Below are 57,671 nucleotides of genomic sequence, written 5' to 3'. Positions count from 1 at the left end.
GGCGCGCTGTTTGGTTCCCATGGCGTCAGTCTGTCAGAGCCGGCGGGTGAGCGCGTCGGCCGCGGCCAGTAGATCGGCGGCCCAGCGCGCGCCGGGACGGCGTCCCATCCGGTCGACTGGACCGGAGACCGAGATGGCGGCCACCACGACGCCACGGCTATCACGCACCGGCGCCGAGACGCTGGCGACGCCCGGCTCGCGTTCGGCCACGCTTTGCGCCCAGCCGCGGCGGCGGACTTCGGCCAGCACCCGGTCGGTGAATTTCGCGTGGGGGAGCACCGCCGTCTGCGTCGCAGCATCACTGTGCGCGAGCAGCACTTTGGCGCCCGAACCCGCAGTCATCGGCAATCGCGCGCCGACCGGGACGGTATCGCGAAGGCCCGCAGCGGGTTCCAGCGCCGCAATACAAATTCGCGACGTGCCCTCCCGTCGGTACAACTGCACGCTTTCGCCCGTGGTCTCGCGCAATTGGGGCAGCACGGCCGCGCTGGCGGCCAGGAGCGGGTCGTTGACATGCGCCGCGAGTTCGCTGATCGCCGGGCCCAGCCGCCAGCGCCCCTCCTCGTCCCGCCCCAGCAGCCGATGCACCTCCAGCGCGGCCGCCAGTCGGTAGGTGGTCGCCCTGGGCAGACCGGTGCGCTCACACAATTCGGCCAGCCCACAGGGAGATTGCGCGACCGCATGGAGCACCCCCGCGGCCTTGTCGAGGACGCCGATACCGCTCTGTTGTCTCACACGCAGATATTAGCGTCTCGCAGTATGAGATCTGCCAAATGCCTTCGTAAAAAGTCGTGAGTCGCTCGTGGCGTACACCGCTGGCCGAAATGCGCCTCATTTCGGCGGTATTCGACCCAGCCGTCAAAGTGCGCATGTGGCCGAACTAATGGTCAGCGACGCACGGTCAACGTACGGGTCGTTAGGAAGGCCGCCGGGATCATTATCGAAGCCAGCATGACGGTCGCCAACACGAATACCGTTGCGTAGGCGTGCGCAAGGTCGTGCGAAACATTGCTGACAAGAGCGCGGGCGAGAACACCATGCGGCGTTACCGACGGATCCACCGGCGCCGCGCGGATCGTGGCGTCTTGTTGCAGCGGCGCGAGTTCTGTTGCAGTAGCGATGTTTTCACTTCGGCTGAATTGGCTGGTCAAGATCATTGACATCAACGCGACGCCGATCGATCCGCCCACCTGCTGGTTTACGCTGATCAGCGTCGAACCCGGCGCAATCTGATGTGGAGATAGAGTTTGGACCGCCGCAGCGGATAGCGGCATCATGGTGCAGCCTGCGCCAAAGCCGATGATTGCCAACCCCGCAAACAGTGTGGGCAGGTAACCGGTCTGTTTGGCCGCGGCATGGGCGAAAATGCCCATACCTAAGCCAGTCAGCGTGATACCGACCAGCACGGCTTTGGCTGGGCCGTACCTGTTCAAGGTTGTTCCGGCTAGTGGCATAGCCAGCATGGCACCGAGCCCTTGTGGAACCAGATGGAACCCGGATTGCAGCGGCGTCTGATGCAGCAATTGTTGCAAGTAGCTCGGGAACAGCAGCTCGGCGCCGAAAAACCCAATGGCGAACAAGGACATCGCCACGTTGGCAAGTGTGACAGAACGGTTGGCCAGCAGCCGCAAATCGATTAACGGGTGAGCCGTGCGGCCGAGGACATGGACAACAAATCCGCTCATCAGCGCCAGGCCGATGCCCGCCGGTATCAACACGTGGCGATCAGCCACCGTGCCGCGAGACGGTATGGATGACATTCCATACAAGAAAGTCGCCAGGCCAGGCGAAAGCAGGAGCATACCGACAAAGTCGAACATTGCTGACGGACCTGGCCGATCCTTCGGCAACACCATGCCGGCGACGACCAGTGCGATCAGACCGATCGGCAGGTTTATGCCGAAGATCCAACGCCAGCCGTGGGTTTCGATGAGCCAACCTCCGAGGATGGGGCCGCCAATTGGGCCGAGCATCATCGGGATTCCCAGGACCGCCATGAGTTGGCCAAGCCGCTGCGGGCCCGCCTCGCGGACCACGATGGTGAAATTCAGAGGTAGCAATATCCCCCCGCCCAATCCCTGCAACATTCGAAAGACGATCAGCGACAGAAGATTCGGTGCCATCACACACAGCGCCGAACCCACCGTGAACACCAGCACTGATCCGATGAATAACCGTTTGGTGCCGCACCGATCGGCTGCCCAGCCCGACATTGGTGTCGCCGCGGCCAACGCGAGCGTGTAGCCGGTCACGCTCCAGCCAACGACGGCCTGGTTTGAGTGGAAATCGGCGATCAAAGCCCGCTGAGCGACGCCGATAGCGGTGATGTCAACGTTCGTCATCACAGCAACGAGCACGCACACGCCGGCGATCCGGAATAGCCGGGCGTCCAGCTTGTCCGGATACCGGCGACCGGTGTCCGCCACTGACAACAGGGCCGCCGTGTCGGTTGAGGCCGGTGCAAGGCTTCTCGCCCGCCGCCAACTTGGCGCTCTCACGCGCGACCTCCTACTGTAATTCCACATAAGTATTGCCTGTGGCAATATTTGTCGGCAACTATTGTCTGCATGGTTCTGTATCGCGGCCAGGCCGCTTGGCTGACGCTGAGCCCAGTGGCGAACATCGATGATTGGGGAGATCGGTGAGCATCAATCCCTGCGGCGAGAACACAACGACGGGCGGTGCTCAGATAGGACCTGGCGGGCAAACGCTTCCTGCAACTCGGGCGCAGTTAGACGTCTGGCTTCTGCAGGAATTGCACCGCTCGCCGATCGAATGGCAGCTCGGCATGATGTTCATCATCAGCGGCAAGATAGAACCCAATTTGCTTGAGCAAGCCATTCGCCGTGTGGTGTCTGAAGCCGAACCAATAAGGGTCGGATTTCGGGTGCTCGATGGCAAGCTTTACCAAGAGGTCATCGATTGCGGGGATCTTGCGGTACCCGTCCATGACCTGACCGGTTCGACGGATCCGGTGCAGCAGGCCTACCGGCTAGCCACCTTGATACAACGCACGCCGATGCCGTTGGCCGGTCCGTTGCTCAAATTCGCTTTGTTCCAAACGCGACAGGATGAATTCTATCTGTTCTTGTGCGTACATCATATGGTCCTCGATGGCTTCGGCATAATGATTGTCGTCAATCGAATCGCAGCTGTTTACTCTGCGATGGTTTCACGGATGCCGCTTCCGCCCCCATTCTTCGGATCGTTACAGGCCCTCGTTCGCTGCGAGCTAGAATACGAAAAATCCACACATTATCGCGAAGACCGCGATTATTGGGATGCGATCCTACGTGCCGTGAGAGTGCCGGATTATCAGTTACAGCAGGCCGAGAAAGGGAGTGACTTCTGCACGCCTTCCGCTCCGGTTCAGTTCGAACACGATGTTGTCCGCCAAACCCAACAACTGGCCAAACGTCTGGGCATGCGGCAATCGACAGTCTTCACCGCAGCATGTGCACTGCTAGTGCGTAGTTGGGATGCAGGCAGTTCGGAGGTGGTGCTGGATTTCCCGGTCAATAGGCGAACGACTCCTGAGTTGAAGACTCTTCCGGGAATGGTTAGCGGCGTTGTGCCGCTGGTGTTACAGGTGGCGCCGGATACTGCATTCACAGATTTTTGCGGACATGTTGAGGTGCGAATACAAGAGGCTCTGCGACACCAGCGGTTTCCGGTACGCAGTTCAGCGGATGAAGGCGAGTTACGCGCCCCGGGAGCGACCGCTCGTAGGGTGAGCGTAAATTTCTTACCACGGGCGACTGTGACTCCCTTCGGTGATGCTCCGGTATCCGCGGTGGGCACGAATTATGGACGCGTAAATTACTTCGGCCTGTTTTCGACAATGGACGGTGATCAGCTCCTTTTGAGCACTGTAGGGGCTGGCGAACCGTTTTCTAATTTTGGCGCCGCTGACTTTGCGAAGCGACTATCGCAAATCCTGGTGGCGATGGCCGATGATCCGGGTCGGCGGTTGTCGTCGGTAGATCTGCTTCACGGGGCCGAGCGCGCTCGCTTGCGGACGTGGGGTAACCAGGCAGCGCCGAGCGCTACGTCGCGATCGGCGCCGGCGTCGGTTCCGGCACTGTTTGCAGCTCAGGTAGCGGCCACGCCAGAAGCAGTGGCGCTGGTGTGCGAAGGGCAATCGGTGACCTACCGGGAACTGGACCAGGCCGCTAATCAGCTCGCTCACCTACTCGCCAATTACGGGATAGGCCCCGGGGAGGTGGTGGGGCTGCTAATCGAACGCTCCGCGCGGGCCATTATTGCGATCTTGGCAATACTTAAGGCCGGTGCGGCTTATTTGCCGATCGATCCTGCGCACCCCGACACTCGCATCGAGTTCGTGATCAGTGACGCTAACCCGGCAGCGGTAATCACTACCGCCAGGCTGAAGAGCCGAGTCGACGGATACAACCTGCGGGTTATCGACGTCGATGACCCGGCGACCAACAACCAACCCAGCCACGGGTTGCCGGAGCCAGCCGCGGACAACATCGCCCACATCATCTACACCTCCGGCACTACCGGGGTGCCGAAGGGGGTGGCGGTTACCCAGCGCAACGTCACCCAGCTGTTCGACTCGCTGAAGATCGGCGGCGAGCTAACGCCGAAACAAGTTTGGACGCAGTTTCATTCGTATGCATTCGACTTCTCGGTATGGGAGATCTGGGGTGCGCTGCTCCACGGCGGGCGGCTGGTGGTGGTGCCCGATCGGGTGATCGGTTCGGCGAAAGAGTTCCATGCCTTACTGATCAACGAACGGGTCACGGTACTTACCCAGACGCCTTCCGCCCTGCGAGTGTTATGCCCAGAGGGATTAGAGTCGGCGACGCTCGTGATCGGTGCCGAGCCGTGCCCACGGGAACTCGTTGATCGATGGGCGCCTGGGCGGCGGATGGTTAACGTCTACGGCCCAACCGAGACGACGATGTGGTTGGCCAAGAGCGCGCCCTTGCAGGCGGGGTCCGGGGCGCCGCCGATCGGGTCGCCGGTGTCGAGTGCGGCGCTTTTTGTGCTTGACGAATGGCTGCGCCCGGTGCCTGTCGGCGTTGTCGGTGAGTTGTACATCGCGGGTGCCGGCGTCGGCTGCGGGTACTGGGGCCGATCGGGACTGACCGCGTCGCGGTTTGTGGCCTGCCCGGATGCGGCTGGGGTGCGGATGTATCGCAGTGGGGACCTCGTGTGCTGGCGTGCCGATGGCCAGCTGACATGGGTGGGACGCGCTGACGAACAGGTCAAGATCCGTGGATATCGCATCGAACTCGGCGAAGTGCAAGCGGCGCTAGCCGGACTGGATGGGGTGGATCAGGCGGTTGTCATCGTGCGTGAGGACCGCCCCGGCGACAAACGGTTGGTGGGCTATGTCACCGGGGGGGCCGAGGAGGCCGTCCTGCGCGCACAGCTAACCGAGCAGCTGCCGCGGTACCTGGTCCCGACCGCAATCGTTAGGCTGGCGGAGCTGCCGTTGACCGTCAACGGCAAACTCGATACCAGCTCCCTACCGGTGCCGGAGTACTGCGTTGCTGAGTATCAGGCCCCGGCTAGCCCTGTCGAGCAGGTCCTGGCTGACATCTACGCAGAAGTTTTAGGGCTCGAGCGGGTCAGTGTCGGCGATTCGTTTTTCGACCTGGGCGGAGACAGCATCTTGGCAATGCATGTCGTCGCCGCGATCAACACGAGGCTGGATAGTGAGCTTACGGTGCGTGCCCTATTCGACACGCCAACCATTGCAAGTCTGTCCTGCCGAATTGGTACCCGGGAGAATGCAGTCGAAATCGTTCCCGTCGAGTTACTAAAGAAGGGCGCAGGGGTCCCCCTATTTTGTCTTCCGCCGGGGGGAGGGCTTAGTTGGCCATATCGAGCCCTGGGCCCGTATGTTGACCGTCCAATCATCGGCATCCAACAAGTGCAGCCAGACGGAAGGTCTGCGCCTCGATCAATCCGCGACGTGGCGCAGATCTATGCGGACACAATTCAGGGGCTTCACCCGGACGGCCCATATGATCTTCTAGGGTGGTCAATCGGCGGGGTCATCGCCCATCAGCTTGCAGTTGAGCTGCGGCGGCGTGGTCGTCTGGTGCGGCGCCTGCTGGTTCTCGACCCGTTGCTGCCCAACTCGACCCGCAAGGACGATCGTGCCTCGAACAGTACAAGTGTGTTCTCCGAAAGTGATGTCCTCGAGTATTTTTTGACATCCGCTGGCATCGACGTACCGCAACGCGTTCTGCCCCTTACCTATCAAACGGCCGCGGAGTTGGTTAGCCAGCGCACTGCGGTGGACTCCATACTTCCGCCCAGGTCGATTCTCGGAACCGTAGTCAAGAACATCAATACCAATGGGTCGTTATTATCACGGCACGTGCCGGAAGTATTTGATGGCGACATGGTTATCTTCTCGGCGACGGGTGACGATGGGAGTGCGCCATTGGCCCGAATCTGGCAGCCATACGTCGGGGGCGATATCAGCGAATATCCTGTCGGCTGTACGCATAACACTATGCTGACCAGGGAATCGCTCGACTTATTCAGTGACCAACTAGCGTCCTACTTAATATCACGCGCAGAAGCCGCGTCCACCGCCAAGGCCGTACCTCATCGTCGTGACTGATTGAGCAGTAGCTGTAGGACAGACATCCGCACCGAGACGCCGAGGTCGCTCTGGTCATACACTCTCACCCGCCGATCGCGGAGCATCTCGCTCGATATGTCGTCGATTATCGGCATCGGTGACAGGACTACCGCATGTGGCGGTAGCGACTCGGCAGACTGCTTCGTTAGCGTGTAATCAGACCTGTCACCGTCGGTCAACGGTGTGATGCCAGTGATGATCAACGCATCGAGATCTGAAAAATCCGGCACTTCGGTGAGCGTTAGGCAACGATTTAATTCCGCGCGAAAAGCGATGCCGTGGTTTGACCGCGAATATGGCGCGATCAGTCGCAATGAGCGTGGCGGGCGCCGGTTGAGTAGATGAAGCAGCGACCGCGAGGCTCGCATCGTCAAGTCGCCGCAGATCCCCACCCGGATTTCCTGAATGGGTCCGACGAACTTCTGCATCGCAACGAAATCTATGAGAGCTTGGGTGGGGTGTTCACCGCCGGGATCCCCCCCGTTTATTACCGGCACCGGACTCGTCGCATGAATATTGTCGCGGTCGAGGGGCTCGCCCGGCCGGATCACTACCAAGTCGGCCATACCCCCGATGGCTCGAAGCGTGTCAGCCACGGATTCGGCAATCGGCATCCCCGGACCGTGTCGCAATTCGGTTACGGAAAGCGGAGAGACGCCCAAACGAGTTGCCGCCGCCGCGAAGCCGAAATGAGTGCGCAACGAGCTTTCCAGGAAAATTAAGCCGATAATCGAGCCCGCAACATCCCCGCGGCAAGAATGCGGGCCAGAAATGACCCAGTCGATGTCATCCTCGGTGAGGTCGTTAATGTCGAGCAAGTGGCGAACGCCGTTGCTACCCATCTAGCCTACGGCCTTTCAGTTCGGACTGCATTGGAATCGCGTCAGCGCCAGATGGTCAGATCCTCGAGCCGCGCGCCCATTGACGGCCGGCCCGCACCGTCGTGCGGTCCCAGACTAAGAACGCCTACCAGGTCGCCCCCGATGCCCAATTTTCGTTTGATAGCGTCTTCCGCCACCAGCACATCGGCCATAAAAACAGCTCCGAGACCCAGGGCATTTGCCGCAAGCCACATATTTTCCACAGCAGCACCGATGCCCAGCATTTCACTGCCATACCCTGTGATCGCTTTAACGCTGGTACCTGTCGAAGCCAACTGCCTTTTCCGGCCGCTGAACACACCGCGATTTTCGACGAATATGCCAACCGGTGCTATACGAAGAATCTCGACCGATTCTATAACTGTGCTGGGGAAGTACTTGCGAGGTAATCCGGTCGATATATGAGGTTGAGGGCCGTATACGCTCGCCCCCTTAGCTTCCTGGACGTAGTCGGCGATCGAGTCGAGCAGAACTCGGTCCTGCACAATGTGGAAGCGCCAAGGTTGAGCATTCTTTGAGGAGGGCGCGGCAAGTCCACACTCTACGATGCGGACCAGGTCTGGTGCCGGTACCGGTTCGCTCGTGAATGTTTCCCTTATGCTGCGCCGCCTCAGTATTAAGTCGATGAACTCTTTCGCAGTCGTATCGGTCAACGGCACGAAAATGGCTCCCTTCTTGCGAAAGATTTCCCATTAAAACTATCTGGAATGTCGAGTTAAATTAGGCGGGGATGCCCATGGTGAATTTCAGCGTCACCGTTTCGATGGGTCGACGGTAGCGTGAGAGTGTTGTGGGTACATGGAACGCAGCTGGGTCCCAGCGCGACACCATAGTGCTGCGTGATCTCGCGAGCCGCCAAATACGCATCGAGCATGAATTCGGCGGAGGGCACCGTCCAGTCTCTCATCGGGGTGGCTGGGTCAGGCCGGAACGGACTGAGCACCGGTGTACAGCCGCGGCTGGCGATCTCAGTGATGCCTTCCAGTGTTGACTCCAGTGGTTCGATACCCAGCATGAACATCGACCGGACCCGGTGTCCGCCGAGCACCGACGCCGCGTTGGCCAGATATTCCAGGTAGTGGGTCCTACCCTGTTTGTGCTTGCGCGGCATGAGCCGGCGGGCCAGGTCGTCGCTCCAGACCTCGAGGTTGACACTGATTTCGTTGATCCCGATCTCGTCGAGCCACAACGGATCCATGACGTCGCCGACCGGCACCATCATGATGTCTATTGGGACATCAGGGAATTGAGCAGCGGCAAGCTCATACAGGGCGCGCATGTAGCCGTAATGCTCCGGACGCGGTGTTCCGCCGGATATCAGAACATGGCTAGCCGGCTGCAGTGGATCAGCAAGGGCGACCTGAACCAGCTCAATTAGTCGGTTGACGTCGTTGGCTCGATACCGGAACTCATACGGAATATCGCAGAATTTGCATGTGAACGCACAACCGCTAATCGGGGAGATTCTCACGCGGTCGGTATGTGTGAAGCCTAGGCTGCTGTAGGCAATCCCCTCGCTGTTGGTCTGTCCATGGAATTGGGGCGGCATCCAAAATTTTGCGCGCGACGAGAATCCGTCGCCATCAACCCACAAGCCCTCACTGTCAACACATAGCTGGAAAATGCTGTTGCTGACGAAATTCGGATTGTATTCCTCGATCGGCGCGTTGACCCACACATCACCTTCCAGGACCAAAACGATACCCGATGTCGACGGATAATCCGCCGGTGTCAGCGGGCGGTCACCGTTGTGCGATCGAATGTATTCCGCAGCCTCGGCCGTGATCTGGATGCCAGATTGTAAAAGGTGAAATTTGAGACGTTCGGCTTCGGTTAGTGAAATCACCCTAGAATTTATCATCGCCTTCTTTTCATGATCTCGTACGCCGAAACTGCATACGCGAGACAGGCGCCGGCCTTATGGTGGCGGATCTTCTTACACAGCGCTGTCTGCGGTAGAAGCAAGGCGTGGGTTCCGTTCCGTGAACAACGGCCCGGCTCAATTCGTCGTGTGGCACGATGCGCAGCCTAGCGGTTACTGTACCTTCGTGCTCACCGCGGAGGGTCTATTGCGTCTGAAAGTCCACTGGCAATTCACCGGCATTTCGCTGGATAGATCAGCAGCTCAACACATGTCAGCCTATGGTATGTCACCATTCATCGTTCACAAGTCTGAAACAAATACCCACGCCATGTTTCGGTGTCGTAAGGCGGAGGTGAACACCTGGTTCGAGGAATGGTTCAACTGCCGGTCGATAATAACGCGAGACGTATATATACGTCAGTCGTCATGCATTGTGTGTTGCGTCATCATGGGTGGGACGATGTGGCACCGCGATCGCATTCACACGTCACCCGACAGCGGTTACGTCTTGGACGATCGCATCAGCGTTTTTCCATCCTGCCCCTGCGAGGAGAGGTATCCCTTGTCCGGCCAATCTGGTTATCGGTGGTGTCGAAATGACTGATCGCGCTCGCTTAATTGACAAGATCGTTGCCAAGCTCGCCGATCGCCGGCTGGTATGGTTCGGGACTCGCGGCGACGATGTTCAATCCGTGGCCGAGCTCCCGCAGCTCTCGGCGGTTTTCTCCGTCATCAATGCTTACAGCCCAAGCGACCACATGACCGCTATGTCCCTGGAGGAGCTGTCGAGAAGGCGCGTCGATCTTGACACGTTCAGCGTCGACGATCACCCGCAGGACATGATGGTCGATGTGCTGAGAAATGCCATCTATACGGCCCTCTCCGGGCCTTCGGCCATTCTCACTTATCGACCCAGCGAGTTTCTTTCGGCGATTACTTTTGCAAAGCAAGGACATACCGCCTACCTGGGCCTGTTCGCGGGGATTCAGCAAGCGTTCGAACACAAGCCGTGGGTGGAAAGTGCGATTGCCGAATTGGGTGTGCCCCGGGTTCCGTGGCATTACATCGCCGACTCTGAATTCACCCGCGCCCATCGCCTGCTCTACGACGGGCCCGTGATGCTGCGCCGCAGCAGAACAACCGGGGGAGTGGGCTTTAATTTAGTGGAATCCAAAGAGCAACTCGAGCGTCGGTGGCCGTCCGCTAGCGAAGCATTTGTGAGCGTTGCGCCATATCTCGAAGGTGCCATACCGGTAAATGTGTCGGGTGTCGTATGGCAAGAAGGGGTCTCGGTGCATCCGGCATCAATTCAGTTGATTGGAATCAAAGGTTGCACTACGCGCAAATTTGCGTACTGTGGAAATGATTTTGCCGCGGTCACCGATTTAGGTCGGGAGACTATCGAAGACATCGAGTCGGCGGTGCGTGCTGTTGGCGGCTGGTTGCGGTCCCAAGGATATTTGGGCGCGTTCGGAGTGGACTTTCTGGTACACAACGGGGTGCCGCTGTTTTCTGAGGTGAATCCGCGGTTCCAGGGGTCAACTCGGTTGTCCTGCGACATAGCCGTGGAAATGGGACTGGGATGCTTGCTTCTGGAACACATCGCTTCATTCCTCGGTATCCAAAAACCCGCCCAGCCATCGTTGTGGGAAATTTCGGCGGGCGCACCTCCACGCGCGCAAATCGTGGTCCATCACACAGGGGACACGGCTTCGGCGGTAGATCCAACCTACACGGTCGATGCGTTCGAAGCGTCTGGAAATCTGCTTCGTGCAGACGTATTGACGCACCCGGCTTTGGACACCGATCCATGCGCTACAGTCGCTCGGCTTACGGTCGATCGCGCTGTTACCCGCTGCGGATATGAATTGGTTCCTGATTTCAACCGCATTCTCACAGATTTGAAATCTCATGCCGGAGTCAGCGCTGCGATGGCTCGGGCGTAACGAGGCCGGGCCGGTGCCCGCATCGTTGCAGCCCGTGGTCGTCAAATTTAGAAAGGTGTGCGAGCCCCTGATGAATGTCGAGCGTATGAGTGTCCAGCCTGCGGTGTGGCAACGATCGAGGTCTAAGTGGCGGTCGTGAGACCCTCGGCCGCGGACATCGATGCTGCGGCAGAGTATTTCGGCTTTGATCTCGAGGCCGGGGCCCGGACGGAATTTCTTGCCGGCGTGAAGTACACGCTGCAGTCATACGACCTGGTCGATGAACTCTATGACGATTACGGCCCACCGCGGGCGGCTCGGCGTAGCTACCGATTTCCACCGCCTGGCGACGACCCGCTCAACGCTTGGTGCGTCACCTCCGAAATCCGTTCCGCGACTGAGGGCTTGCTGTCAGGTAGACGGGTGGCTATCAAGGACAACATCGCGGTAGCGGGAATTCCGATGACCAACGGGTCGAAGGCCTTGGCTGGTTTCATCCCGAACCGGGATGCAACCGTTGTCGAACGCATGCTCGCCGCCGGTGCGACCATTGCCGGAAAAAGCGTGTGTGAGAATTTTTGCGGTTCGACCTCGAGTAGCAGCTCGGCTACGGGTCCGGTTCGTAACCCATGGGACCACACACGTGAAACGGGCGGATCCTCTAGTGGGAGCGCTGCCTTGGTCGCATCTGGTGCGGTCGATTTCGCCCTGGGCGGTGACCAAGGTGGATCGATCCGGCTGCCGGCGTCGCTCTGCGGCATCGTTGGGCTGAAGCCCACCCACGGGTTGGTCCCTTACACGGGCGCGGTCACTATCGAGTCGACTATCGATCACCTCGGTCCGATGACCCGCACCGTCGCCGACGCAGCGTTGGTGCTGACGGTTCTCGCCGGAGCCGATGGAAAGGATCTGCGCCAGCCGAATAATGTTGCTGTAATTGATTATCGGTCGATGCTCGACAGCGGCGTGGCGGGTATGCGGGTAGGTATCCTCGCTGAAGGTTTTGGACAACCAGATTCTCGACCAGAGGTCGACCGGCTGGTCCGCGCCGCCGCACTGCGGCTGAGCGAGATCGGTTGCACCGTAGGCGAAATCAGCGTGCCCTGGCATCGCAAAGCGCTGCACGTATTCGCCGTTATCTTCACCGATTGCTTCTACCAGATGCTTAACGGCAGCGGTCATTGGCTCGGCGCCGATCAAGGCGACGAGCCAGAGCTTCTGGCGCACTTTCTAAGTCAGCGCATGGCCAGAACCCAACAACTATCGGCGATGATCAAGATGACAGTGTTGTGCGGGCACTACAGTACGAAAACGTTTGGTGGTACCTCTTGTGCGAAGGCGCGCAGTCTGCTGCCGTACATACGCGCCGCATATGACGCGGCGTTGCGTCAATACGACGTGTTGGTACTGCCTACCATTCCGCGTACCGCGAGAATGCGTTCGGCAGATAGCATTTCGGATATTTCACTGCATACGGTAGCCAATACCGCACCACTGAACCTCACCGGTCACCCGGCGATCTCGGTGCCCGCCGGGTTGGTGGACGGATTGCCTACCGGAATGATGATCATCGGCAGGCGGTTCGACGATGCGACTGTGCTTCGGGTAGCCAACGCCTTCGAGTCGCTCTACGGCGGGTTTCCGACCCCACCGAACATGTGGTGTGGACCTCCCAGGCCGCTATAGGGCAAGTGTTGGGAGACGGCGTTATTCCAGACCCTCATCGCCATCATCGGTCGTGGCCTTGCCGCTCGCGCAGTGTTGGCGCTGGACAAAGTCAGCGAAAAGGAGTTGGTGGCACGTGAACGCTCATCTCGTCTGGCCGCGCTATGCCGAACCTGCTGACCTAACAGCTATCGAGGCGGTGCCATTGGCCGAGCGGGGCTTGCCGAGTTCGACGTATGAGATACTCAGCCGCGCCGCCAGCCTATGGCCAACGAAGCCGGCGATCGCGGTGCTGCGGGAGGCAGCCCAGTGGCGGGAGCCCCAACGACGAACATTCAAGCAGCTGTTCAGCGATGTGACGCGCACGGCAAACATGTTGCGGGCGTGCGGCGTAAATCGGCGAAGTGCGGTGGCGCTCCTGTCACCAAATTGCGATGAGCTGATCACCGCAACCTTGGCAGCCCAAGCCGTCGGTATCGCCGCGCCGATAAACAGCGCTTTGTCGTATGAACACGCCTGCGCGCTGATCCGCGGATCGGGCGCTCGTGTTGTGATCGCCGCCGGTCCCAGCCTGGACGAGAACAGCTGGCGGCTGACAACCAAACTCGCAAACGATGGTGTCGTCGACACGGTGCTGGTGCTGCGGCCGACCGGAGCCGGGGGCGATCACAGCTTCGTGTCTGATCTTGATGGTGCGGTGGTGCACTATATGACCGACCAAGCCAAGAGGTACGGGGATACCCGCCTGTTCGCCGAACCGCCTGAACCTACGGATCTGGCGGCGATATTCCACACGAAGGGGACAACCGGGACCTCGAAACTGGCGGCCCATACACACTCTAACGAGGTGACAAACGCGTGGATGCTTGCTGCTGACAGCTCGCTTGCCCACGACTCGGTGGTTTTCGCAGGCCTGCCACTGTGTCACGTTGTCGCATTCGTCGCAGCTGTACTGACGCCCATGCTGCGGGGCCAGCAAGTGGTGTGGGCAGGACCGCTCGGCTTCCGAGACCCGGGCATCTATACCGATTTTTGGAAGATTGTGGCTCACTACCGAATTGCGGTGATGAGTGCAGTCCCCAATGTCTACCGGGCGTTGGCGCAATGCCCGGTAGACGCCGACATCAGCAGCATGCGGACGGTGATCGCCGGTACCTCGGCACTGGCGAACGAAATCCGGCGGGATTTCGAATCGCGCACCGGCCTGACCCTGCTCGAAAGTTATGGCCAAACGGAGGCGACCTGCGCCAGCGTCCGTAGCTTTCCCGACCACCCTCGCCCGGGCTCGGTCGGGCAGCGGCTGCCGTATCTGATGGTCAAAGCGATTCACGTCGACAGCGGCGGGCGCTGGCACGACTTGCCGGCCGGCGAGGTTGGTCACCTGGCGATCAGTGGCTCCACGGTATTTCCCGGCTACGTAACAGCTTGCGAAACAACAGGATTCATCCTCGACGGCAAAGGAAAGCTGTTCGCCGGATGGCTCGATACCGGTGACATCGGCTGGGTCGACGACGGCGGCTTCATCCACATCACCGGCAGGGCGGTTGAGCCGCAACAAGTTCAAGCGGCGCTGGCCGATCTTGACGGGGTTGATCAAGCGGTAGTGATCGCTCGTTTCGACGATCATGGCAAGCAGCGCTTGGTGGGTTATGTCACCGGTACCGCCGATCCGGTGCGGTTACGCGTGCAGCTGGCACAGCACCTGCCGGCGGATATGGTGCCCGCTGCGATCATGGCCATCGCGCAGGTGCCGCTGACACTCAGTGGGGAACTCGACATCGCAGCGCTGCCGGATCCCCAATACCGCGATACCGGCGTTTACCTGGCTCCCAGCACCGCTGCCGAAGAAGTGTTGGCCGGCATCTACACCCAGGTCCTCAAATTGCCGCGGGTCGGCATCGACGATTCGTTTTTCGATCTGGGTGGCGACTCACTGCTCGCGATGCGCGCCGTCGCCGCGATCAACACCACTTTCGACACCGACGTAACTGTGCGGATGATCTTTGAGACGACAGTCGCCGAGCTCGCGGCGCGGCTGGGCGGCTCACCGCGCCGCTACGGCCCGCTACGAGCCGGTTCGCGTCCTGCGGTGCTGCCGTTGTCGTTCGCCCAGCGCCGGTTGTGGTCCATCGAGCAGTTGCAGGGGATGTCAACGCTTTACAACAGCGGGTGGGCGGCTCGGCTGAATGGTGTGCTGGACGCGGACGCCTTGGCTGCTGCGGTGGGCGACGTGGTGGGCCGCCACGAAAGCCTGCGCACGATATTTCCCGCGGTGGGAGGCGTGCCACAGCAAGTCGTGGTGCCGGTCGAGCACGCCGATGTCGGTTGGCAGATTATCGATGCTTCGGGCTGGAGCCCCCAGGTCCTGGACGAGGCGATCAGCGCCGAAGCGCGGCGCAGTTTCGATCTGGCTGCTCAGATCCCATTGCGAGCGCGACTGTTTCGGCTCGACGGTCACACCCATGTGCTGTTGATCGTGACCCACCATATCGCTACCGATGGCTGGTCTAGCGCCCCGCTGACCGCCGATCTGAGCAGGGCCTACGCCAGTCGGTGTGCTGGGCGGGCCCCGGATTGGGAACCGCTGACGATCCAGTACGGCGACTACACGCTGTGGCAGCACGAGAACCTGGGTAGTGCCGCCGACCCGGATAGCCCGATCGCTGGCCACCTTAGGTATTGGCAGCAGAAGCTTGGCGGTCTCCCGCCACGACTACAGCTGCCCACCGACCGGCCCTACCCACCGGTCGCAGATCACCGCGGCGACCTGATCGAAATGTGCTGGCCCGCAACGCTGCAGCAGCAGATCCACCAGCTCGCCCGCCGCCACCAGGTCAGCAGTTTCATGGTGGTTCACACCGCGCTAGCGGTGTTGTTATGCAAACTGAGCAACACCACTGATGTTGCCGTGGGATTTCCCATCGCAGGGCGCAACGATCCGGCCCTGGAGGATTTAGTGGGTTTTTTCGTCAACACCTTGGTGCTGCGAACCCGGATCAGCGGTGATCCCAGCTTTGCGCAATTGCTGGCCCAGATCCGCCACCACAGCCTTGACGCCTTCGACCATCAAGACCTGCCCTTCGAAGTCCTCGTTGAACGGCTCAACCCGCCTCGTTCGCTGGCCCATCACCCCTTGATCCAAGTAATGCTGGCCTGGCAGAACACTGCTCCCGCTCAGCGCAAAATCGGTGACTTGGACGTCACGCCGATCCAGCTCAACACCCACAGCGCTCACTTGGACCTGACGTTGTCGCTCACCGAGCGTTTCAGCCCGGACCGCGTCCCCGACGGTATTAACGCAACCGTGGTGTTTCGCACCGATGTGTTCGACCGCGCGAGCATCTCCACCTTCCTCACCCGGCTACAGCAACTGTTGGTAGGCATGGTCGCCCATCCCGATCAGCGCCTCTCCGGCGTCGATCTGCTCACGCGCGCCGAGCATGCCCTACTGGCAAGGTGGGGGAACCACAAGGCGGTGAAATCCCCGACATCTCCGAAATCCCCCACATCCCCGAGATCCTCTGCGGCGCAAGCGCAGAGCTCTATCCCGCAGTTGTTTGCCGGCGCGGTGGCCCGCGCACCGCAGGCGGTTGCACTGGTCTACCAAGGCCACTCATGGACTTATCGAGAGCTTGACCACGCCAGCAACCGGCTGGCCCAGCTACTGGCCCGGCAGGGGATCGGCGCCGGTGCGGTGGTCGCGCTGCTGCTGGAACGCTCTGCACAGGCCATCATCGCGATCTTGGCGGTGCTCAAGACCGGAGCGGCCTATCTCTGCATTGACAGTCATCACCCCGATAGCCGCATCGGCTTCATGCTTGCTGATGCCATGCCGACGGCCGTGATCACCAATGCCGGTCTGCGTGCCCGACTGGCCAGATACGGCCTGCGCCTGATCGATATCGACAACCTTGCCATCAGCGCTTACCCCACCACCGCACTGGCCTTTCCCGACCCCGACCACATCGCCTACCTGATCTACACCTCCGGTACAACTGGAACACCCAAAGGCGTGGCCATCGCCCACCGCAACGTCACTCAACTGTTCGGGTCGATGACCTCGTTCAGGCCTGAACCTGCACAGGTGTGGAGCCAATGTCACTCCCATTCCTTCGATTTCTCGGTATGGGAGATCTGGGGTGCGCTGTTGCACGGCGGACGCCTGGTCGTGGTACCAGAGACGCTGACCCGGTCCCCAGCGGATCTGCGTGCTCTTCTGGTCGCTGAGCGGGTCACCGTGCTGAGCCAAACTCCGTCGGCGTTCTATGCGTTGCAGGCCGCCGATGCGACACATCGAGAGCGCAAAGGCCAGCTCCGTCTTGATGCGGTGGTGTTCGGTGGTGAAGCCCTTGACCCTCAACGTTTAGGAGTCTGGCGGGAGAACCACCCAGGACTACCCAGGCTTATCAATATGTTTGGCATCACCGAGACCACGGTGCACGCTTCGTTTCGCGAGATCGATCATCACGACATAGACCGCGCGGTCAGTCCGATCGGGGCACCGCTGCTGAATTTGTCGTTCTTTGTCCTCGACAGGTGGCTGCGCCCGGTGCCCGCCGGTGTAGTCGGTGAGTTGTATATCGCGGGAGCGGGGGTCGCTTGTGGGTATATAAGACGGCCCGGTTTGACCGCGACTCGATTTGTGGCATGCCCATCCGCGGCCGGGGTGCGGATGTATCGCAGCGGTGACCTGGTGCGGTGGTGCGCTGATGGCCAGCTGCACTACGTGGGGCGCGCCGACCAACAGGTGAAAATCCGTGGGTACCGCGTCGAACTCGGTGAGATCCAAGCGGCATTGGCGGCTCTGGATGAAGTGGATCAAGCGGTGGTGATCGCCCGCGAGGAGGCTGATGGCCAGAAGCGGTTGGTCGGCTATGTCACCGGGGGAGCCGATAGGGTCCGCCTGCGCGCCCAGCTAGCCGAGCGGCTGCCGCCCTATATGGTGCCGACGGCGATCGTGAGGTTGCAGCAACTGCCGCTAACCGTAAACGGCAAACTCGACACCAAAGCGTTGCCGCTGCCCAATTACGGCGACACCGGTATCTATCGGGCGCCGAGCACGGCGCTGGAAAAAGCGTTGGCCGGCATCTTTTCCCGTGTCCTCACGCTGCAGCAGGTCGGCATCGACGACTCGTTTTTCGACTTGGGTGGCGACTCGCTTTCCGCGATGCGGGCCATCGCCGCGATCAACGCCGCGTGTAACACCGACCTAACCGCGCGCGTCTTCTTCGAAGCGCCGTCCGTGCGGAGCTTGAGTCAACGGCTGCAGAGCGCGCCCAGTGGGGGATCCGGCGCCAATCGGGCCAGCTTTGCGGCAGTGCACGGATGCGAGGTCACCGAGGTGCACGCCCGGGACCTCACACTGGGCAAATTCATTGATGCCACGACGCTCTGCGCCGGCGCGAACTTGCCCGGTCCAAGGGCCCAGGCGCGGGTAATACTGCTGACCGGGGCGACGGGTTTCCTCGGACGTTATCTGGCGCTGGAATGGCTGACACGCATAAGTCTGTCCGGCGGCAAGCTCATCTGCTTAGTGCGGGCCGAATCCAACGATGCGGCGCGTGCCCGCCTCGACAAGGGATTCGCCACTGGCGACCCACTGCTAGTGCACCATTATCAGGGGTTGGCTGCCCAGCACCTCGAGGTGATCGCGGGCGACAAGGCCGAGCCCAACCTGGGCTTGAACCACCAGACCTGGCGGCGGCTGGCCGACACCGTTGACACGATCGTTGACTGCGCGGCTCTGGTCAACCACGCGCTGCCCTACAGCCAACTGTTCGACCCCAACACTTTTGGCACCGCCGAGCTGATCCGGCTTGGGGTGACCACAAAGCGCAAGCGCTACATCTACGTGTCGACGGCCAGCGTGGGCAACCAGATTGCCCCGGCACAGTTCACCGAGGACGCCGATATCCGGCTCATCGGCTCGACGCGGGTAATCGATGATGGCTATGGCAACGGCTACGAAGCCAGTAAGTGGGCCAGCGAGGTGTTACTGCGGCAAGCCAACGACCTGGGCGGCTTGCCGATAACAGTGTTTCGTTGCGGGATGATCCTCGCCGACACGACATACGCGGGGCTCCTCAACCTGCCCGACACGCTCACCAGGCTCGTCCTCAGCCTGCTGATCACCGGTATCGCGCCCGGCTCGTTCTATCGGCTTGACCGCGATGGGCACCGGCAGCCCGCCCACTTCGACGGGCTGCCGGTGGAATTCGTCGCGGAAGCGATCTCCACGCTGGGTGTGCAAGCGGTTGACGGATTCCAGACATTCCATGTGGTGAATTCGCACGACGACGGAATCGGACTGGACGAGTATGTCGACTGGCTCATCGATGCCGGTTATCCCATCCAGCGGATCGATGACTATGAGGACTGGCTGAACCGGTTCAGTGCCAGCCTGAGCGCATTACCGGATCGCCAGCGCCGGTATTCGCTGCTGCCGTTGTTGCCGAATTTTCAGCAGCCCGCGCGGCCGAGCGCGGCTTCGGCCACGCCGTCGGACCGGTTCCGCGCGGCGGTGCTAGACGCGAAAATAGGACCGGACAAGGACATTCCACACATAACGCCACCCATCATCACGAAGTACGCCACTGATCTGCAGCTGCTCGGCTTTGTGCCAGGACTCCTGGCGTAGGTGACTCAGGGACGAAGTTGCTGCGGCCTTATGTATTTCGAAATCCACTAGACCGGCTGTGCGCTACGTACCTGCTCGACGCGCTGCGGTGCCGGCTGTGGGCTCGCGTGGGTGTGCACTCGGCGTGGCCACCAGAACCAGCGGCCGAGCAGGGCCGCGATCGCGGGCATCATGAATGAGCGCACGACGAGGGTGTCGAACAGCAGCCCGATCATGATCGTGGTCCCGACTTGGCCGACGACGCGAAGGTCGCTGGTCACCATCGAGCCCATCGTGAAGGCGAATACCAGGCCGGCGATGGTGACCACCCGGCCGGTGCTGGCCATCGACCGGATCATGCCGGTTCGCAGGCCCGCGCTGATCTCCTCTTGGAAGCGGGCTACCAGCAGCAGGTTGTAGTCGGATCCGACCGCCAGCATGACGATGACGGCCATTGGCAGCACCAGCCAGTGCAGCGGCATGTGCAGGATGTGTTGCCAGACAAGGACCGACATCCCGAACGCTGAACCCAGGGACAGGGTGACCGTACCGACGATGACCGCGGCGGCGACCACGCTCCGAGTGATCGCCAGCATGACCATGAAGATCAGGCACAGGGACGCGACGACCGCGATCAGCAGATCGTAGGTGGTGCCTTCGCGCATGTCTTTATAGATTGACGCGGTGCCGGCGAGGTAAAGATTGGCATCGGCCAATGGTGTTCCTTTGACCGCCTCGCTGGCGGCCAGCAGGATCGGGTCGATGTGCGAGATGCCTTCGGCCGTAGCGGGATCACCCTTGTGAGTGATGATGAAGCGCGCCGATTTTCCATCGGGTGAGAGGAACAGCGTCAGGCCGCGTTTGAAGTCGGGATTGTCGAAGGCTTCGGGCGGCAGGAAAAACGAGTCGTCGTTTTTCGAACCGTCGAGTGCTTGCCCCATTGCGGTCGCGTTGCGGGTCATATCGTCCATTTGGGTGACCAACGCCGAGAGGGTGCTCGCCGTGGTCTGCACGAGTCCTTTAACGGTCTGCATCGTAGTGATCAGCGGCGGCAGCAGGGCGAGCAATTGCGGCTGCAGTGAATCGAGACGGTCGACGTCGTCGGTGAGATGGCCGACGTCCTCGGCGAGCTTGTCGACACCGTCGACGGCGTCGAACAACGACCGCAGCGACCAGCAGATCGGGATGTCGAAACAATGCTGTTCCCAATAGAAGTAGCTTCTGATCGGTCGCCAGGTGTCGTCGAACTCGGCAAGCTGGTCCCGTAATTCGTTGGTGTTGGCGCGCATCTGTCGGGTGTGGGCATCCATGACGTGGGTGGCGTGGGTGAGGTCGCGGACCACCTCTTGCTGGCGCGTGGTGATGTCGATCATGTGTTGTAGCTCGTCGATCATGCTGTACATGTCGCCGATTCGCTTCTTGAGGTAGTCGATGTTCTCGATTGTCATCGCGCTTTGCATATTGAGCTGAAACGGAATCGAGCTGTGGTCGATCGGCGATCCCAACGGTCGGGTGATGCCCTGTACGCGGGCGATTCCGGGCAGGTGGAAGACGGCTTTGGCGATGCGGTCCAGCAGCATCATGTCCGTCGGATTGCGCAGGTCGTGATCGGCTTCGATCATCAGCACCTCCGGTTCCATGCGGGCCGCTGGAAAGTGGCGGTCCGAGGCGAGGTATCCGATGTTGGACGGTGCGCTTTGCGGGAGGTAATGGCGTTCGTTGTAACTGGTTTGATACTGGGGCAAGGCGAGCAGTCCGATGAGTGAGATCAGCGCCGTGCCGACCAGGACCGGCCCGGGCCATCGCACGACCATGGTGCCGATGCGCCGCCAATGCCGAGTGGTCGCCGTGTGTTTGGGCTCGAAGACACCGAACCTGCTGCCGAGGGCAATGATCGCCGGAGCCAGGGTCAACGAGGCCAGGATCACCACCAGCAGACCGATCGAGCACGGCGCTCCGAGCGTCTGGAAGTAGGGCAACCTGGTGAGGCTCAGGCAGTAGATCGCGCCGGCAACGGTCAGCCCCGAGCCCAGGACAACATGGCTGGTACCGCGAAACATTGTGTAATAGGCCAAGTTTCGGTCATGTCCGGTGCTGCGCGCCTCTTGATAGCGGCCGATGAGAAAGATGATGTAGTCCGTCGACGCCGCGATCGTCAGTGTGGTCAACACATTGATGGCGAAGGTGGACAGGCCGACGATGTTGTGGACGGCAAGGGTGGCGACGACGCCGCGGGCCGCGAGGAGTTCGACCCCAACCGTCAGCAGCATGACGACAACGGTCGAAAGTGACCGGTAGGCAATCAAAAGCACGATCGCTATCACGGCGACCGTGACAGCGGTGAGCCGTTCCAGGCTCCGGTTGCCGGAGGTGTCTTGATCGGCGTCGAGTGCACCAGGTCCGGTCACGTACGCCTTGATTCCCGGCGGCGCCACCACACTTGCCACGATGTGCTGAACCGCGGCGACGGACTCGTGGGCCCGCGCGGTGCCCTGGCCACCGGCGAGATACAGCTGCGCATATGCCGCCTTGCCGTCAGCGCTCTGCGAACCCGCGGCGGTCAGCCTGTCGCCCCAGAAGTTGTCGATGTGTTCGACGTGCGTGCGGTCGCGGGATAGCGCGGCGATCAAGGTGTCGTAGAAGTGGTGCGCGTCGTCGCCGAGTTTGTCTTTGCCTTCCAGCACAACCATCGCGGTGTTGTCGGAGTCGAATTGCTGAAAATCTTTGCCGATGCGCTTCATGGCGATAAGTGACGGAGCATCGTTGGGGCTCAACGCCGCGGAGTGTTCTTCGGCGACCGTTTGCAACTGTGGCGCCAGCAGATTCGCGCCAATGGTCAGCGCCACCCATAGCAGCACGACCGGAAGCGACCACCGGTGGATGAACCGTGCGACAGGCGAGTTGCGGGTGCTGGCTTGGGCCGATTTGCCGACCCTCATGCAGATTTCACCAGGCAACTGCTCGCGGCATTGTGGGCACCGACCGAACGCTCGGCACGGACCACGCCATTGACCGTGATCCGGCAACCCAGGGCCGCACCGTCACCCTGTGCCACCACGTGGGCGACTACCGCGGTCAGTGTGGTTTCGATCGTCAGCGACCACGGTATCGTCGCGCCGACCACCTGGTGCGGCTGCGCCTCGGCGTCTAGATAGTTGATCGTGGTGACCGTTCCGGGTGGCCCGAAGATCTCGTAGCGAACGTATTTGGGGTTGAAGGCCACAATGGGGTCGGCGTTACCGGCGTCCGGAACATATCGATGTGAACCGAAGACTCCGTGCAGTCGCATCACCACGGCTGCCCCGACCGCGAAAACGACGATCATCACGATCGGCACCCACATCCGCCTGACAAATCCGATCATCGAACTCCTAAGCCGATCATCGAACTCCCGTTCAGTTGTTTCTGCTGGCAAGACTTGACTACTCGCTGGCCGGGCCGGCGGTCGGGGAATTCCTTCATCAGGTTGGACTATTCCTGCGAGAATGGTGTCATACGTGTGGAAACGTGCCCGTTTTGATGCCGCTCCGTTTGCATTGCCTACTGCTCAGGTGAGTGCCCGGTCAGTTCTTTATAGACGGACGCGATGCCGTTCACGGTGGGTTCGACATCGGCGATTTCGTGGCAGGCGGTCGGGATCAGGCGCAACTGCACGATTCCGGGCGGTACCACTGGGTATGTCACCGCTGAACAGAATATGCCGTGCTGTTCACGCAATCGGGTCAGAAAGGTGAGGGTGGCCAGCGGGTTCAAAGGCAGGTACACGGGGGTGACGAGACTGTTCGTCTTGCCGATATCAAACCCGTTGTATGTCAAGGAACCCTGCAATTCGGACGCCACGGCGTGCGCTTGTCTGCGCAGATCGTCACGGGTGCGCAGCAGTTGCACACGAACCCGAATCCCCGCGACGATCGGCCAGGGCAGGCCCCTGCTGAAGATCTGCGATCGCATCGTGTAGCGAAGCTTCCAAATTATGTCGACTGCCGAGGCGACGAACGACCCGATGCTGCCGACGGATTTGGCAAGCGTCGAGTAGTAGATGTCGATGCCGTCCTGGACACGCTGTTGATGCCCGGTACCGCTGCCGCCCGGACCCATGGCTCCGTAGCCGTGCGCGTCGTCGACGAGTAATCGGAAGTCGTATTTCTTTTTCAGTTCGACAATCTCGCGTATCCGGCCCTGGTCGCCGGACATCCCGAAAACTCCTTCGGTAACTACCAAGACTGCGGCGTCGGCGGCTCGCACGCGGTCGATCTCGGCAAGGCGCGCCTCGAGCTGATCGATGTCATTGTGCGCGAAGGTGCGGGTCTGGCCGCCGCCGCTCTTGTGCAACCGAATCCCATCGATGATGCAGGCGTGGTTCTCCGCGTCCGATACCACCCAGTCCGACGGGGAAGTAAGGGCATCGATAAGCGAAACCATGCCCTGATAGCCGTAGTTGAGAACGAATGCCGCCGGCTTTTTCGTGTGGTCCGCCAGTTCGCTTTCCAACTGCTCAAGCGCGTCGGTTTCGGCTGACATCATTCTGGAGCCCATCGGAGCCGAAAGCCCGTATTGACGCGTGAACTCCTCTTCGGCTGCCCGCACTTCAGGAAGATTGGCGAGCCCTAGGTAATTGTTGTTACTCCACACGATGTGCTCGCGGTCGCGCCACATCATGCGGTTACCGATATCGCCGGTGAGCTTGGGATATGTGCCTACTCCGTGCACGGCATGTGAAATTTGCGCTAAGGGTGCTTCGCTATTGATGAACTTGTCGAACAGATCCATCTTGCTCCAACGTAAGTGCGCCTTAGTTTCCGGTGAAACAGTAGCCCAGCACTCCTGGCTTTACTACGCGTTCCGCAGTTCAAGCGTTATAGCATTACGCCGCTGTATTGCGGCGGCGCGAGCGCAACCGCCCGCGGGCCGCGGCGGCCGAGCGCCCGGCTTTGCCGGGGCGGCTGAAGCCGGTATGGTGTCTCACCAGAAGATACTTGCGTCTCGCATTGTGAGATAGCCACGTGAGACGCCTGTGGTGAGCCGCCCATTACAGAATCGAGGCGAAGATGACGCGCACAATGGCCGAGAAGGTGTGGGACGACCACGTCGTGGTGCGAGGCGAAAACGGTGCGCCCGACCTGATCTATATCGATCTGCATCTGGTGCACGAGGTGACCAGTCCGCAGGCGTTCGACGGCCTGCGCCTTGCCGGCCGTCCGGTGCGGCGCCCGGATCTGACTATCGCCACTGAGGATCACAACGTGCCCACCGTCGACATCGACAAGCCGATCGCCGACTTGGTGTCACGCACACAAGTGGAGACGTTGCGCCAAAACTGCGCCGAATTCGGCATCCGGCTGCACCCGATGGGCGATATCGAGCAGGGCATCGTCCATGTCGTGGGACCGCAACTGGGTCTCACCCAACCGGGAATGACGATCGTCTGCGGCGACAGCCACACTTCGACGCACGGCGCATTCGGCGCGATCGCAATGGGCATCGGCACCTCAGAGGTCGAGCACGTGCTGGCCACCCAGACGTTGCCGCTGCGGCCCTTCAAGACGATGGCGGTCAACGTAGACGGGCAGTTACCGCCTGGAGTCTCGGCCAAAGACATCATCCTTGCGCTGATCGCCAAGATCGGCACCGGCGGCGGACAGGGCCATGTCATCGAATACCGCGGCAGCGCCATCGAATCGTTATCCATGGAAGGCCGAATGACGATCTGCAACATGAGCATCGAAGCCGGCGCCCGGGCCGGGATGGTGGCCCCCGACGAGACCACTTACGAATTCATTCGTGGTCGCCCGCACGCACCGACCGGTGCCCAGTGGGACGCCGCGCTGGCGCATTGGCAACAGCTGCGCACCGATCCCGGCGCCGTCTTCGACACCGAGGTGTACCTCGACGCGGCCTCGTTGAGCCCGTTCGTCACCTGGGGCACCAACCCGGGCCAAGGCGTGCCGCTGGCCGCGGCGGTGCCCGATCCGGAGCTGATGACCGATGACGCGCAGCGCCAGGCCGCCGAGAAAGCGTTGGCGTACATGGACCTTCGCCCCGGCGTCCCGATGCGCGATATCGCGGTTGATGCGGTGTTCGTCGGTTCGTGCACCAACGGCCGCATTGAGGATCTGCGGGTGGTGGCCGACGTGTTGCGCGGCCGCAAGGTGGCGCCAGGCGTGCGGATGCTGGTTGTTCCGGGCTCCATGCGGGTGCGCGCACAGGCCGAAGCCGAAGGGCTCGGCGAGGTTTTCACCGCCGCGGGCGCCGAATGGCGACAAGCAGGATGCTCGATGTGCCTGGGAATGAACCCCGATCAGCTCGCGCCGGGGGAACGCTGCGCGGCGACGTCGAACCGCAACTTCGAAGGGCGTCAGGGCAAGGGCGGGCGAACACATTTGGTGTCACCCGCGGTTGCCGCCGCCACCGCGGTACGCGGCACCCTGTCCGCGCCGGCTGATTTGAATTGAACTCACCGAGAAAGAAAAAGGAAGCGCATGGAAGCCTTTAACACCCACACCGGTATCGGTGTGCCACTGCGGCGGTCCAATGTCGACACTGATCAGATCATTCCCGCAGTCTTTTTGAAACGCGTCACCCGAACCGGTTTCGAGGACGGCTTGTTCGCTGGGTGGCGTTCGGATCCCTCATTCGTGCTCAACCTCAGTCCCTTTGACCGGGGCTCAGTCTTGGTCGCTGGACCCGATTTCGGCACCGGATCTTCTCGGGAGCACGCGGTCTGGGCGCTGATGGACTACGGATTCCGAGTGGTTATCTCGTCTCGGTTTGGCGACATTTTTCGCGGGAACGCCGGCAAGGCGGGGCTGCTGGCGGCCGAAGTCGACCAGGACGGTGTCGAACTTCTTTGGAAGCTCATCGAGCAGAGTCCGGGGCTGGAAATCACTGCCAATCTTCAAGATCGAATTATCACCGCGGGAACGGCGGTGCTGCCGTTCAAGATTGACGATCACACCGCATGGCGCCTGCTTGAAGGTCTTGACGATATAGCCCTTACGCTGCGGAAACTCGGCGAAATCGAATCCTTCGAAGCGGCTCGTCAGGACTGGAAACCGCGAACATTGCCCATCCCCTGACTGGGGCGAACGGGGCGGAATTTCACCGTTTCAAACCGCGACAGTGCGGGTATGCGGGGACGATTTTGTGCCCGCGCCACCGGTCAAGGGCGGCAATCGGATTCCGAGAATATCGATCGCTGGCGCCTGAAATTGCGCGTGGCTCTTGGCAATTTGCCAGGTCAGGGTTTACCGTGTCCACTAGTCGGTTCCAAAACGAGGACCACTGGCTTCGGAGGGTTGGATGAACAAAGCAGAGCTCATAGATGTGCTCACACAGAAATTGGGCTCGGACCGTCGACAAGCGACCGCCGCCGTCGAGAATGTCGTCGACACGATTGTGCGCGCGGTACACAAGGGCGACAGCGTCACCATTACCGGTTTCGGTGTGTTCGAACAGCGTCGCCGCGCAGCGCGCGTGGCGCGCAATCCGCGTACCGGCGAGACGGTGAAGGTGAAGCCGACGTCGGTCCCGGCGTTCCGTCCCGGCGCTCAATTCAAAGCGGTTGTGGCTGGCGCACAGCGTCTCCCGTCCGAAGGCCCCGCGGTGAAGCGCGGTGTGGTCGCGAGCGCGGCAGCCAAGAAGGCGGCAAAGAAGGCGCCGGCTAAGAAGGCGGCCACCAAGGCTCCGGCCAAGAAGGCGGCCACCAAGGCTCCGGCCAAGAAGGCGGCCACCAAGGCTCCGGCCAAGAAGGCAGCCACCAAGGCTCCGGCCAAGAAGGCAGCCACCAAGGCTCCGGCCAAGAAGGCGGCCACCAAGGCCCCAGTTCGCAAGGCAGCCACCAAGGCTCCGGCCAAGAAGGCCGCAAGCAAGGCTCCGGCCAAGAAGGCTCCGGCCAAGAAGGCTCCGGCCAGGCGCGGCCGCAAGTAGTTCGTAAAAGCAAATACCCTTCGGGCGGCAGCGATGCCCCCGAAGGGTATTTGCGTGTGTTAGGCGCGCACGTTGGCGGCCAGTGCGCCGCCGATGTGGTCGGCCGCTATGAGCTTGCCGCCCGACAGCGACAGCACCCAGGTACTGCCCTTGTGGTTGCGTGATCTGTCGGGGCGTATTCCGTCGCGCTCACACCACCATGCGATCAGGTCCGGAATTACCTTGCCCTGCGAGCAGATCACCGGTGTGCCTTTTTGTGCGGCGATCCGCAGCGCTCGATGACGGCCGCGTTTGGGGTTCTTTGCGTAGGCTTCTTCGGACAGGGTGGGCTCGTTGCGAATCGGCACATCCAGCTCGGCGGCCAGTGGCTCTACCGTTTGATGACAGCGCACCCGGTCGGCCGCGTGCACGTCGGTGACACCGAACGCCAGCAGCTGGCCCACCAGTGCCTCTGCCTGTGCGCGCCCCTTCTTGTCCAACGGACGCTTGTTGTCGTCGCCGGAGAAGCGCTGCTTGCTGCCCGCGGTGCCGTGCCGCACCACCAGTACGGTGTGGGTGTCCGCGGGTTGTTTGGCGAACCGGCGCAAGACCTTTCGGTCCGGCGCGTAGTCGAGCTTCTTCAACGCGTCGGCAATCGGCAACCAGATCAGCTCGTCGACCTCGTTGCCGGGAACGAATTTTCCGCCGGTGCTGCGCGCCGCCCAGTAGTGCACCTTCTTGACGCCTTGCTCGATCGGGTAGGTCACCGTGGTGAGCCGCCGGCCAAGGTGCGCATGGTGGCCGGTCTCCTCAAGCACCTCCCGGACGGCCCCCATCGGGGACGTTTCGCCCGGGTCCACTTTGCCCTTAGGCAGCGACCAGTCGTCGTAGCGAGGGCGATGAATCACCGCGATCTCCACCGACTTGCCCGAATCCGCTTTGCCGGGTCGCCACAACACCGCGCCGGCGGCATACACGACCCGGCCCCCCGGGCGCCGGCGGGCCGACGAGTTCTGGATCGACACCTCAACTCCTGCAGGTCAATTCGCGAGGGCCGCTCGCGGTAGTCAGTGTGGCCCGCAAAACCGCAATCAAGTGCACAGTGTCAGGGGCTGGTATGCCTTTCCATCAGCGATACTTGATGATCGCGCACGTTCTGTCCGTCCTGAGGTGAGGCGGTCCATTGGCCGTCGGACCCCAGCTCCCAGCAGCGGGTGGAGGGGTCGAGCGCGGACTCGAACAAGTCGTCGAGTTGCGCGGTCAATCGTGGGTCCTTCACCTGAACCATCACCTCGACGCGCCGGTCGAGATTGCGGTGCATCATGTCGGCGCTGCCGATCCAGAACTCGTCGATGGCCCGGAAGTGAATGATCCGCGAGTGTTCCAGGAAACGGCCGAGTATCGAGCGCACGACGATGTTTTCGGAAAAGCCTTCGGTACCCGGGCGCAGCGCGCAGATGCCACGCACCACGACCTCGACCCGAACGCCCGCCTGCGACGCACGGTACAGCGCGTCGATGACCTGTTCGTCGACAAGGGCATTCATCTTGAGCCGGATATGACCTTTTCCTTTGGCGGGGCCGTCTTCACGATGAGCGGCAACCTCACGCTCGACGCGCTCGATGATGCCGGTGCGGATTCCGTGCGGCGCCACCAACAGATTTCGGTAGGAAAGCTTGCGCGAGTAGCCGGTTAGCGTGTTGAACAGATCCGTGAGGTCGGCACCGATGTCGGGAGCCGCCGTCAGCAATCCGACGTCCTCGTAGAGCCGTGCGGTCTTGCCGTTGTAGTTGCCGGTACCGATATGGCAGTAGCGGCGGATGACCGACCCCTCCCGGCGCACCACCAGACACGTCTTGCAGTGCGTCTTTAGCCCGACGAATCCGTACACCACGTGCACGCCTGCCTGCTCAAGTGTGCGTGCCCAGCGGATGTTGGCCTGCTCGTCGAAGCGCGCCTTGATCTCCACCATCGCCACCACCTGCTTGCCGGCTTCGGCCGCGTCGATCAGGGCCCGAACTATCGGCGAATCACCGGAAGTGCGATACAGCGTCTGTTTGATCGCGAGCACATTCGGGTCCGCGGCGGCCTGTTCGATGAAGCGCTGCACGCTGGTGGAGAACGAGTCATACGGATGGTGCACCAGCACATCGCCTTCACGCAGGGTGGCGAAGATGCTCTTGGGTGTCTCCCGGTCCGCGAACGCGGGGTGGGTGGCGGGAACGAATGCCCGGTCCTTGAGGTCTGGCCGGTCCAGACCGTACACCTGCCACAACGACGACAGGTCCAGCAGCCCGGGCACTTCGATGACATCACCGGGATGCACGTCTAGTTCCCGCAGTAACAACTCGAGCATGCTCTCGGTCATATCGTCGGCCACCTCGAGCCGCACCGGCGACCCGAACCTGCGGCGCGCCAATTCCCGCTCCAGCGCCTGCAGCAGGTCTTCGTCGCGGTCCTCTTCGACCTCGAAGTCCGCGTTGCGGGTGATCCGAAATGCGTGATGCTCGACGACCTCCATGCCGGGGAAGAGCACCGGAAGGAAGGCAGCGATCAGTTCTTCCATTGGCAGATACCGGACTACGCCCTGCGCGTCTGACCCATCGGCTGTGCCAGGGCCTTCGAGTTCTACGAAGCGGTCGACGTTGTCGGGCACCTTGACCCTGGCGAAGTGCTGGCTGCCGTCTCCGGGCTGACGGACGGTGACAGCCAGGTTCAAGCTCAGCCCGCTGACGAACGGGAACGGGTGGGCCGGATCGACGGCCAGCGGTGTCAGGACCGGGAAGACCTGCTCGTTGAAATAGGTCGACAGTTGGTCGCGCTCAGCATCATCCAAGTCCGCCCACGCGACTATATAGATGCCTTCGCCGCCGAGCGCGGGTAACACCGAATCGAGGAACACCCGCGCATGCCGGCTCGCGATCCGCTGGGTCTGTTCGCCGATGCGGGCCAGTTGCTCGCGCGGGGTCAGACCATCCGCCGAGCGCACCGACAGGCCCATCTCGTCGCGGCGCTTGAGGCCGGCAACCCGGACCATGTAAAACTCGTCGAGGTTGGAGGCGAATATCGCCAGGAACTTGGCTCGCTCCAAGAGCGGCAACGAGTTATCGGCAGCCAGAGTTAGCACGCGTGCATTGAAGTCCAGCCAGCTCAGCTCCCGGTTGAGGTAACGATCTTCGGGCAACAGATCGGTGATCGCGTTGGCGGTCGCTGCGGGAGGTGCCGCCAGGGCGGAGTCGTCTGGATCCCAGGCGTTCTCGTCGGCACTCATCTCTGCCTCAGGGCTGGCCTCGATTTCAGTCACCTTGCGATCATTGCTTATCACCCGGTCATGCGGCCAGCGCCCGGTCGACATCCATCCGCCGTTAGTCCGGCGTTCATCGCGTGGACGCCTGGCCCGGAGCGGCTATCGGCGCTTCGGCGGCGGGTTATCGGCGGCGGGCTATCGGCGGGCTAGCGGCGGGTGAAGGCCCGTGCGGTCGCCGGTCCCACTCCGAGCCGGCGGGCGGCGGTGAGGTCGGCGGGCGTGTCGACGTCGCAGCGCAGTCCAGGCCACGCACCGGTCAGCTCGATTGCACCCGAACGACGGTGCCGCGCGGACGAATCCGGTCCGAACTGTGGGTTCAGCGCGGTTCCGAAGGCGCACAGCACGGCCGTTCCGGTGCCCAGCCGGTCCGCGACGAAACTGCGTTCGTGATGACGGGCGGCAGCGATCGCCTCGGTGAGCTCCTGCGTCTGCAGTGCGGGTAAATCGCCTTGCAGGACAACAAGATTCGGAGTCGATGCAGACACCGTGCGTTCGGCGGCGACGATGGCGCTGTTCAGCGGATCGGGATCGCTTGCCGGTGTCGGGTCGGCCAGTACCTGGGCTCCGAGCTTGGCCGCGGCGGCGGCCGCGGCTTCGTCGGGCGTGATGACGCTGATCGAGCGCAATGCCGCCACCCGCGCCGCTGCGGTCAGGGTGTCGACCAGCATCGCCAGCACCACGCTTTCGCGCGTCTGCGCCGAGAAGACCGGCGCCAGCCTGGTCTTGGCCGCGGCCAACCGTTTCACGGCGATGATCAAGCCGACATCACCCGTACCCTCATCCCTGCCCTCAAGGCCCACGAGCGCCACATTAGCGTGACGGCAACCCACCGCCGGGTCTACTGTGTAGCGGCTGCAGATGGGCGTAACGGACGACACAGAGGTGGTAGATGGCCAGCACGGGAACCGTCGCGGTGATGGGAGCTGGTGCGTGGGGCACGGTCCTGGCCAAGGTGCTCGCCGACGCCGGCAGCGAGGTGACGCTCTGGGCGCGCCGGGCCGAGATCGCCGAACAGATCAATGCCACCCGGTACAACCCCGACTATCTGCCGGGCACCGTGCTGCCGCCCGCCGTCCGGGCGACCGCAGATGCGGCGGAGGCACTCAGCGGCGCCACGACCGTGCTGCTGGGCGTGCCCGCACAGACGATGCGAGCCAATCTCGAACAGTGGTCCGGTTTGTTTGACGAGGCGGCAACTCTGGTCAGCCTGGCCAAGGGCATCGAGCTCGGCACCTTGATGCGGATGAGCCAGGTGATCGTTGCGGTGACCGGATGGGACCCGGCACAGGTCGCGGTGATCTCGGGCCCGAACCTGGCCAGCGAAATCGCTCAGTGCCAGCCGGCCGCCACCGTCGTCGCGTGCAACGACTCCGGTAGGGCCGTAGCGCTACAGCGCTTCTTGAACAGTGGCTACTTCCGCCCGTACACCAACGCCGACGTGGTCGGCACCGAGATCGGCGGAGCCTGCAAGAACGTCATCGCGCTGGCCTGCGGGATGGCGGTCGGCGTCGGCTTGGGCGAGAACACCGCGGCGGCCATCATCACCCGGGGGCTGGCCGAGATCATGCGGCTGGGAATTGCGCTGGGCGCCAAGGGCGCCACTTTGGCCGGCCTGGCCGGGGTGGGTGACCTGGTGGCCACCTGCACCTCACCGCATTCGCGTAACCGGTCACTCGGCGAGCGCCTGGGCCGCGGCGAGACCGTGGAATTGGCGATGCAAAGCCGCGACGGGCATGTCGTCGAGGGCGTGACGTCGTGCGAATCGGTGCTGGCACTGGCGTCCAGTTACGACGTCGAGATGCCGCTCACCGACGCCGTGCACCGGGTCTGTCACAAGGGACTGTCGGTGAACGACGCGATAGCCCTGCTGTTGGGCCGCAGCACCAAGCCCGAGTGACGTAGGGCGACTAAAAGGCCAGCTTACGTCGCCGGATCCGACCCCGCGGCGGCTCACCCGGTAGCCTCTCCAGGTTGTGAATGCCAGGGAACGCCGCGTGCGCGTCGCCGTCGTATTCGGCGGGCGTAGCAACGAGCACGCCATTTCGTGTGTGTCCGCGGGCAGCATCCTGCGCAATCTGGACCCGCAGCGGTTCGAGGTGATCGCCATCGGCATTACCCCGCAAGGTTCCTGGGTGCTCACCGATGGCGATCCCGACGCGCTGGCGATCACCAACCGGCAACTGCCCGCGGTCACCGCCGAGTCGGGCACCGAACTAGCGTTGCCGGCCGATCCGCAGCGCGGCGGCCAGTTGGTTTCGTTGGCGGGCAGCGGCGGGGTCAACGCGGGAGCCGTCCTGGACTCGGTCGACGTGGTGTTCCCGGTCCTGCACGGCCCGTACGGCGAAGACGGCACGATTCAAGGCCTACTCGAACTCGCCGGTATCCCTTACGTCGGCGCTGGCGTGCTGGCCAGCGCGACGGGCATGGATAAGGAATTCACCAAGAAGCTGCTCGTGGCCGAGGGGCTTCCGGTCGGTGCGTATGCGGTGCTGCGTCCGTCGCGGGCGACATTGGACAGCCCGGAACGCGAGCGCCTGGGATTGCCGGTCTTCGTCAAACCGGCCCGCGGCGGTTCGTCGATCGGCGTCAGCCGGGTCTCGAGCTGGGATCAGCTGCCCGACGCCGTCGCGCTGGCTCGCCGTCATGATCCGAAGGTCATCGTCGAGGCGGCGATCAACGGCCGCGAGCTGGAATGCGGCGTTCTCGAAATGCCCGACGGCACAATCGAAGCCAGCACAATCGGGGAGATCCGGGTTGCCGGTGTGCGGGGCCGCGAGGACGGCTTCTACGACTTTGAAACCAAATACCTCGATGACGCAGCCGAACTGGACGTGCCCGCCAAGGTCGATGACGATGTCGCAGATGCGGTGCGGCAGTTGGCGATTCGGGCGTTCACGGCCATCGACTGCCAGGGATTGGCCCGGGTGGACTTCTTCCTCACCGACGACGGCCCGGTGATCAACGAGATCAACACGATGCCCGGATTCACCACGATTTCAATGTATCCGCGGATGTGGGCAGCCAGCGGCGTCGACTATCCCACTCTGCTGGCGACCATGGTGGACACTGCGCTGGCGCGCGGGGTGGGGTTGCGTTAGGCCTGATGGTGCCGACCCGCTGCGCCCGGCGCTAGCGCCGCGCTTGCGATCGGCACTAACCGGCCGGTGCCGGGTTGATGGGGACCGCGGCGATGGTGTGGTCGATCACCTCGGACAGTTGCTGGATCGGGGTCGGTCCGGATCCGGCGGGCAACGTCAGCGCCACATACACCGGGCGGTCCACGGTGTACCAGGTGGACCTGTTCTCCCCGGACTGTGCGGCGATCTCGAACCACTGCACCCGGTCAACGATCTGGATCGGGGAGCCCACCACGAAATCGGCTGGGCGGTCGAGCCCGCAGCGCAAGATCACCGGCTCGCCGCCGGACCCGGCGCGCCAGGCGCTGACACCGTCGGGCGCGGGCTGCGCCAGGGGCGCGCGCTGGAAGTCACCGAGCCGCTGCGGCAGGGCCGCCATCAGCGACCGGCACGGTGGCGCGGCCGCCTGTGGGGCGGGCACCGCGGCGATCGCGACGGGGTGCGACGACGGATCGCGGCTGGCCGCGAAGGCCAGAATCCCTGCGATCGTCGCAACGGCCAGTGTCACGGCGGCGACGATCACCGCGCGCGGCGGCCCGTCCGGCTCGGGCACCGAACACCTCCGGCTTCTCCTAGACTGGCGCGGGCAGGGGACCCAACTTACCGCAGGTCGGGGAAGGCACAGGCGACGTGAGCCAGGACGCATCGGGACAGCCCCCGACACTGGCGCAGCTCGGCGAGTTCGCCGTCATCGGCCGATTGGCGCGCGGTCGCCGGCAGCCCGCGGCCGTCACCGTCGGGCCCGGTGACGACGCGGCGGTGGTGACCGCCGCCGACGGTCGCACCGCGGTGTCGACGGACATGCTGGTGCAGGACCGGCATTTTCGGCTGGACTGGTCCACGCCACACGACGTCGGCCGCAAGGCGATCGCCCAGAACGCGGCCGACATCGAGGCGATGGGCGCGCGTCCCATCGCGTTCGTGGTGGGATTCGGGGCGCCGGGCGATACGCCGGCCGAGCAGGTCAGTGCGCTGGCCGACGGAATGTGGGACGAGGCGGCCCGGGTCGGCGCCGGGATCGCCGGCGGCGATCTGGTCAGCTGTCCACAGTGGGTGGTGTCGGTGACGGTGCTGGGCGATCTCGGCGGCCGGGCTCCGGTGTTGCGCTCGGGAGCGCGGGCCGGTTCAGTGCTCGCGGTTGCCGGCGAACTCGGCCGCTCGGCGGCCGGCTATGCGCTGTGGCACAACGGCATTGACGGATTCGACGATTTGCGTCGCCGGCATCTGGTACCCGAGCCGCCGTACGGGCAGGGCCGGGCTGCCGCGGCGGCCGCGGCCCAGGCGATGATCGACATTTCCGACGGGCTGATCGCCGATCTGCGCCACGTCGCCGAAGCGTCCGGGGTGGCCATCGACCTGAGCACCGCGGCGCTCACCGACGACCACGACGCGCTGGCCGGGGCCGCCGCGGCGGCCGACACCGACCCGTGGGGGTGGGTGCTCGGCGGCGGGGAAGACCACGCCCTGGCGGCTTGTTTCGCCGGACCGGTGCCGGCTGGCTGGCGAGTGATCGGACGGGTGCTGGACGGGCCGGGCCGGGTGCTCGTCGACGGCGCCGAATGGGAGGGGTATGCGGGGTGGCAGTCTTTCGCCGCCCGGTGACGATGCCGGCCGCGTACGGCCGGAGGAGAAAGCGGGCAATCTTAGGGAGGTTAGGGTGGCGCGGTGACCGTTTACGCGATCGCCCAGCTGAAGTTCACCGACCGGGCGGCATATGACCGGTACCAGGCACGGTTTTTGGAGGTCTTTCGTCGTCATCCGGGGACGCTGCTGGCGGCCGACGAGTCACCGCAGGTGGTCGAGGGGCAGTGGGACCGTGAAAAGGTGGTGCTGATGTCGTTTCCCGACGAGGCGACGTTCTATGGGTGGGCGCAATCTCGCGAGTATCAGGACATCTCGAAGGATCGCCGGGCCGGAGCCGACACCGTCGTGCTGCTGGCCAAGGGGCTGCAGTGAGCGCCCGCCCGTTGAACGAAATCGTCGAGCAGGGGTGGGCTGCGGCCCTGCAGCCGGTGGCCGACCAGGTCGCGCACATGGGGCAGTTCCTGCGCGAGGAGATCGCAGCCGGGCGCAGATACCTGCCCGCCGGGCAGAATGTGTTGCGCGCCTTCACTTTTCCCTTCGATCAGGTGCGCGTCCTGATTGTAGGCCAAGACCCCTATCCAACACCCGGACATGCTGTGGGACTGAGCTTTTCGGTGGCCCCCGACGTTCGTCCGCTGCCCCGCAGCCTGTCCAACATCTTCGATGAGTACGGCGCCGATCTGGGTTATCCGCAACCGTCGTCCGGCGATCTGACACCCTGGGCGCAGCGCGGGGTGATGCTGTTGAACAGGGTACTCACCGTGCGGCCGAGCAACCCCGCTTCCCATCGGGGCAAGGGCTGGGAAGCGGTGACGGAGTGCGCGATTCGCGCACTGGTCGCCCGGTCGCGGCCGCTGGTGGCGATCCTGTGGGGCCGCGACGCGTCCACGCTGAAGCCGATGCTGGCCACCGGCGATTGTGTGGCCATCGAGTCGCCCCACCCCTCACCGCTGTCGGCCTCGCGCGGCTTCTTCGGGTCCCGGCCGTTCAGCCGGGCCAACGAACTGCTGGCCGGAATGGGGGCCGAGCCGATCGATTGGCGGCTGCCGTGACCGAGATGACTGCGCTGCGCGCACACCGTCGCGGCGGCCCCGAAGTGCTGGTGGTCGAACGCGCTCCGGTGCCGGCGGCGACGCAAGGCGAAGTCTTGGTGGCGGTGCGCGCGGCCGCCATCACGTTCGACGAGTTGACCTGGGAAGAGACCTGGACCCGCGACGGTGTCGACCGGACGCCGGTGATCCCGTCACACGAGGTGTCCGGTGTGGTAGCCGATATAGGTTCGGGCGTAACGGATTTCGTGATCGGCGACGAAGTGTACGGGCTGATCCAGTTCGACCGCGACGGCGCGGCGGCCGATTTCGTAGCGGTTCCGGCCGCCGATCTGGCGGCCAAGCCGTCGACGGTCAGTCACACCGTCGCGGCCGCACTGCCGCTGGCCGGGCTGACCGCTTGGCAGGCGCTGGTCGAGCACGCTGCCCTGCGGCCGGGCGAATCGGTGCTGGTGCAAGGGGGGGCCGGGGGAGTCGGTGCGCTGACGGTCCAGTTGGCGGCCTATCTCGGCGGCGACGTCACCGCGACGGTGCGCAGCGACGCCGGCGCGCTGGTCCGGGGTTTCGGCGCCGGTCGGGTGATCGACGTGCGCAGCGAGGCGGTCGACGGCGCCTACGACGTCGTCATCGACACGGTGGGCGCAGACGTGCTGGACCTGTCGTACGGGCTGGTCCGTCCCGGCGGGCGGCTGATCACGTTGTCCGCACCGCCGCCGGCTGGCAAGGCCGACGAATACGGCCACGAATACGGTATTGCCGCAACGTTTTTCATCGTCACTCCCGATCGGGGCCAGCTCGGTGAGCTGGCCACGCTGGTGGACAGTGGCCGGCTGCGCGTCGAGATCGCCGAGACCTTTCGGCTGCAAGACGGCCGGGCGGCATTCGAAAGCGGGCGGCGCCGCAACCGCCGGGCGGGCAAAACGGTGATCGTGGTGGCGCAGGACTGAGCGCAGCAACGCATGTACGACTTGGACGAAACCATCCGGCAGCGGCGTTCGATACGCATGTTCTTGCCCGATCCGGTTCCGCGGGAGCTGGTCGAGCAGGCCCTCGAACTGGCCATGCGCGCACCGTCGAATTCCAATGTCCAGCCGTGGCATGTCGTGTTCACCACCGGCGCGGCCCGGGACCGGTTGGTCGCGGCCATGCTGGAAAAGGCCCGTTCGGCGCCCCCGAACGTGCCGCAACTACCGCCTGCTTTCGCTCACCTGCGCAGCGAGCTGGGGGCTCAGGTGTACGGCTCGATGGGCATCGCCCGCGAGGACGCCGAGGCCAGGCGCATTGCCGTGCTGCGCAATTGGGAGTTCTTCCGCGCTCCGATGGGTGCCGTGGTGTGTATGCACCGGGACTTCGGTCTGGTCGACAGCATGGGCGTAGGAATGTTCTTGCAGACGTTGGTACTGGGGTTGACCGCCCGCGGACTTGGCACCTGCGTTCAGGTTTCGATCGCCGGCTACCCCGACATCGTGCGCCGGCAGCTGGGCATCGCCGCCGAGATGACCCTGCTGTGCGGCCTGGCGATCGGCTACCCCGACCCCGATTTCTCCGGCAACTCACTGCGGATCGGTCGCGAGAGCGTCGACAAGCACGCGGTTTTTCTGGACGAGTGATCCGGCCGCGCACTGCGTGCCGGCGTGCGTGCCCGACCGCGTGCGGAATAGTTGGGAATACTGGCGTCAAGGGAGGGACGTAGGGGAGGAACATGACCAGGCCAAGCGATCCGGCTTCTCAAAGCGAGTCCTCGGGACCCATCGGCGTCGTCCAGGAGGTCACCGAAGACCTCGCCCACCGTGCTGCCGAGGTGTTGACCAAGCCGCGGCTGCGCGGCTGGATCCACTTCTACGCCGCCGGCGTGGCCGCGATCGCAGGTGCGGCGCTGGTGGCCGTCTCGTGGGCGGTCGCCTCAAAGCGGGCCGGACATGCGACGCTGGCATACGCCCTGGCGATCGTGGCGATGTTTGCCGTCAGCGCCATCTATCACCGTGTCCACTGGGAGTCGGCCAACGCCAGGAAATGGATGCGGCGGCTCGACCATTCGATGATCTTCGTGTTCATCGCCGGCACCTACACCCCGTTCGTCAGGCTGGCGATGCCGCGCGCGACCGGGCACGTCGCGTTGGCGATCGTGTGGGGAGCGGCGTTGGGCGGCGTCGCGCTGACGCTGTTCTGGCCGTCGGCGCCGCGCTGGGTGGGCGTGCCGCTCTATTTACTGCTGGGCTGGGTCGGGGTCTGGTACACCGGGATGATCTTGCACAACGCCGGGGTGGCCGCGCTGGTGTTGTTGGCCGTCGGCGGTGTCCTGTACAGCGTCGGCGCGGTGTTCTATGGCCTGCGCTGGCCGGATCCTTGGCCGCAAACGTTCGGCTACCACGAGTTGTTTCACGCCTGTACCGCGGTCGCGGCGATCTGCCACTACATAGCGATATGGTTTGCGGTTTTCTGAAGCTGCGGCGCGACTAGCCGCGGGTGACCTTGCCGGCCTTGATGCAGGAGGTGCAGACGTTGAGGCGCTTCTTGTTGCCGCCGGGACGCGTCACGGCGTGCACGGTCTGCACGTTGGGGTCCCACCGGCGGCTGGTGCGGCGGTGGGAGTGCGACACCGACTTGCCGAAGCCGGGGCCTTTCCCGCAGATATCGCACACAGCGGCCATTGTTCAAGCTCCTCAAGTCTCTTGCCGGACGACAGCCCAGGATAGCCGCTGGCATAGGCAAGTTCCAAAACGATCGACAACTCGCAGCACCGCGTCAGGGTCTGTGCTGTCCCCGCGGCTGGCTAGGCTCTGACTGATTCGGGGACTGGTTCGAGGCGCCGGCCGCAGGAGGTGGGGTCAAGGGTGAGTACGTCGGATCGGCTGCTGGACGCCCCGACCCTGCGGGAGTGGGCGCACATCGTCGTGAGCGATTTGATCACCCACACCGACGAGATCAACCGGCTCAACGTATTCCCGGTCGCCGACGCCGACACCGGCGCCAACATGCTGTTCACCATGCGTTCGGCGCTGGCCGAGGCCGATGCCGGCGGCGGTGGCGCTGATGTGGCCACGGTCGCCGCGGCACTGTCGGCCGGGGCGCTCAACGGCGCCCGGGGCAATTCCGGGGTCATCCTGTCCCAAATCCTGCGCGGCATCGCCGAGGCGACGGCTTTTGCGGCGGCCGAGTCCGGCGGTGTATTGCCGGTGATCGACGCCGACATCCTCGGGGCCGCGCTGTGGCGTGGCGTCGAGTTGGTCATCGCCTCGATGGGTGGCGAGGAGATCCCAGGGACCATCGTCACCGTGCTGCGCGCCGCCGCCGGTGCCGTCGAGCAGTGCGTCAAGGGTGGCGAGGGCTTGGCCCGTGCGGTCACGGCGGCCGGTGATGCGGCGGTTGTCGCACTGGAGAAGACCCCCGAGCAGCTCGACGTGCTGGCCGACGCCGGGGCGGTCGATGCCGGCGGTCGGGGCCTGCTGGTGATGCTGGACGCCTTACGTTCGACGATCACCGGGTATACGCCCGCACGATCGGTCTACGAACTGTCGCCGCGGGCGCCGGCCACGCCGAGTCCGTTGCGTAGCCCCGCTCCGCAATTCGAGGTGATGTACCTGCTGGCCGGTTTCGATGCCGCCGCGGTTGACGCGCTGCGCGACCGGCTGCAGGAGTTGGGTGAATCGGTGGCGATCGCCGCCGCGTTGGCCGACAGCTACTCGGTGCACGTGCACACCGACGATGCGGGCGCCGCCATTGAGGCGGGGTTGGCGGCTGGGCGACTCAGCCGGATCGTGGTTTCGGCGCTGAGTTCCGGCGCCAACGGACTGCCGGCCGGCTGCTGGACGCGGGAGCGGGCCGTGCTGGCCGTCGTCGACGGCGACGGCGCCGCCGAGTTGTTCGCCGCCGAGGGCGCCAACGTGCTGTGTCCGAGTCCAGACTCCGATATCAGCGCCCATCAGTTGGTCCGCGCGGTAGTGGATACCGGCGCAGCGCACGTGATGGTGCTGCCCAACGGGTATGTGGCCGCCGAAGAACTCGTCGCCGGTTGCACCGCGGCCAGCGGCTGGGGCGTGGACGTGGTCCCCGTACCGACCGGCTCGATGGTGCAGGGGCTGGCCGCGCTGGCCGTGCACGACCCGGGCCGCCAGGCCGTCGACGACGGCTACAGTATGGCCCGCGCCGCCGCCGCCGCCCGGCACGGCTCGGTGCGCACCGCCACGCAGAAGGCGCTGACCTGGGCCGGTACCTGTGAGCCGGGCGACGGCCTGGGCATCGCCGGGGACGAGGTGCTGATCGTGGCCGAGGATGTCCGGACCGCGGCCGTCGGTCTGCTCGACCTGTTGTTGGCTTCCGGAGGCGACTTGGTGACGGTGCTGGTCGGGGACTGCCTGAAGGGTGACGAGGCCGCGGACATCGGTGGCATCCTGGAAAAGCATGTACACGACCGCCATCCGGGTACCGAGCTGGTCACCTACCACACCGGGCATCGGGGTGACGCGTTGCTGATCGGGGTCGAGTAGCCATGGTGGCACTGGGTGACCGGCTGGATTTCATCGTCGGCGCCAAGGCCGCCGACAACCTCGACGCCGAGTTCGGCATCCGGACCGTCGACGATCTGCTGCGCCACTATCCGCGCAGCTACACCGAGACCGCATCGCGCCTCGGCGACGAGCGGCCCGAGCCCGGAGAACACATCACCCTCATTGACACCATCGCCGACGCGGCCACGCTTCCGATGAGAAGAGATCCCAAGAAGAAGTTTCTCCGCGTCACCCTCGGCTCTGGCCGCAACAAGGTGACGGCTACGTTCTTCAACGCGAACTACATCAGCAAGGGGCTCACCAAGGGCACCAAGGTGATGTTGTCCGGTGAAGTGGGTTACTTCAAGGGGGCCCTGCAGCTCACGCATCCGGCATTTCTCATCCTCGACTCGCCGGACGGCAAACACCACGGCACCAAGTCGATGAAGGTCATCGCCGATGCGTCCCGGGCCAGCAGCAACGAGGAATTGATGTCGGCGTTCGAGCGTCGTTTCTTCCCGATCTATCCAGCGAGCACCAAGATGCAGAGCTGGGACATCTTCAACTGCGTGCGGCAGGTGCTGGAAGTCCTTGACCCGGTGGATGATCCGTTGCCCGCCGAGTTACTCGCAGAGCACGGTCTCATCAGCGAAGACCAAGCCCTGCGCGCCATTCACCTCGCCGAGGACGAGTCTTTGCGTGCACAGGCGCGCCGGCGCCTGACCTTCGACGAGGCCGTCGGCCTGCAGTGGGCGCTGGTGGCCCGCCGACACGGTGAGCTGTCGGAGTCGGGACCGCCGGCACCGCCGCGATCCGACGGTCTGGCCGCAGAGTTGTTGGGGCGCTTACCCTTTGAGCTGACGAACGGCCAGCGTGAGGTGCTCGACGTGTTGTCCGTTGAGCTCGCGGCGACCCGCCCGCTCAACCGTCTGCTGCAGGGCGAAGTGGGATCGGGCAAGACGATCGTCGCGGTACTGGCGATGCTGCAGATGGTCGACGCGGGATACCAGTGCGCGCTCTTGGCGCCGACGGAAGTGCTTGCCGCCCAACACTTGCGGTCGATACGCGATGTCCTCGGGCCGTTGGCGATGGGTGGGCAGCTGGGCGGGGCCGATAACGCAACCCGGGTTGTGTTGCTCACCGGTTCGATGACAGCCGGGCAGAAGAAGCAGGTTCGCGCCGAGATCGTCAGCGGCCAGGCCGGCATCGTCATCGGCACCCATGCGCTGCTGCAGGACGCCGTCGACTTCCACAACCTCGGCATGGTGGTGGTCGACGAGCAGCACCGGTTCGGTGTCGAGCAGCGAGATCAATTGCGCGCCAAGGCTCCTGCCGGCATCACCCCGCACTTGCTGGTGATGACCGCGACGCCGATACCGCGCACCGTCGCGCTCACCGTCTACGGCGATTTGGAAACCTCGACCCTGCGCGAACTTCCCCGCGGGCGCCAGCCGATCGCCACCAACGTCATCTTCGTCGCCGACAAGCCCGCCTGGCTCGAGCGTGCCTGGCGGCGCATCATCGAGGAGGTCGCCGCCGGCCGTCAGGCCTACGTGGTGGCGCCCCGGATCGACGAATCCGACGACGCAGACTCCCAAGACGGCCGCCGGCCGTCGGCGACCGCGGAAGGTCTGTTCACCCGGTTACGCTCGGCCGAGCTGGCGGATCTGCGGTTGGCGCTCATGCACGGACGGTTGCCGTCCGACGAGAAAGAGGCCGCAATGGCGGCGTTCCGGGCCGGCGAGGTCGATGTGCTGGTGTGTACCACCGTCATTGAGGTGGGCGTCGACGTCCCTAACGCCACGGTCATGCTGGTGATGGATGCCGACCGGTTCGGTATCAGCCAATTGCATCAGCTGCGTGGCCGCATCGGACGCGGCGAGCATCCCAGCCTGTGCCTGCTGGCCAGCTGGGTGTCGCCCGGATCGCCGGCGGCGGACCGGCTGCGTGCGGTCGCTGGGACCCTGGACGGGTTCGCCCTGGCCGACCTGGATCTCAAGGAGCGCAAGGAGGGAGATGTGCTGGGCCGCAACCAGTCCGGCAAGGCTGTCACCCTGAAGCTGCTGTCGCTGGCCGAGCATCAGGTGTTCATCGAGGCCGCCCACGACTTCTGTACCCGCGCCTACGACGACGGAAATCCGCATCCCGGGCTGGAAGTGATGGCGGCACGATTCACCGACACCGACCGCATCGAATACCTGGACAAGGCGTGACGCGCCGGCTGTTGCTGTGGCTGGCGGCGGCCGCGGTGCTGGCGCTGGTGGTGGCCTACCAAACCCTGGGATCGTCGGCCCGGCATGCCGAGGAGTTCGCTGCGCGCGCCGACATTCCGACGGTGCAACCCGGCACCGATGTCCTCGCCGGAATCGCAGTGCTGCCCCAGCGCAGCCACCGCTACGACTACCGCAGAGCGGCATTCGGCGAGGCCTGGGACGACGACAACGACGCCCCGCTCGGACACAACGGCTGCGACACCCGCGACGACATCCTCAACCGGGATCTCACCGACAAGACCTATGTGGCCACCAAGCGCTGCCCGAATGCGGTGGCCACCGGCACGCTGCACGACCCCTACACCAACGCCGTCATCGCCTTCCAGCGTGGCGCCAAGGTCGGCGAAGCGGTGCAGATCGACCACATCGTCCCGCTCGCGTACGCATGGGACATGGGCGCCTACAGCTGGCCGGATCCGGTGCGGCTGCGGTTCGCCAATGATCCGGCCAATTTGCTGGCCGTCCAGGGGCAGGCCAATCAGAACAAGAGCGACCTGCCGCCGGCGCAGTGGATGCCGCCGAACACGGCGTTCGCCTGTCAGTACGCGATGCAGTTCATCGCCGTGCTGCGGGGTTACTCGCTACCAGTAGACCAGGCTTCCACCGACGTACTGCGCCAGGCCGCGGCTACCTGCCCGAGTGGCTAGTCCACACCTGACTACGCATTTGCAAGGGTTCGCGCGACCTCGCCGATGGATAGGCTGGCTGCGACAGTCGGGGACGGATTCGTAGCGGAAGGCGGACAGTGGTGGACGTCTACGAGGCGGTCACAAGCCGACGGGCGGTCCGCGGATTCACCGGCCAACCGGTACCCAGACAGGTGCTGGAGCGGGTGCTGTCCGCTGCGGCGTGGTCGCCGTCGGGCTCCAATCTTCAACCGTGGAACATCTACGTGGTAACCGGCGCGCCCCTGGCCGAACTCAAAAAGCGCGCCGTCGACCGGGTCGCCTCCGGCGTCCTCTGGGACGAGCGGGAATACGTGATGTACCCGCCCGCGATGAAGTCGCCATACCGCGAACGCCGATCCGCCTTCGGCCACGAGCGCTACAGTGCGCTCGGCATCGCGCGCGAGGACTGGGAGGCGCGCCAGCGCGCCGCGATCGCCAACTGGGATTGTTTCGGCGCGCCCGCTGCCCTGTTCTGCTACGTCGACCGCGACCTGGGTTTGGCCCAGTGGGCCGATCTCGGCATGTATCTGCAAACGGTAATGCTGCTGCTGCGTGCGGAGGGGCTACATAGCTGTCCACAGATGGCGTGGTCACAGGTCCACAAGACGGTCGAGGACATCGTTTCACCCCCAGCGGAGCTGATGCTGTTCTGTGGCATGTCGATCGGGTACGAGGACGCGACGGTGGAGTACATCCGCACGGGCCGGGCTCCGCTCGACGAGACGGTGACCTTTATCCAGGACTAGCCGCAATACCCACGTGAGAGTGAATCTGACGACGCGACGTTCCGATGAGGCGTCGGACGGTTCACACTCGCCGAGAGAAGTCGCTAGCCGGCGTAGGTCAGCGGGTCCTCGCGGATCCGGGTGCCGTCGTTGAGGCCGTTGATTGCGTCCATGTGCTCGGCGGCCAATTCGAAATCGAACACGTCGAGGTTGCTGGCGATGCGTTCGGCCTTGGCGGATCGGAATACGACCGCGTTGCCCAGTTGCAGGTTCCAGCGCAGCAGCACCTGTGCGGGTGTCTTCCCGTATTCGCCGGCGACCGAGGTCACCGTCGGGTTGTCCATCAGCCGGCCGAGCGCCAGCGGGGTGTAGGACTGCGTGACGACGTTGTGCTGGGCATTTGCCTTGCGCAGCTCGTCCTGGTTGAGCAGCGGGTGCAATTCGATCTGGTTGACCGCCGGCGTGACGAACGTGAGGTCGATGACCATCTCAAGATGCTCTTCGGTGAAGTTGGACACCCCGATCGAGCGGGCATGTCCTTCGCCGCGCGACTGGATCATCCCGCCGAACGCGTCCACATACTTGCCGACGGTCGGAGCCGGCCAGTGGATCAGGTACAGGTCCACGTAATCCAGGCCGAGCCGGTCAAGGCTGGCCTTACAGGCTTCCTGGGAGACGCTGAAACCATGCTCTGCGGTTGCCAGCTTGGTGGTGACGAACAGCTCGGCGCGCGGAATGCCCGAGGCCGCGATAGCGCGCCCCACGGCGGCTTCGTTTCCGTAGACGGCGGCGGTGTCGATCAGCCGGCAACCGATTTCCAGTGCCGCCGAGACCGCGCGTTCGGTCTCTTCCTCTGACAATTCCGCGACGCCGAGGCCAAGTACCGGCATCGTGTTCTCGTCGTTGAGCGTGATCGAAGGGATCGAGGGGCTGGGGGCGCCCGACATCATTTCACCTACCTGTTTGAAGTGAACGTTCTCGGATTGGGGCCAAGCCGTGTTCCGTCATCGAGCGACGAGATCGATGCCATTTCATTGGCGCTGAGTTCGAAGTCGAACACGTCGAAGTTGCTCGCAATCCGGATTGGGTTCACCGACTTGGGGATCACGATATTACCCAGTTGTATATGCCACCTAATCAACACCTGGGCCGGTGTCCGCCCACAGCCTTCCGCGACGGCCGTCACCGTCGGATGAGTCAGCAGCGTTCCGCGGCCCAAGGGCGACCATGCCTCGGTCGCGATACCAGTTTGAGCATGCACTTTGCGCAATTCGGTCTGCGGCAGCTGCGGATGCAGCTCGATCTGGTTGACCGCGGGGACGATGCCGGTGGCATCGATCAGGACCATGAGGTGCTCGGGCTCGAAATTGCTGACGCCAATAGAGCGGATTCGGCCCTGATCGCGGAGGTGGGCAAATGCCTTGAAAGTGTCCACGAACTTGTTGAGCAGCGGCTGGGGCCAATGAATCAGATAAAGGTCGAGATAATCCAGCCCGAGACGCTCCATGCTGGCGTCGAACGCCTTGAGCGTGCTGTCGTAGCCCTGGTCGGGATTGGCCAGCTTGGTCACCACGTACAGTTGGTCGCGGGGCACGTCGGAATCGGCGATCGCGCGCCCGGTCTCACGTTCATTGCGGTAGGCCGCCGCGGTGTCGATATGCCGATAACCGGCGCGCAGCGCGGCACCCACCGCCTGTTCGGTGTCTGCCGGCTCGATCTTGAAGACACCGAGCCCCACGGCGGGGATCGAGTTGCCGTCGTTCAGCGTCACAGAGCTTTGTTCTAGGGAGCAGCCCATGACCAAGAGTCTGCCAGGCTCGCCGGATCTGCAGCCGGGGGTAAGCCACGAATCGCTGCGGTGGACGACGCGCATGCAGAACACCGCCACCAGCGTCGGGATCAAGGTCATTCCGTGGATTCCCGCACGTGCCAAGCGGTTGCTCACGGGCGGACGTTCGGTGGTCATCGACGGCAACACACTCGATCCAACCCTGCAATTGATGCTCTCGGCGCAGCGGACCTTCGGGATCGACGGGCTGGTTGTCGAGGACGACCCGGCCGCCTCCCGGTCGTTGATGTTGCAAAGCATGCTGGACATGCCCGGTCCGCAGATTCATGTCGAGGTGAAAGAGTTAACGCTGCCGGGGCCGGCCGGTGAGCTGCGCGCCCGGCACTACCGGCCGCCCGGCGACGCGCCGGCGCCGCTGCTGGTCTTTTACCACGGCGGTGGCTTCACGATCGGCGACCTGGACACCCACGACGCGGTGTGCCGGCTGACCAGCCGGGACGCGGGCGTACACGTGCTGTCCGTCGACTACCGGCTGGCTCCCGAGCATCCCGCTCCGGCCGCGGCCGAGGACGCCTTCGCGGCGTTCAACTGGGCCTGCGAACACGCCGAAGAACTCGGCGCCATCCCCGGACAGGTCGCCGTCGGCGGCGACAGCGCGGGCGGCAACCTGGCCGCCGTGGTGGCTCAACTGGCGCGCGACGGCGGTGGCCCCACCCCGGTGCTGCAGTGGCTGATCTACCCGCGCACCGACCACACCGCCAAGACGCGGTCACTGAGCCTGTTCGCGCGCGGCTTCCTGCTCACCAAGCGCGACATCGATTGGTTTGAATCGCAATACCTGCGGGGTTCCGGAGTCGACCGGGCAGATCCCCGAGTGTCCCCGGCGCGGGCACAGTCGCTGTCCGGACTGGCGCCGGCACTCATCGCGGTCGCCGGTTTCGACCCGCTGCGCGACGAGGGCGCGGACTACGCGGCGGCGTTGCGAGCCGCGGGTACCCCGGTGGACCTGCGCAGCATGGGCTCGCTGGCGCATGGCTTCGTTAATCTGTTTCAGCTGGGTGGCGGCTGCGCCGCCGGGACGAAAGAGCTGATTTCGGCGCTGCGTGCGCACCTGAGCCGGGCCTGAGCTGGGGATGGAACCGCCGGTACGCTAGAGGCGCCCTGGCAACAAGCAGCCCGACCGAAGACATGTGAGGATCAGCGAACCTGTGGCCGACAAAAAGAAACCCCCGCGGATCGACCTGAAGTCGCCCGACGGCAAGTTCGGCCGGCTGCTGCAGATCGGTGGCACGGCGATCATCGTGCTGTTCGCCGTCGGCTTGGTCTTCTATATCGTCACGTCGCACCAAAAGAAGCAAAGTGCGGGGGTCGGGCCGGGCCATGCGGTCCGGGTGACCTCGGGCAAGTTGGTGACCCAGCCCGGGACCAGCAACCCCAAAGTGGTGCTCTCGTTCTACGAGGACTTCCTGTGCCCGGCGTGCGGCAATTTCGAGCGCAGCTTTGGGCCGACCGTTTCCAAACTCGTCGACATCGGCGCCGTTGCGGCCGACTACACAATGATTGCGTTCTTGAGCAGCCCGCAAAACCAGAACTACTCGGCGCGGGCCGCCGCCGCGGCCTATTGCGTAGCCGACGAGTCCCTGGAGGCATTCCGTCGCTTCCACGAGGCGCTGTACGACCCCAACATCCAGCCCAGAGAAGACGGCAAGAGCTTCCCCGACAACGCGAAGCTGATTGAAATCGCACGTCAATCCGGCGTGGTAGGCAAGGTGCCGGACTGCATCAACAGTGGCAAGTACATCTCGATGGTCGACGGGTTGGCCAGGGCTGAGAACATCCGGGCAACTCCGACGATCAAGTTCAACGGCAGCGACTATCAGTGGTCGACGCCGGACGCGTTGGTTGCCAAGGTCAAAGAGGTCGTCGGCAATGTGCCCGGCATTGACGCCCTCGCAGCCGGCGACGCATCCTGACGAGTGTGGTGTCAGCTCAACCCGCCGAGCCATCCGACGGTGTGACACCGGCTGCGCCGCGTGACATCGCGGTGCCCGCGCCCAGCGCGTGGTGGCTGCTGATTGCCGGCGTGATCGGCCTGGTCGCTTCGTTGACGCTGACGGTGGAGAAGATCGAGCTGCTCCTCAATTCGTCTTATGTGCCGTCCTGCAACGTCAACCCCATCTTGTCCTGCGGTTCGGTGATGGTGACGCCGCAGGCGTCGCTGCTGGGCTTCCCCAACCCCGTGGTCGGCATCGCCGGTTTCACCGTGGTGGTGGTGACGGGCGTGTTAGCGGTGACGAAAGTGCCGCTGCCACAGTGGTATTGGGCGGGGCTGACGATCGGGTTGCTGATTGGTGCAGGGTTCGTGCACTGGCTGATCTTTCAGAGCCTGTATCGAATCGGCGCTTTGTGCCCATACTGCATGGTGGTCTGGGCCGTCACCATCACGCTGCTGGTGGTGACGGCGTCCATCGTGGTTCGTCCCGTGCTGGCACGCCGGAATGCCGGCGTGGCGCGGCTGCTTTTCGGCTGGCGATGGTCGATCACCACGCTGTGGTTCACCGCGGTGTTCCTGATGATCATGGTCCGGTTTTGGAACTACTGGTCGACGCTCATCTGAGAGGGACCACCAACGTGATTTCCAAAGTGCTGGTGGCCAATCGCGGCGAGATCGCGATCCGGGCCTTCCGTGCGGCTTACGAACTCGGCATCGGCACCGTGGCCGTCTACGCGCACGAGGACCGCAATTCGCTGCATCGGACCAAGGCCGACGAGTCCTATCAGATCGGCGAACTCGGTCACCCGGTGCGCGCCTACCTGTCCGTCGACGAGATCGTCGACACCGCGCGGCGGGCCGGGGCCGACGCCGTCTACCCCGGTTACGGATTCCTGTCGGAGAACCCCGATTTGGCGGCGGCGTGCGCGAGCGCGGGCATCACCTTTGTCGGGCCCAGTGCCGAAGTGCTTGAGCTGACCGGAAATAAGTCGCGCGCCATCGCCGCGGCCCGGGAAGCGGGCCTGCCCGTGCTGACGTCGTCAGCGCCGTCGGCCTCGGTGGACGAGTTGGTTTCGGTCCTCGACCGCGACGCCGATGGGATGGGGTTCCCGTTGTTCGTCAAGGCGGTTGCCGGCGGCGGCGGACGCGGCATGCGGCGCGTCAACGACCGTGCGGGGCTGCCGGAAGCGATCGAAGCCGCCAGCCGGGAAGCCGAGTCGGCGTTCGGGGATCCGACGGTCTACCTCGAGCAGGCGGTGCGCAATCCGCGCCACATCGAGGTGCAGATTCTGGCCGACACCCACGGCAACGTGATCCACCTCTACGAGCGCGACTGCAGCGTGCAGCGACGGCATCAGAAGGTCATCGAACTGGCGCCGGCGCCCAACCTGCCGGCCGAATTGCGCGACAAGATCTGCGCCGACGCCGTCGCCTTCGCCCGCCACATCGGCTACAGCTGCGCCGGTACGGTCGAGTTCCTGCTGGACGAAAGCGGCGACTACGTCTTCATCGAGATGAATCCCCGGATCCAGGTGGAGCACACCGTCACCGAGGAGGTCACCGATGTCGACCTGGTCTCCAGCCAGCTACGCATCGCGTCCGGGGAGTCACTGGCCGACCTGGGCCTGACGCAGGATGCGGTCCGGCCACACGGCGCGGCGCTGCAGTGCCGCATCACCACCGAGGATCCGGCCAACGGCTTCCGGCCGGATACGGGGCGGATCAGCGCCCTGCGCACCCCCGGCGGTGCCGGTATCCGCCTGGACGGCAGCACTGTGCTGGGCGCCGAGATCAGCGCGCACTTCGATTCCATGCTGGTCAAGCTGACTTGCCGGGGCCGCGACTTCTCGACCGCGGTGAACCGGGCACGCCGGGCGATGGCCGAGTTCAGGATTCGCGGCGTATCGACGAATATCCCTTTCCTGCAAGCGGTTCTGGACGATCCCGACTTCCAGGCCGGCCGTATCACCACATCGTTCATCGATGAGCGCCCGCAGCTGCTTACCGCGCGAACCTCGGCCGACCGCGGCACCAAGATCCTCAACTACCTGGCCGATGTCACCGTCAACAAACCGCACGGCACCCGGCCGTCGACGGTGTACCCGCAGGACAAGCTGCCCGACATCGACTTGGACGCCCCGCCGCCCGCCGGGTCCAAGCAGCGGCTGGTCGAGCTGGGTCCGGAGGGCTTCGCGCGGTGGCTGCGGGCGGCGCCGGCGGTGGGCGTCACCGACACCACATTCCGCGACGCCCACCAATCGCTGCTGGCGACACGGGTGCGCACCAGCGGGTTGATGATGGTGGCGCCGTATGTCGCACGCCTGATGTCCCAGCTGCTCTCGGTCGAATGCTGGGGCGGCGCGACGTACGATGTGGCGCTGCGTTTCCTCAAAGAGGATCCCTGGGAGCGGCTGGCCACCCTGCGCGAACGGATGCCCAACATCTGCCTGCAGATGCTGCTTCGCGGGCGAAACACGGTGGGCTACACGCCATATCCGGTGAGGGTCACCTCAGCGTTCATCGAAGAGGCGACGGCCACCGGAATCGACATCTTCCGCATCTTCGACGCGCTGAACAACCTGGACTCGATGCGCCCGGCGATCGATGCGGTGCGCGAAACCGGTTCTGCGATAGCCGAAGTCGCGATGTGCTACAGCGGCGACCTGTCCGATCCGGCGGAGCGGCTCTACACCCTCGACTACTACCTGCGACTGGCCGAGCAGATCGCGGACGCCGGCGCGCACGTGCTGGCGATCAAGGACATGGCCGGGCTGTTGCGGGTTCCGGCCGCACGCACGCTGGTCGGCGCGCTGCGCAGCCGCTTCGACCTGCCGGTGCATGTGCACACCCATGACACTCCGGGCGGTCAGCTGGCCAGCTATGTGGCCGCCTGGCAGGCCGGTGCCGACGCGGTCGACGGTGCCGCCGCCCCGATGGCGGGGACCACCAGCCAGCCCGCGCTGAGTTCGATAGTGGCCGCCGCCGCGCACACCGACTACGACAGTGGGCTGTCGCTGGAGTCGGTGTGCGCGCTTGAGCCGTATTGGGAGGCGTTGCGAAAGGTATACGCGCCCTTCGAGTCTGGCTTGCCGGGCCCGACGGGACGGGTCTACCACCACGAGATTCCCGGGGGGCAGTTGTCCAACCTGCGCCAGCAGGCGATCGCGCTGGGGCTGGGCGACCGGTTCGAGGAGATCGAAGAGGCGTATGCGGGCGCCGACCGGGTATTGGGCCGGCTGATCAAGGTCACGCCCTCGTCGAAGGTGGTCGGTGACCTCGCCCTGGCGCTGGTCGGTTCGGGGCTGAGCGCCGACGAATTCGCTTCCGAACCAGCACGATTCGACATCCCGGACTCGGTGCTGGGCTTCCTGCAGGGCGAGTTGGGCGACCCGCCCGGCGGGTGGCCCGAGCCGCTGCGCAGCGCGGCGCTGGCCGGGCGGCCACCGGCTCGGCCTGCGCCCGAGCTGACCGAGGACGACAAGGCGGCGTTGGCCGCACCGGGGCCGAAACGTCAGGCCACCCTGAACCGGTTGCTATTTCCCGGTCCCACAAAGGAATTCGGTGAACACCGGGAAACCTACGGCGACACGTCACAGTTGTCGGCCAACCAGTTCTTCTACGGTCTGCGTCAAGGCGAAGAGCACCGGGTGAAGCTGGAGCGCGGCGTGGAGCTGTTGATCGGGCTGGAAGCCATCTCCGAGCCGGATGAGCGAGCCATGCGCACGGTGATGTGCATCATCAACGGCCAGCTGCGACCGGTGCTGGTGCGCGACCGCAGCATCGCCAGCGTCGTTCCGACCGCAGAGAAGGCCGACCGCGGCAACCCCGGCCACATCGCCGCGCCGTTCGCCGGCGTCGTCACCGTCAGCGTGTCCGAGGGCGAGGAGGTGAGCGCCGGACAGACCATCGCCACCATCGAGGCGATGAAGATGGAGGCGCCGGTCACCGCACCCGGCGACGGCACCGTGGCGCGGGTGGCGGTTTCCAGTACCGCTGCAGTGGAAGGCGGCGACCTGCTGGTGGTGCTGAGCTGACCAGGATTGTCGGCGGCGTCGCCGGAGGCCGGCGCATCGTCGTCCCGCCGCGGGGGACCAGGCCGACCACCGACCGGGTGCGCGAAGCGCTGTTCAATGTCCTTGCCGCGCGCCGTGATCTGACCGGCCTGGCGGTGCTGGACCTTTATGCCGGTTCGGGCGCGCTCGGGCTGGAGGCGCTGTCGCGCGGGGCGGCGTCGGCGTTGTTCGTGGAGTCCGGCCAGCGCACCGCTGCCGTCATCGCGCGCAACATCGATGCGGTGGGTCTGCCCGGTGCGACGCTGCGCCGCGGCGCGGTGGCGACCGTCCTGGCCGCCGGGACGCCAACTCCGGTGGATCTGGTGCTGGCCGATCCGCCCTATGACGTGAGCACCGCTGAGATCGACGCAGTCCTGGCCGCACTGGTCGCCCACGGCTGGGCCGGCCCCGGAACCGTCGCGGTGGTAGAGCGGGCGGCGAACAGCCCACCGTTGACGTGGCCGCAGGGTTGGGAACTGTGGCCATCTCGCGTCTACGGCGACACCCGTTTGGAGCTGGCCGAACTGGGCTGACCCCCTGCTACGGTCAATCGCTATGAGCGGCGCGGTATGCCCAGGATCATTCGACCCCGTCACGTTGGGCCACATCGACGTTTTCGAACGTGCGGCGGCACAGTTCGACGAGGTGGTGGTCGCGATCCTGACGAATCCCGCCAAGAAGGGGATGTTCGACCTGGACGAGCGCATCGCGATGATCAACGAGTCGACGACGCACTTGCCCAACCTGCGAGTGGAGTCCGGGCAGGGCCTGGTGGTTGACTTCGTCCGGTCCTGCGGGATGAATGCCATCGTCAAGGGTCTGCGCACCGGCACCGATTTCGAATACGAGCTGCAGATGGCGCAGATGAATAAGCACGTCGCCGGAGTCGACACCTTCTTCGTCGCGACGGCGCCGCGCTATTCGTTCGTGTCGTCGTCGCTGGCCAAAGAGGTCGCGTTGCTGGGCGGTGATGTATCCGAGCTGCTGCCCGAACCGGTTAACCGGCGGCTACGGGAGCAGATCGCGAAAAAACGGGCCTAGTCCTCAGCGGACCAGGCCCGTTCGAGTCGCTACGAACTTAGTTCGGGTCAAAGCACTGGTAGAACGTTTGCGTCGCGTAGTCGTAGCAGGTGTACGTGCCGTAAGCCTGGTGGGTCGGTGCCGCGTCGGCGGTGCCGACGGAGGCGCCAAGGGCCGCCAGACCTATTGCCGAGGCCAGCAATGACATCCCGGCCAAGGCACGGATACGGATGGTGTGCATTAGTACCTCTTGCTTTCCGCGTGGTTGCGTTGTTGGGGGGCGGCGGTTGCCGTTGCACAAAGATTGCGAGACGCCCCTTGGCGCAACCTTGGGACATCCTTGGCGTCGCGGAATGCGCCTTTAGAAGACGATGGTTTGGTTGTCGTGCAAGATAACCCGGTCCTGGCAGTGCCAGAGCACGGCGCGCGACAGCACCGCGCGCTCGACATCGGCGCCGACCCGCACCAGGTCGTCAACGGTGTGGGTGTGGTTGACCCGCACCACATCCTGTTCGATGATCGGGCCCTCGTCGAGCACCTCGGTGACGTAATGTGCCGTCGCGCCAACAAGTTTGACGCCTCGCTCGCGGGCCCGCTTGTACGGGGATGCGCCGATGAAGGCGGGTAAGAACGAGTGATGAATGTTGATCAGCGGGCAGCCGACGGCGTTGAGGAACTCCGGTGTGAGTATCTGCATGTAGCGGGCCAGCACCACCAAATCCACATTGCCGCTGAGTAACTGGAGCTGACGCTGTTCGGCCTCGGCGCGGGTGTCGCGGGTGGCGGGGATGTGGATGAACGGCACACCGAACGGGCGCACGTGCTCGGCCAGGTCAGGGTGGTTGGCGATCACCATGGCCACAGACATCTGCAATTCGCCGCGACGGTTGCGCCACAACAGATCCAGTAGGCAGTGGTCGTCGCGCGACGCCATGATGGCGACCCGCTTGGGCTTGGCCGCTTCGGTAAACCGGTAGTCGATGCTGAACTTGTCGGCGACGGTGGCGGCGAACTCGCGCTCCAGACCGTCGATCGCGGCCGTCAGGCCGGGCAAATGAAAGATCGCGCGCTGCAAGAAGGTTCCGTCCTCCGGCGCGGTGGAGTGCTGGTCCAGCGAGATGATGTTGGCCCCGGCCTGCTTCAGGAAGGTGCTCACCGCGGCGATGATGCCCGGGCGGTCATGGCAGCGAAGCAGCAGCCGACCGATGTCGGCCGGCGGCGGGGGACCGGCCGGCCGTTGCGGGTAGCTGTCCGGCTCATTCGGCGTTGGCACCTGCGGCCCCCTTTGCCGGTTGATCAGATTTCCGCAGGCCACTGTACAGCCGGCACGAGGCTTTGCCACCAGCTAGGCAAACCGATCAATGAACCTCCGGAAAAATACGGCCCAGCGTCAGGTGTCAGAGACGAGTAGCCGGCGTTGACCATCGGCTGCAATACCGAGTTGAGATGATCGACGATCGGCGCCGCGACACCGATCTGCTTGAGCGGCAACAACATCGGCAGAGTGGCTGAGGGGAGCATGTAGGTGGTGATCGTGCCTCCCAGAGGATCGGTGACACTGGACAGCTGCACCATGTCCGACGGTGATAACAGTGCGACCGGGTCGTGGTAGTAGGCCGCCCCGAACAGTGAGTTCGCCACCGCCAACAGATTCCAGGGCCGGTCGGGCGGATTGCCCCAGAAGTCGTACTGGCCGAACACCACGCTGACGTCGTACTGGGTGTGCGCTAGGGGCTGCACCGTGTAGTCGATCAGAGGCACCGTCGCCCCTTTCGGCAGATAGATATGCGCCAAGCCGAGCTCCGGGCTGGAGAACATGGCGAACTGCAGCGCATGGGCGGGCGGCGCGTCCGGGGCCGTTGCCAGGTAAGCCAACTCGCGGTTGACGACGATGGTTCCCTGCGATAGCCCGGCGATATGCACCGGCGATCCGTTGCCGTTGACAACGGCGTTCGTGATCTGGTCGTTGAGTGCGCGCTGTCCCATGGCGATGGCGTCATTGGCGCCGGGAGCGGCCAGGCTTCCGCTGAAGATGCCAATGCTGGCCGGGTAGTTGACCACCTGGGCGATGGTGTTGGGGAACCAGTTCTGGCCGATGGCGTGGTTGAGTAAGTCATAGCCCTGCAGGATCGACACCGTGCTCGGTCCCGCGACGCCGCCTTCAAGGAATTTCTGTCCGAGGTAGGGGAGCCGAGTGAGGAAATTCGGTTGGTAAAGCGGTCCCGCGCCGGGGATCGTGATCCGAGTGCCCGCGGCGGCCGTGGTGGTCGCGTTGGCGAGCTCGGCGCTGCGATACGCGTTCGCCGTCGCCGCCAACGTCTGCACGAACCGCTCGTGGAAGTCCGCCGCTTGCGCGCTGATCGACTGGTATGCCGAGCCGTGGGCGCTGAATAAGGCCGCAATGCCCGTCGACACCTCGTCGGCAGCCGCGGTCAGCAAGGATGTGGTGGAGCTAGCCGCTGCCGCGTTGGCCGCGCTGACCGCCGACCCCATCGCGGCCACACTCTGGGCAGCGGTCCTCAGGAAATCGGGTGTTGCCACGACGTACGACACTGGCGCCTCCTCGAGGTGGCTGTGAGGTTACTCGCAGCCCGAGTCGCGCGCGGGCTTTCTTGACACCGTCATTTGCACTCACTTCGGCGACGATCCGCGGCGCGCTCGTCCCGAGAGTAAGGGGAGCAAAATGACCGGGACAGCAAGCGTTGACGCGGAACTTCGGCAGTTAAGCGAAACTACCGTCCTCGCGCATTTCGAAGCAGAGAACAAGCACGACGTCGCGGCCACGCTTGCGACATTCAAATCCGGTTCCGCCCGAACGGAGTTGCCCGGCGAAGTCGCCGATGGGCCGAATGCCGTCGCCGCTGCATACCGAGAACTCTTCACCGCTTTTCCGGACATGCGCTTCATCGACATCAAGCCGGAATCGCTATGTCACCACGGCAACAGGGGTGATTTTGGAATCTCGCGTGCAGGGTACTCACCGGGGACCGTATCGCGGCCTGGCCCCGACTGGCCCTTGGGTCGATCTGCCGGTGGTAGCGATCTTCGAGTTCGACGGCCCCGATCTCGTCTGTGAGCGCGCCTACTTCGACCGCCTCGCGTTGTTGATGCTCCTCGGCGTCGCTCGCGACCCCAAACAGCCGGGCCGGTCGGATCGCCGCTCTCCTCAACCACCCCGTGACGGTCGCGCGAGCGGCATTGCGTGCTGCGCGCGGAGCAAGTTAACGCCGCAATGCCGCGCGCGGGCTTCCTTACGGGGCCGCGTCGTCTTCTTCCACCAAGAGTTTCTCCGGGTGGTGGAAGGTATTGGTCCTGGGCTGGCCGTGGTCGAGGTGGGGCGGCGGGATCCATTCGGTGTCGCCTCGGGCGTTTTTCCTAGTGGCCCAGCCCTTTTCGGCCAGCGGGTGATGTCCGCCGCAGGCGAAGGTGAGCTGGTCGATGTCGGTGCTGCGGCACTGGGCATAGGGGGTGCAGTGGTGCACTTCGCAGTTGTACCCGGGCATGTCGCAGCCCGGTGCCGAACAGCCGCGGTCCTTGGCGTACAACACAATCCGCTGCGCCGGCGAGGCCAGACGCTTCGTGTGATACAGCGTCAGGGGCTTGCCCTCGTCGAAGATCGCCAAGTAATGGTTGGCCTGGCGGCCCAAACGGATGACGTCGGACATGGGCAGGATGGTGCCGCCGCCGGTAAGGCCGCGCCCGGCCGCGGCTTGTAGTTCCTGGAGTGTGGTGGTGACGATGATCGAGGCCGGTAAGCCGTTGTGCTGACCCAACTCTCCGGACATCAACAGCGCCCGTAGCCCGGCCAGCAGGCCGTCGTGGAATCGCTGGGGTTTGGAGCGCAGGTCGCGGCGCGCCGCTTCTGCGGAGGGCTGGTCATCGACCACCGGGGCTTCGTCGTCGCGGTTACACATCCCCGGTGCGGCCAGTTTGGCTTCGACGGCTTCCAGGGTGGCCCGCAGCTCGGGATCCACATAGCCGCTCAGGCGCGACATGCCGTCGTGTTCCTGCTTGCCCAGGGTAAGCCCGCGTTTGCGGGCGCGGTCCTCGTCGGTGTAGTTGCCGTCGGGATGTAGCCAATCCATCAGCTGTTTGGCCAGTCC

46 protein-coding genes (1 of these 46 running past the window's edge) are annotated in these 57,671 nt (G+C 64.0%); 26 read left to right on the top strand and 20 right to left on the bottom strand.

The genetic code is table 11. The annotated features are described in order from the left end of the window. The 3 genes from AWC27_RS02320 to AWC27_RS02310 all read right to left on the bottom strand — a co-directional run. On the bottom strand, nucleotides 1-21 hold the start of the coding sequence (locus AWC27_RS02320) for a PPOX class F420-dependent oxidoreductase (protein ID WP_085669009.1). It extends 492 nt beyond the left edge of the window; the window shows 21 of its 513 coding nt (coding positions 1-21); it begins with the start codon at nucleotides 19-21; the stop codon falls past the left edge of the window. 12 nt (nucleotides 22-33) lie between these two features. Next, nucleotides 34-735: an IclR family transcriptional regulator gene (locus tag AWC27_RS02315; protein ID WP_085669008.1), complete on the bottom strand. Its 702-nt coding sequence runs from the start codon at nucleotides 733-735 to the stop codon at nucleotides 34-36. 152 nt (nucleotides 736-887) lie between these two features. Next, on the bottom strand, nucleotides 888-2,525 hold the full coding sequence (locus AWC27_RS02310; protein WP_085669007.1) for a DHA2 family efflux MFS transporter permease subunit: 1,638 nt from the start codon (nucleotides 2,523-2,525) through the stop codon (nucleotides 888-890). A gap of 116 nt (nucleotides 2,526-2,641) precedes the next feature. Here AWC27_RS02310 and AWC27_RS02305 point away from each other — a divergent pair, with 116 nt between their 5' ends. Next, nucleotides 2,642-6,607 carry a non-ribosomal peptide synthetase gene (locus AWC27_RS02305; protein WP_139836716.1) on the top strand — a complete coding sequence of 1,322 codons (3,966 nt, stop codon included), beginning with the start codon at nucleotides 2,642-2,644 and terminating at the stop codon, nucleotides 6,605-6,607. Here AWC27_RS02305 and AWC27_RS02300 read toward each other — a convergent pair. From AWC27_RS02300 to AWC27_RS02290, 3 genes are read right to left on the bottom strand one after another with little or no spacing between them, the layout of a single operon-like run. Beyond that, entirely contained in the window at nucleotides 6,592-7,470 is an 879-nt protein-coding gene (locus AWC27_RS02300) for an aspartate carbamoyltransferase (RefSeq protein ID WP_085669005.1), read from the bottom strand. The two genes, AWC27_RS02305 and AWC27_RS02300, sit on opposite strands and share 16 nt — an antisense overlap. A gap of 41 nt (nucleotides 7,471-7,511) precedes the next feature. Beyond that, the gene (locus AWC27_RS02295) at nucleotides 7,512-8,168 is read right to left on the bottom strand and encodes a nitroreductase family protein (RefSeq protein ID WP_169726692.1); all 657 of its coding nucleotides are present in this window, start codon (nucleotides 8,166-8,168) and stop codon (nucleotides 7,512-7,514) included. A gap of 56 nt (nucleotides 8,169-8,224) precedes the next feature. Then, complete coding sequence (locus AWC27_RS02290; RefSeq protein ID WP_085669087.1) at nucleotides 8,225-9,355, bottom strand: radical SAM protein; 1,131 nt, start codon at nucleotides 9,353-9,355, stop codon at nucleotides 8,225-8,227. Between the two features lie 614 nt (nucleotides 9,356-9,969). Here AWC27_RS02290 and AWC27_RS02285 point away from each other — a divergent pair. The 3 genes from AWC27_RS02285 to AWC27_RS02275 all read left to right on the top strand — a co-directional run bounded on the left by AWC27_RS02285 (nucleotide 9,970) and on the right by AWC27_RS02275 (nucleotide 19,600). Beyond that, nucleotides 9,970-11,319 (top strand): ATP-grasp domain-containing protein, encoded by a 1,350-nt coding sequence (locus AWC27_RS02285; protein ID WP_085669003.1) that lies wholly within the window; start codon nucleotides 9,970-9,972, stop codon nucleotides 11,317-11,319. Between the two features lie 126 nt (nucleotides 11,320-11,445). After that, entirely contained in the window at nucleotides 11,446-12,984 is a 1,539-nt protein-coding gene (locus tag AWC27_RS02280; protein WP_085669002.1) for an amidase, read from the top strand. Nucleotides 12,985-13,099: 115 nt separating this feature from the next. Further along, the gene (locus AWC27_RS02275) at nucleotides 13,100-19,600 is read left to right on the top strand and encodes a non-ribosomal peptide synthetase (protein WP_169726691.1); all 6,501 of its coding nucleotides are present in this window, start codon (nucleotides 13,100-13,102) and stop codon (nucleotides 19,598-19,600) included. A 47-nt stretch (nucleotides 19,601-19,647) separates the two neighbouring features. On the opposite strand, the gene AWC27_RS02270 is transcribed toward AWC27_RS02275, so the two are convergent. The 3 genes from AWC27_RS02270 to AWC27_RS02260 form a co-directional block, all read right to left on the bottom strand. Continuing rightward, nucleotides 19,648-22,518, bottom strand: coding sequence for an MMPL/RND family transporter (locus tag AWC27_RS02270; RefSeq protein WP_085669000.1), 2,871 nt, complete (start codon nucleotides 22,516-22,518; stop codon nucleotides 19,648-19,650). After that, nucleotides 22,515-22,943: an MmpS family transport accessory protein gene (locus tag AWC27_RS02265; RefSeq protein ID WP_085668999.1), complete on the bottom strand. Its 429-nt coding sequence runs from the start codon at nucleotides 22,941-22,943 to the stop codon at nucleotides 22,515-22,517. Before AWC27_RS02265 ends, AWC27_RS02270 begins: the two co-directional genes overlap by 4 nt. A gap of 176 nt (nucleotides 22,944-23,119) precedes the next feature. Then, the gene (locus tag AWC27_RS02260; RefSeq protein ID WP_085668998.1) at nucleotides 23,120-24,349 is read right to left on the bottom strand and encodes an aminotransferase class I/II-fold pyridoxal phosphate-dependent enzyme; all 1,230 of its coding nucleotides are present in this window, start codon (nucleotides 24,347-24,349) and stop codon (nucleotides 23,120-23,122) included. 278 nt (nucleotides 24,350-24,627) lie between these two features. Here AWC27_RS02260 and leuC point away from each other — a divergent pair, with 278 nt between their 5' ends. The 3 genes from leuC to AWC27_RS02245 all read left to right on the top strand — a co-directional run bounded on the left by leuC (nucleotide 24,628) and on the right by AWC27_RS02245 (nucleotide 27,505). After that, nucleotides 24,628-26,031: a 3-isopropylmalate dehydratase large subunit gene (gene leuC / locus AWC27_RS02255; protein ID WP_085668997.1), complete on the top strand. Its 1,404-nt coding sequence runs from the start codon at nucleotides 24,628-24,630 to the stop codon at nucleotides 26,029-26,031. Nucleotides 26,032-26,058: 27 nt separating this feature from the next. Next, nucleotides 26,059-26,655 carry a 3-isopropylmalate dehydratase small subunit gene (leuD, locus tag AWC27_RS02250; protein WP_085668996.1) on the top strand — a complete coding sequence of 199 codons (597 nt, stop codon included), beginning with the start codon at nucleotides 26,059-26,061 and terminating at the stop codon, nucleotides 26,653-26,655. A 223-nt stretch (nucleotides 26,656-26,878) separates the two neighbouring features. Then, entirely contained in the window at nucleotides 26,879-27,505 is a 627-nt protein-coding gene (locus tag AWC27_RS02245) for an HU family DNA-binding protein (protein ID WP_085668995.1), read from the top strand. A gap of 59 nt (nucleotides 27,506-27,564) precedes the next feature. Here the strand turns inward: AWC27_RS02245 and mutT1 are convergent, their stop codons facing one another. The 3 genes from mutT1 to cofC all read right to left on the bottom strand — a co-directional run bounded on the left by mutT1 (nucleotide 27,565) and on the right by cofC (nucleotide 31,591). Continuing rightward, nucleotides 27,565-28,509 (bottom strand): 8-oxo-(d)GTP phosphatase MutT1, encoded by a 945-nt coding sequence (mutT1, locus tag AWC27_RS02240; RefSeq protein ID WP_085668994.1) that lies wholly within the window; start codon nucleotides 28,507-28,509, stop codon nucleotides 27,565-27,567. A gap of 80 nt (nucleotides 28,510-28,589) precedes the next feature. Further along, nucleotides 28,590-30,809, bottom strand: a complete 2,220-nt coding sequence (locus AWC27_RS02235) for an RNA degradosome polyphosphate kinase (RefSeq protein ID WP_085668993.1) — start codon at nucleotides 30,807-30,809, stop codon at nucleotides 28,590-28,592. Between the two features lie 128 nt (nucleotides 30,810-30,937). Further along, nucleotides 30,938-31,591: a 2-phospho-L-lactate guanylyltransferase gene (gene cofC / locus AWC27_RS02230; RefSeq protein WP_085668992.1), complete on the bottom strand. Its 654-nt coding sequence runs from the start codon at nucleotides 31,589-31,591 to the stop codon at nucleotides 30,938-30,940. A gap of 89 nt (nucleotides 31,592-31,680) precedes the next feature. Here cofC and AWC27_RS02225 point away from each other — a divergent pair, with 89 nt between their 5' ends. Together AWC27_RS02225 and AWC27_RS02220 are read left to right on the top strand one after the other, a co-directional pair. Further along, nucleotides 31,681-32,688 (top strand): NAD(P)H-dependent glycerol-3-phosphate dehydrogenase, encoded by a 1,008-nt coding sequence (locus tag AWC27_RS02225; protein ID WP_085668991.1) that lies wholly within the window; start codon nucleotides 31,681-31,683, stop codon nucleotides 32,686-32,688. 76 nt (nucleotides 32,689-32,764) lie between these two features. Then, nucleotides 32,765-33,889 carry a D-alanine--D-alanine ligase family protein gene (locus AWC27_RS02220; protein WP_085668990.1) on the top strand — a complete coding sequence of 375 codons (1,125 nt, stop codon included), beginning with the start codon at nucleotides 32,765-32,767 and terminating at the stop codon, nucleotides 33,887-33,889. Between the two features lie 55 nt (nucleotides 33,890-33,944). Here AWC27_RS02220 and AWC27_RS02215 read toward each other — a convergent pair whose 3' ends face one another. Continuing rightward, nucleotides 33,945-34,481 carry a DUF3515 domain-containing protein gene (locus tag AWC27_RS02215; RefSeq protein WP_245846791.1) on the bottom strand — a complete coding sequence of 179 codons (537 nt, stop codon included), beginning with the start codon at nucleotides 34,479-34,481 and terminating at the stop codon, nucleotides 33,945-33,947. 77 nt (nucleotides 34,482-34,558) lie between these two features. On the opposite strand from AWC27_RS02215, the gene AWC27_RS02210 reads away from it, so the two are divergent. The 6 genes from AWC27_RS02210 (at nucleotide 34,559) to trhA (ending at nucleotide 39,004) form a co-directional block, all read left to right on the top strand. Next, nucleotides 34,559-35,530, top strand: coding sequence for a thiamine-phosphate kinase (locus AWC27_RS02210; RefSeq protein WP_085668988.1), 972 nt, complete (start codon nucleotides 34,559-34,561; stop codon nucleotides 35,528-35,530). Nucleotides 35,531-35,593: 63 nt separating this feature from the next. Next, a complete protein-coding gene (locus AWC27_RS02205; RefSeq protein ID WP_085668987.1) occupies nucleotides 35,594-35,884 on the top strand; it encodes a DUF1330 domain-containing protein in 291 nt (96 codons plus the stop codon). Next, nucleotides 35,881-36,564 carry a uracil-DNA glycosylase gene (locus tag AWC27_RS02200; protein ID WP_085668986.1) on the top strand — a complete coding sequence of 228 codons (684 nt, stop codon included), beginning with the start codon at nucleotides 35,881-35,883 and terminating at the stop codon, nucleotides 36,562-36,564. Before AWC27_RS02205 ends, AWC27_RS02200 begins: the two co-directional genes overlap by 4 nt. A 5-nt stretch (nucleotides 36,565-36,569) precedes the next feature. Beyond that, complete coding sequence (locus tag AWC27_RS02195) at nucleotides 36,570-37,508, top strand: NADP-dependent oxidoreductase (RefSeq protein ID WP_085669086.1); 939 nt, start codon at nucleotides 36,570-36,572, stop codon at nucleotides 37,506-37,508. Nucleotides 37,509-37,520: 12 nt separating this feature from the next. Further along, nucleotides 37,521-38,171, top strand: a complete 651-nt coding sequence (locus AWC27_RS02190) for a nitroreductase (RefSeq protein ID WP_085668985.1) — start codon at nucleotides 37,521-37,523, stop codon at nucleotides 38,169-38,171. Nucleotides 38,172-38,263: 92 nt separating this feature from the next. Further along, nucleotides 38,264-39,004: a PAQR family membrane homeostasis protein TrhA gene (gene trhA / locus AWC27_RS02185; RefSeq protein WP_085668984.1), complete on the top strand. Its 741-nt coding sequence runs from the start codon at nucleotides 38,264-38,266 to the stop codon at nucleotides 39,002-39,004. 13 nt (nucleotides 39,005-39,017) lie between these two features. On the opposite strand, the gene rpmB is transcribed toward trhA, so the two are convergent. After that, on the bottom strand, nucleotides 39,018-39,212 hold the full coding sequence (gene rpmB / locus AWC27_RS02180) for a 50S ribosomal protein L28 (RefSeq protein WP_083115929.1): 195 nt from the start codon (nucleotides 39,210-39,212) through the stop codon (nucleotides 39,018-39,020). A 183-nt stretch (nucleotides 39,213-39,395) separates the two neighbouring features. Here rpmB and AWC27_RS02175 point away from each other — a divergent pair, with 183 nt between their 5' ends. The 4 genes from AWC27_RS02175 to AWC27_RS02160 all read left to right on the top strand — a co-directional run bounded on the left by AWC27_RS02175 (nucleotide 39,396) and on the right by AWC27_RS02160 (nucleotide 44,735). After that, nucleotides 39,396-41,048, top strand: coding sequence for a DAK2 domain-containing protein (locus AWC27_RS02175; RefSeq protein ID WP_085668983.1), 1,653 nt, complete (start codon nucleotides 39,396-39,398; stop codon nucleotides 41,046-41,048). Nucleotides 41,049-41,050: 2 nt separating this feature from the next. Continuing rightward, the gene (gene recG / locus AWC27_RS02170; protein ID WP_085668982.1) at nucleotides 41,051-43,261 is read left to right on the top strand and encodes an ATP-dependent DNA helicase RecG; all 2,211 of its coding nucleotides are present in this window, start codon (nucleotides 41,051-41,053) and stop codon (nucleotides 43,259-43,261) included. Then, on the top strand, nucleotides 43,258-43,968 hold the full coding sequence (locus AWC27_RS02165; protein WP_085668981.1) for an HNH endonuclease family protein: 711 nt from the start codon (nucleotides 43,258-43,260) through the stop codon (nucleotides 43,966-43,968). Before recG ends, AWC27_RS02165 begins: the two co-directional genes overlap by 4 nt. Before the next feature lie 101 nt (nucleotides 43,969-44,069). Then, entirely contained in the window at nucleotides 44,070-44,735 is a 666-nt protein-coding gene (locus AWC27_RS02160) for a nitroreductase (protein WP_211281536.1), read from the top strand. 83 nt (nucleotides 44,736-44,818) lie between these two features. On the opposite strand, the gene AWC27_RS02155 is transcribed toward AWC27_RS02160, so the two are convergent. After that, nucleotides 44,819-45,664: an aldo/keto reductase gene (locus tag AWC27_RS02155; RefSeq protein ID WP_085668979.1), complete on the bottom strand. Its 846-nt coding sequence runs from the start codon at nucleotides 45,662-45,664 to the stop codon at nucleotides 44,819-44,821. A 5-nt stretch (nucleotides 45,665-45,669) separates the two neighbouring features. Beyond that, entirely contained in the window at nucleotides 45,670-46,512 is an 843-nt protein-coding gene (locus AWC27_RS02150; RefSeq protein WP_085668978.1) for an aldo/keto reductase, read from the bottom strand. Between AWC27_RS02150 and AWC27_RS02145 the strand changes: the two genes are divergently transcribed. From AWC27_RS02145 to coaD, 6 genes are all read left to right on the top strand, one after another. Next, the gene (locus AWC27_RS02145) at nucleotides 46,511-47,629 is read left to right on the top strand and encodes an alpha/beta hydrolase (protein ID WP_085668977.1); all 1,119 of its coding nucleotides are present in this window, start codon (nucleotides 46,511-46,513) and stop codon (nucleotides 47,627-47,629) included. The genes AWC27_RS02150 and AWC27_RS02145 overlap by 2 nt on opposite strands. An 82-nt stretch (nucleotides 47,630-47,711) precedes the next feature. After that, nucleotides 47,712-48,476, top strand: coding sequence for a DsbA family protein (locus tag AWC27_RS02140; protein WP_085668976.1), 765 nt, complete (start codon nucleotides 47,712-47,714; stop codon nucleotides 48,474-48,476). Nucleotides 48,477-48,481: 5 nt separating this feature from the next. Beyond that, the gene (locus tag AWC27_RS02135) at nucleotides 48,482-49,120 is read left to right on the top strand and encodes a vitamin K epoxide reductase family protein (protein WP_139836714.1); all 639 of its coding nucleotides are present in this window, start codon (nucleotides 48,482-48,484) and stop codon (nucleotides 49,118-49,120) included. A 14-nt stretch (nucleotides 49,121-49,134) separates the two neighbouring features. Continuing rightward, nucleotides 49,135-52,530, top strand: a complete 3,396-nt coding sequence (locus tag AWC27_RS02130) for a pyruvate carboxylase (protein ID WP_085668974.1) — start codon at nucleotides 49,135-49,137, stop codon at nucleotides 52,528-52,530. Then, on the top strand, nucleotides 52,527-53,081 hold the full coding sequence (rsmD, locus tag AWC27_RS02125; RefSeq protein ID WP_085669085.1) for a 16S rRNA (guanine(966)-N(2))-methyltransferase RsmD: 555 nt from the start codon (nucleotides 52,527-52,529) through the stop codon (nucleotides 53,079-53,081). Before AWC27_RS02130 ends, rsmD begins: the two co-directional genes overlap by 4 nt. Nucleotides 53,082-53,103: 22 nt before the next feature. Further along, nucleotides 53,104-53,589, top strand: a complete 486-nt coding sequence (coaD, locus tag AWC27_RS02120) for a pantetheine-phosphate adenylyltransferase (RefSeq protein WP_085668973.1) — start codon at nucleotides 53,104-53,106, stop codon at nucleotides 53,587-53,589. Nucleotides 53,590-53,626: 37 nt separating this feature from the next. Here coaD and AWC27_RS02115 read toward each other — a convergent pair whose 3' ends face one another. The 3 genes from AWC27_RS02115 to AWC27_RS32560 all read right to left on the bottom strand — a co-directional run bounded on the left by AWC27_RS02115 (nucleotide 53,627) and on the right by AWC27_RS32560 (nucleotide 56,121). Continuing rightward, nucleotides 53,627-53,809, bottom strand: a complete 183-nt coding sequence (locus AWC27_RS02115) for a hypothetical protein (protein ID WP_085668972.1) — start codon at nucleotides 53,807-53,809, stop codon at nucleotides 53,627-53,629. Between the two features lie 120 nt (nucleotides 53,810-53,929). Next, nucleotides 53,930-54,865 carry a formyltetrahydrofolate deformylase gene (gene purU, locus AWC27_RS02110; RefSeq protein ID WP_139836722.1) on the bottom strand — a complete coding sequence of 312 codons (936 nt, stop codon included), beginning with the start codon at nucleotides 54,863-54,865 and terminating at the stop codon, nucleotides 53,930-53,932. Further along, nucleotides 54,865-56,121: a PE-PPE domain-containing protein gene (locus AWC27_RS32560; RefSeq protein WP_085668971.1), complete on the bottom strand. Its 1,257-nt coding sequence runs from the start codon at nucleotides 56,119-56,121 to the stop codon at nucleotides 54,865-54,867. Before AWC27_RS32560 ends, purU begins: the two co-directional genes overlap by 1 nt. 130 nt (nucleotides 56,122-56,251) lie before the next feature. Between AWC27_RS32560 and AWC27_RS29830 the strand changes: the two genes are divergently transcribed. Continuing rightward, nucleotides 56,252-56,644, top strand: a complete 393-nt coding sequence (locus AWC27_RS29830; RefSeq protein ID WP_139836713.1) for a nuclear transport factor 2 family protein — start codon at nucleotides 56,252-56,254, stop codon at nucleotides 56,642-56,644. 175 nt (nucleotides 56,645-56,819) lie between these two features. Here AWC27_RS29830 and AWC27_RS02100 read toward each other — a convergent pair. Next, nucleotides 56,820-57,671: HNH endonuclease signature motif containing protein (locus tag AWC27_RS02100; RefSeq protein ID WP_139836712.1), on the bottom strand; the 852-nt coding region annotated here is incomplete at its 5' end.

Origin of the sequence: Mycobacterium szulgai, assembly GCF_002116635.1 — a bacterium.
GTDB classification, from domain to species: Bacteria; Actinomycetota; Actinomycetes; order Mycobacteriales; family Mycobacteriaceae; genus Mycobacterium; species Mycobacterium szulgai.
This window is presented reverse-complemented; position numbering and strand designations above follow the sequence as displayed.

Coding starts and splice junctions, on each gene's coding strand:
- AWC27_RS02310 (WP_085669007.1), bottom strand. CDS start 2,525: ATGTGGAATTACAGTAGGAGGTCGCGCGTGAGAGCGCCAAGTTGGCGG.
- AWC27_RS02300 (WP_085669005.1), bottom strand. CDS start 7,470: ATGGGTAGCAACGGCGTTCGCCACTTGCTCGACATTAACGACCTCACC.
- AWC27_RS02285 (WP_085669003.1), top strand. CDS start 9,970: ATGACTGATCGCGCTCGCTTAATTGACAAGATCGTTGCCAAGCTCGCC.
- AWC27_RS02270 (WP_085669000.1), bottom strand. CDS start 22,518: ATGAGGGTCGGCAAATCGGCCCAAGCCAGCACCCGCAACTCGCCTGTC.
- AWC27_RS02265 (WP_085668999.1), bottom strand. CDS start 22,943: ATGATCGGATTTGTCAGGCGGATGTGGGTGCCGATCGTGATGATCGTC.
- AWC27_RS02260 (WP_085668998.1), bottom strand. CDS start 24,349: ATGGATCTGTTCGACAAGTTCATCAATAGCGAAGCACCCTTAGCGCAA.
- leuC (WP_085668997.1), top strand. CDS start 24,628: ATGACGCGCACAATGGCCGAGAAGGTGTGGGACGACCACGTCGTGGTG.
- leuD (WP_085668996.1), top strand. CDS start 26,059: ATGGAAGCCTTTAACACCCACACCGGTATCGGTGTGCCACTGCGGCGG.
- AWC27_RS02245 (WP_085668995.1), top strand. CDS start 26,879: ATGAACAAAGCAGAGCTCATAGATGTGCTCACACAGAAATTGGGCTCG.
- AWC27_RS02225 (WP_085668991.1), top strand. CDS start 31,681: ATGGCCAGCACGGGAACCGTCGCGGTGATGGGAGCTGGTGCGTGGGGC.
- AWC27_RS02195 (WP_085669086.1), top strand. CDS start 36,570: ATGACTGCGCTGCGCGCACACCGTCGCGGCGGCCCCGAAGTGCTGGTG.
- AWC27_RS02190 (WP_085668985.1), top strand. CDS start 37,521: ATGTACGACTTGGACGAAACCATCCGGCAGCGGCGTTCGATACGCATG.
- trhA (WP_085668984.1), top strand. CDS start 38,264: ATGACCAGGCCAAGCGATCCGGCTTCTCAAAGCGAGTCCTCGGGACCC.
- rpmB (WP_083115929.1), bottom strand. CDS start 39,212: ATGGCCGCTGTGTGCGATATCTGCGGGAAAGGCCCCGGCTTCGGCAAG.
- recG (WP_085668982.1), top strand. CDS start 41,051: ATGGTGGCACTGGGTGACCGGCTGGATTTCATCGTCGGCGCCAAGGCC.
- AWC27_RS02155 (WP_085668979.1), bottom strand. CDS start 45,664: ATGATGTCGGGCGCCCCCAGCCCCTCGATCCCTTCGATCACGCTCAAC.
- AWC27_RS02145 (WP_085668977.1), top strand. CDS start 46,511: ATGACCAAGAGTCTGCCAGGCTCGCCGGATCTGCAGCCGGGGGTAAGC.
- AWC27_RS02150 (WP_085668978.1), bottom strand. CDS start 46,512: ATGGGCTGCTCCCTAGAACAAAGCTCTGTGACGCTGAACGACGGCAAC.
- coaD (WP_085668973.1), top strand. CDS start 53,104: ATGAGCGGCGCGGTATGCCCAGGATCATTCGACCCCGTCACGTTGGGC.
- AWC27_RS02115 (WP_085668972.1), bottom strand. CDS start 53,809: ATGCACACCATCCGTATCCGTGCCTTGGCCGGGATGTCATTGCTGGCC.
- AWC27_RS29830 (WP_139836713.1), top strand. CDS start 56,252: ATGACCGGGACAGCAAGCGTTGACGCGGAACTTCGGCAGTTAAGCGAA.